This window comes from Gemmatimonadaceae bacterium (genome assembly GCA_020852815.1).
In the GTDB taxonomy this organism is placed as follows: Bacteria; Gemmatimonadota; Gemmatimonadetes; order Gemmatimonadales; family Gemmatimonadaceae; genus SCN-70-22.
This window is the reverse complement of record JADZAN010000016.1, coordinates 1-57,671: the sequence shown is the minus strand read 5'-3', so window position 1 is coordinate 57,671 and position 57,671 is coordinate 1. Positions and strand designations below refer to the sequence as shown.

General features: G+C 69.3%; 42 protein-coding genes. 19 read left to right on the top strand and 23 right to left on the bottom strand.

Annotated elements, in window-relative coordinates; all coding sequences use genetic code 11:
* Window positions 1–121: 121 nt before the first annotated feature.
* The 9 genes from IT359_09275 to IT359_09235 form a co-directional block, all read right to left on the bottom strand.
* The gene (locus IT359_09275) at window positions 122–1,195 is read right to left on the bottom strand and encodes an aminotransferase class I/II-fold pyridoxal phosphate-dependent enzyme (protein MCC6929167.1); all 1,074 of its coding nucleotides are present in this window, start codon (window positions 1,193–1,195) and stop codon (window positions 122–124) included.
* A gap of 187 nt (window positions 1,196–1,382) precedes the next feature.
* Complete coding sequence (locus IT359_09270; protein ID MCC6929166.1) at window positions 1,383–2,330, bottom strand: YihY/virulence factor BrkB family protein; 948 nt, start codon at window positions 2,328–2,330, stop codon at window positions 1,383–1,385.
* A gap of 35 nt (window positions 2,331–2,365) precedes the next feature.
* A complete protein-coding gene (locus IT359_09265; GenBank protein ID MCC6929165.1) occupies window positions 2,366–2,854 on the bottom strand; it encodes a YtxH domain-containing protein in 489 nt (162 codons plus the stop codon).
* Window positions 2,855–2,957: 103 nt separating this feature from the next.
* Entirely contained in the window at window positions 2,958–4,382 is a 1,425-nt protein-coding gene (locus tag IT359_09260; GenBank protein MCC6929164.1) for a class II fructose-bisphosphate aldolase, read from the bottom strand.
* Between the two features lie 100 nt (window positions 4,383–4,482).
* Window positions 4,483–5,868, bottom strand: coding sequence for a glucose-6-phosphate isomerase (locus IT359_09255; GenBank protein ID MCC6929163.1), 1,386 nt, complete (start codon window positions 5,866–5,868; stop codon window positions 4,483–4,485).
* A gap of 90 nt (window positions 5,869–5,958) precedes the next feature.
* Window positions 5,959–6,735: an MBL fold metallo-hydrolase gene (locus IT359_09250; GenBank protein MCC6929162.1), complete on the bottom strand. Its 777-nt coding sequence runs from the start codon at window positions 6,733–6,735 to the stop codon at window positions 5,959–5,961.
* A 13-nt stretch (window positions 6,736–6,748) separates the two neighbouring features.
* Window positions 6,749–8,146 carry a pyruvate kinase gene (pyk, locus tag IT359_09245; protein MCC6929161.1) on the bottom strand — a complete coding sequence of 466 codons (1,398 nt, stop codon included), beginning with the start codon at window positions 8,144–8,146 and terminating at the stop codon, window positions 6,749–6,751.
* Between the two features lie 202 nt (window positions 8,147–8,348).
* Window positions 8,349–9,479, bottom strand: coding sequence for a transaldolase (gene tal, locus IT359_09240; protein MCC6929160.1), 1,131 nt, complete (start codon window positions 9,477–9,479; stop codon window positions 8,349–8,351).
* Window positions 9,480–9,714: 235 nt separating this feature from the next.
* Window positions 9,715–10,302, bottom strand: a complete 588-nt coding sequence (locus IT359_09235; protein MCC6929159.1) for a DUF2911 domain-containing protein — start codon at window positions 10,300–10,302, stop codon at window positions 9,715–9,717.
* A gap of 101 nt (window positions 10,303–10,403) precedes the next feature.
* On the opposite strand from IT359_09235, the gene IT359_09230 reads away from it, so the two are divergent.
* Entirely contained in the window at window positions 10,404–11,147 is a 744-nt protein-coding gene (locus tag IT359_09230; protein ID MCC6929158.1) for a DNA alkylation repair protein, read from the top strand.
* A 49-nt stretch (window positions 11,148–11,196) separates the two neighbouring features.
* Window positions 11,197–12,813, top strand: a complete 1,617-nt coding sequence (locus tag IT359_09225; protein MCC6929157.1) for an amidohydrolase — start codon at window positions 11,197–11,199, stop codon at window positions 12,811–12,813.
* Between the two features lie 93 nt (window positions 12,814–12,906).
* Here the strand turns inward: IT359_09225 and IT359_09220 are convergent, their stop codons facing one another.
* Entirely contained in the window at window positions 12,907–14,109 is a 1,203-nt protein-coding gene (locus IT359_09220; GenBank protein ID MCC6929156.1) for a hypothetical protein, read from the bottom strand.
* A gap of 309 nt (window positions 14,110–14,418) precedes the next feature.
* Here IT359_09220 and IT359_09215 point away from each other — a divergent pair, with 309 nt between their 5' ends.
* Window positions 14,419–16,107 carry an amidohydrolase gene (locus IT359_09215; protein ID MCC6929155.1) on the top strand — a complete coding sequence of 563 codons (1,689 nt, stop codon included), beginning with the start codon at window positions 14,419–14,421 and terminating at the stop codon, window positions 16,105–16,107.
* A gap of 150 nt (window positions 16,108–16,257) precedes the next feature.
* Here the strand turns inward: IT359_09215 and IT359_09210 are convergent, their stop codons facing one another.
* Window positions 16,258–17,058: a hypothetical protein gene (locus tag IT359_09210; GenBank protein MCC6929154.1), complete on the bottom strand. Its 801-nt coding sequence runs from the start codon at window positions 17,056–17,058 to the stop codon at window positions 16,258–16,260.
* Window positions 17,059–17,635: 577 nt separating this feature from the next.
* Between IT359_09210 and IT359_09205 the strand changes: the two genes are divergently transcribed.
* Window positions 17,636–19,066, top strand: coding sequence for a nitronate monooxygenase (locus IT359_09205; GenBank protein MCC6929153.1), 1,431 nt, complete (start codon window positions 17,636–17,638; stop codon window positions 19,064–19,066).
* 74 nt (window positions 19,067–19,140) lie between these two features.
* Here IT359_09205 and IT359_09200 read toward each other — a convergent pair whose 3' ends face one another.
* Entirely contained in the window at window positions 19,141–19,800 is a 660-nt protein-coding gene (locus IT359_09200; GenBank protein MCC6929152.1) for an NAD(P)H-binding protein, read from the bottom strand.
* A 180-nt stretch (window positions 19,801–19,980) separates the two neighbouring features.
* Between IT359_09200 and IT359_09195 the strand changes: the two genes are divergently transcribed.
* Entirely contained in the window at window positions 19,981–21,018 is a 1,038-nt protein-coding gene (locus tag IT359_09195) for a hypothetical protein (protein MCC6929151.1), read from the top strand.
* Window positions 21,019–21,074: 56 nt separating this feature from the next.
* Here IT359_09195 and IT359_09190 read toward each other — a convergent pair whose 3' ends face one another.
* Window positions 21,075–22,508, bottom strand: a complete 1,434-nt coding sequence (locus tag IT359_09190; GenBank protein ID MCC6929150.1) for an alpha/beta hydrolase — start codon at window positions 22,506–22,508, stop codon at window positions 21,075–21,077.
* Window positions 22,509–22,656: 148 nt separating this feature from the next.
* On the opposite strand from IT359_09190, the gene tyrA reads away from it, so the two are divergent.
* The gene (gene tyrA / locus IT359_09185; protein ID MCC6929149.1) at window positions 22,657–23,796 is read left to right on the top strand and encodes a bifunctional chorismate mutase/prephenate dehydrogenase; all 1,140 of its coding nucleotides are present in this window, start codon (window positions 22,657–22,659) and stop codon (window positions 23,794–23,796) included.
* A gap of 335 nt (window positions 23,797–24,131) precedes the next feature.
* Here the strand turns inward: tyrA and IT359_09180 are convergent, their stop codons facing one another.
* Window positions 24,132–25,937, bottom strand: a complete 1,806-nt coding sequence (locus IT359_09180) for a D-aminoacylase (GenBank protein ID MCC6929148.1) — start codon at window positions 25,935–25,937, stop codon at window positions 24,132–24,134.
* Window positions 25,938–26,160: 223 nt separating this feature from the next.
* Between IT359_09180 and IT359_09175 the strand changes: the two genes are divergently transcribed.
* On the top strand, window positions 26,161–26,697 hold the full coding sequence (locus IT359_09175) for a DinB family protein (GenBank protein ID MCC6929147.1): 537 nt from the start codon (window positions 26,161–26,163) through the stop codon (window positions 26,695–26,697).
* A 42-nt stretch (window positions 26,698–26,739) separates the two neighbouring features.
* Here IT359_09175 and IT359_09170 read toward each other — a convergent pair whose 3' ends face one another.
* The 5 genes from IT359_09170 to IT359_09150 all read right to left on the bottom strand — a co-directional run bounded on the left by IT359_09170 (window position 26,740) and on the right by IT359_09150 (window position 31,299).
* Window positions 26,740–27,141, bottom strand: a complete 402-nt coding sequence (locus IT359_09170) for a LytTR family transcriptional regulator (GenBank protein MCC6929146.1) — start codon at window positions 27,139–27,141, stop codon at window positions 26,740–26,742.
* Between the two features lie 125 nt (window positions 27,142–27,266).
* On the bottom strand, window positions 27,267–28,325 hold the full coding sequence (locus IT359_09165; GenBank protein MCC6929145.1) for a PHP domain-containing protein: 1,059 nt from the start codon (window positions 28,323–28,325) through the stop codon (window positions 27,267–27,269).
* Between the two features lie 10 nt (window positions 28,326–28,335).
* Window positions 28,336–29,094 (bottom strand): DUF4184 family protein, encoded by a 759-nt coding sequence (locus IT359_09160; protein MCC6929144.1) that lies wholly within the window; start codon window positions 29,092–29,094, stop codon window positions 28,336–28,338.
* 18 nt (window positions 29,095–29,112) lie between these two features.
* Window positions 29,113–29,691, bottom strand: coding sequence for a hypothetical protein (locus IT359_09155; protein MCC6929143.1), 579 nt, complete (start codon window positions 29,689–29,691; stop codon window positions 29,113–29,115).
* A gap of 426 nt (window positions 29,692–30,117) precedes the next feature.
* A complete protein-coding gene (locus IT359_09150) occupies window positions 30,118–31,299 on the bottom strand; it encodes a hypothetical protein (GenBank protein ID MCC6929142.1) in 1,182 nt (393 codons plus the stop codon).
* Window positions 31,300–31,473: 174 nt separating this feature from the next.
* Here IT359_09150 and IT359_09145 point away from each other — a divergent pair, with 174 nt between their 5' ends.
* Both IT359_09145 and IT359_09140 read left to right on the top strand, forming a co-directional pair.
* Window positions 31,474–33,243, top strand: a complete 1,770-nt coding sequence (locus IT359_09145; GenBank protein MCC6929141.1) for a HupE/UreJ family protein — start codon at window positions 31,474–31,476, stop codon at window positions 33,241–33,243.
* 108 nt (window positions 33,244–33,351) lie between these two features.
* The gene (locus IT359_09140; protein ID MCC6929140.1) at window positions 33,352–35,556 is read left to right on the top strand and encodes a PQQ-binding-like beta-propeller repeat protein; all 2,205 of its coding nucleotides are present in this window, start codon (window positions 33,352–33,354) and stop codon (window positions 35,554–35,556) included.
* A gap of 214 nt (window positions 35,557–35,770) precedes the next feature.
* Here IT359_09140 and IT359_09135 read toward each other — a convergent pair whose 3' ends face one another.
* The 4 genes from IT359_09135 to IT359_09120 all read right to left on the bottom strand — a co-directional run bounded on the left by IT359_09135 (window position 35,771) and on the right by IT359_09120 (window position 40,015).
* Window positions 35,771–36,925: an aminotransferase class I/II-fold pyridoxal phosphate-dependent enzyme gene (locus IT359_09135; GenBank protein ID MCC6929139.1), complete on the bottom strand. Its 1,155-nt coding sequence runs from the start codon at window positions 36,923–36,925 to the stop codon at window positions 35,771–35,773.
* Window positions 36,926–37,013: 88 nt separating this feature from the next.
* A complete protein-coding gene (locus tag IT359_09130; protein ID MCC6929138.1) occupies window positions 37,014–38,006 on the bottom strand; it encodes a hypothetical protein in 993 nt (330 codons plus the stop codon).
* Window positions 38,007–38,387: 381 nt separating this feature from the next.
* Window positions 38,388–39,449 (bottom strand): GGDEF domain-containing protein, encoded by a 1,062-nt coding sequence (locus IT359_09125; GenBank protein ID MCC6929137.1) that lies wholly within the window; start codon window positions 39,447–39,449, stop codon window positions 38,388–38,390.
* 140 nt (window positions 39,450–39,589) lie between these two features.
* Complete coding sequence (locus tag IT359_09120; protein ID MCC6929136.1) at window positions 39,590–40,015, bottom strand: SRPBCC domain-containing protein; 426 nt, start codon at window positions 40,013–40,015, stop codon at window positions 39,590–39,592.
* A gap of 276 nt (window positions 40,016–40,291) precedes the next feature.
* Here IT359_09120 and IT359_09115 point away from each other — a divergent pair, with 276 nt between their 5' ends.
* The 10 genes from IT359_09115 to IT359_09070 all read left to right on the top strand — a co-directional run.
* On the top strand, window positions 40,292–42,790 hold the full coding sequence (locus IT359_09115; protein ID MCC6929135.1) for an ABC transporter permease: 2,499 nt from the start codon (window positions 40,292–40,294) through the stop codon (window positions 42,788–42,790).
* Window positions 42,791–43,092: 302 nt separating this feature from the next.
* A complete protein-coding gene (locus IT359_09110) occupies window positions 43,093–43,980 on the top strand; it encodes a hypothetical protein (GenBank protein MCC6929134.1) in 888 nt (295 codons plus the stop codon).
* A 374-nt stretch (window positions 43,981–44,354) separates the two neighbouring features.
* Window positions 44,355–46,748, top strand: a complete 2,394-nt coding sequence (locus tag IT359_09105; protein ID MCC6929133.1) for an Ig-like domain-containing protein — start codon at window positions 44,355–44,357, stop codon at window positions 46,746–46,748.
* A 1-nt stretch (window position 46,749) separates the two neighbouring features.
* Entirely contained in the window at window positions 46,750–47,331 is a 582-nt protein-coding gene (locus IT359_09100; protein MCC6929132.1) for a hypothetical protein, read from the top strand.
* Between the two features lie 29 nt (window positions 47,332–47,360).
* Window positions 47,361–47,933 (top strand): hypothetical protein, encoded by a 573-nt coding sequence (locus IT359_09095; protein MCC6929131.1) that lies wholly within the window; start codon window positions 47,361–47,363, stop codon window positions 47,931–47,933.
* On the top strand, window positions 47,930–50,434 hold the full coding sequence (locus IT359_09090; protein MCC6929130.1) for a hypothetical protein: 2,505 nt from the start codon (window positions 47,930–47,932) through the stop codon (window positions 50,432–50,434). The genes IT359_09095 and IT359_09090 overlap by 4 nt, the downstream gene beginning before the upstream one ends.
* A 149-nt stretch (window positions 50,435–50,583) precedes the next feature.
* The gene (locus IT359_09085) at window positions 50,584–51,150 is read left to right on the top strand and encodes a cytochrome c (GenBank protein ID MCC6929129.1); all 567 of its coding nucleotides are present in this window, start codon (window positions 50,584–50,586) and stop codon (window positions 51,148–51,150) included.
* Between the two features lie 10 nt (window positions 51,151–51,160).
* Window positions 51,161–52,792 (top strand): alpha-D-glucose phosphate-specific phosphoglucomutase, encoded by a 1,632-nt coding sequence (locus tag IT359_09080; protein ID MCC6929128.1) that lies wholly within the window; start codon window positions 51,161–51,163, stop codon window positions 52,790–52,792.
* 251 nt (window positions 52,793–53,043) lie between these two features.
* Window positions 53,044–55,239: a PAS domain S-box protein gene (locus IT359_09075; GenBank protein MCC6929127.1), complete on the top strand. Its 2,196-nt coding sequence runs from the start codon at window positions 53,044–53,046 to the stop codon at window positions 55,237–55,239.
* Window positions 55,240–56,017: 778 nt separating this feature from the next.
* Window positions 56,018–57,671: hypothetical protein (locus tag IT359_09070; protein ID MCC6929126.1), on the top strand; the 1,654-nt coding region annotated here is incomplete at its 3' end.

Here is a 57,671-nt window from a genome sequence, read left to right as displayed (position 1 = left end):
AGAGGAAGTCTAGTCGGCGGGCAGCGTCGCGACAACCGCGCGCGGCGCGCGCTACGACGCGGCACCTACGGCGCGCGCTATGACGCGGCACTTACGGCGCTCGCCACGCGCCCCGCAACGGCTACTTCACGGGAACCGTCGGCCACTCGCTGGTGTCGCCCAGCGCGCGCCACGCCTCGTCGAGCCCCGACAGGACCGCCTCACCCGCCTCCAGCACCTGCGCCGTCGTCACGTCCAGGTGGAGCACCGCGCGGATGCGCGTCGGCGTCCACACCCCGACCTTGACGCCGTACTCGGCCACGCGCCGCACCACATCGTGTGCCGAGAGCCCTGGGGCCAGATCGATCATCACGATGTTGCTGTCGGGAGGGACGACGGTTGCCGCGATGGCCCGGTCCACGATGAGCGAGAACTCCGTGGCATGCTCGTGATCCTTGAGCAGGCGATCACGATTGTGCTTCACCCCGTAGAGCGCGCCCGCCGCGAGAATCCCGCTCTGCCGCATCACGCCGCCCAACCGCTTGCGATGTTCGTTGGCGCGTTCCATCACCTCGTCGGTCCCCACGAGCGCCGCGCCAGCGGGGGCGCCCAGCCCCTTCGAGAACGAGACCATCACGGTGTCGGCGAAGCGCGTGAACTCGTGCAGCGCGGTTCCCGACGCGGCGGAGGCATTCCACAGTCGCGCACCATCCAGGTGCACCGCGCAGCCGTGATTGCGCGCCACGTCGTGCATGGCGCGCACGCCGGCCAGCGGCGTGACCAATCCGCCCGCACCGTTGTGCGTGTTCTCCAGGCACACCAGCGACGCACGCGGCGCACTCGACGACGGCGCGCGAAAGGCACGCTCCAGCGACTGCGCGTCCATCATCGGACCATCGCCCTGCACGGTGCGCAGCTGCACGCCGGCGATGGCGGCGGCGCCCACCATTTCCCAGTCGTTGATGTGGCTTCCGTAGTCGGCGTAGATCTCCGTCCCGCGCTCGGCCAGCGTCCAGATGGCGCACTGGTTGGCCATCGTCCCCGACGGAAAGAAGAGGGCGCGCTCCTTTCCGAGGAGGCTGGCGACCGTCTCTTCGAGCTGGCGCGTGGTCGGGTCGCCGTCGAGGAAGTCATCGCCGACCTCAGCCTCGGCGATCGCCCGCCGCATCTCGGGCGAGGGCTTCGTGACGGTGTCGGAGCGGATATCGATGGTCATGGGGCGAACGCGAGTGTGATGGGCGTTACGAAAAGTAATACAGGGCGGACGGGGGACGGGGGACGGGAGACGGGAGTGCGCGCAGCGGAGCTGCGCGCGGGGCGCGTCGCACATCCCACGACTCGCGGCGCGCACAGCGCGCCGCACTCCCGTCTCCCGTCTCCCGTCTCCCGTCTCCTGTCCCGCTCTAGTTCTCCAGCGTCTCCCGCTGCAGCCTCCGCACCCGTCGCAGCTCGTGCGCCTGCGACACTTCTCCCCCGATGATGAAGATCAGGGCCGCGTAGTAGACCCAGAACACCAGCGAGACCACTGCGTAGACCGTCCCGCTGTAGAAGGAGCCGGGATCGAACGACTTCGTGTACGACGTCCAGAGGTTGCGTACGATCTCGAACATGACGCTGGACGAGAGCGCGCCCACCAGCGCCTGTTGCCAGCGGATCTTCCGGTTGGGGAGGTATTTGTAGAGCGCCCAGAACGTCGCCACGATGAAGGCGAATGCGACGAGTCGACCGATGGCGTATTCGAGCCCGCTCATGACATCGGGGCGGAAGCCCAGCTCCCCGAGCAGTGCGCTCCCGCGCGAGCGGGCGAGGGCGAGGTAGACGCTGAGTCCCATGTACACCACCAGCAACGTCGACGAGTAGACGGTCATCGTCACGTCGAACCACTTGCCGGCAATCATGCCGCGCTCGGTCTCGATGTCGAAGATCTCGGCGAGCACGGTGCGCAACGAACCGAACAGGCGCGTCGAGAACCAGACGAAGGTGAACGCGCCCCAGATGCCTAACGTGTTGCGCGCCTTCACGACCTCGGCCAGGATGCCGTGGATGGCCGGCTCCGGGCTCTCGGCGTGCGGCGGGAGGAAGCGATCGATGATCGCGCGCACCTCGGCCAGCGACGCGTCGGGCGAGAGGCCGAGGGCGAAGACGAGCCCCGAGATGACGAGCAGGACGAACGGAACGGCGGCGAGGAGGATGTTGAACGCAATCCCGCCGGCGAGAAAGAAGATGTCGTCCTCGGCGCTGTTGTTCCACACGCGCCGCGCATAGTCGCGAAACGCGTCCCAGAATCGCGCAACGGCGCTCACCGGCGTCGTCACGACCTTCAGCACATCGAGCTCGGGGCTCGACGCCATCTTACGAATTGTCGCCAGTACGGGCGCTCAACCGATCAGTCGGCGGAAGGATCGGCCTCGGAGACGGCGCTGTCGTGCGGCGCGCGCTGCGCGTCGGCGAGGCGGCGTTCGAGTTCGTGGCGCGCATCGCGCGCCGCCGCGCGCCCCTCCTCCACCGCGCGCGACAGGTCGCGCCGCTTCTCGCGAATGGCGCGGCGCGTCTCGTCCAGCTTCTCCTCGTAGCGCTCGCGCGCCCCGTCCACCACACCACGCGCCCGTTCCTTCGTGTCATCCACGAGGAGCGCCGCCTTGTCGCGCAGGTCATCGGCACGGTCGCGCAGGTCGTGCGCGTAGTCGTTGGCCAGGCGGCGGGCGCGACGGGCGCGGCGCCGGATCAGCTGCCGAGTTTCCACACCCGACTGCGGCGCGAAGAGGAGCGCGAGGCCGGCGCCAATCGCGACGCCCGCCAGGAGCGCCGACACCGTCGAGCCGCCAGAGCGGCGCTCGATGATCACACGATCGTCGTCCACGTCGTTGCGAGCCATTGCTCCTCCTGGGCGTCTGCCCGTGCGAGTGCTGCGATGCGGTGTCTCAAGCGTCCGTGCCGGCGGCGGGCCACGCATGCATTCCCGCCGCCGCTTTCGTTCACTAGTCGGAGAGCGAGGCGTCGTCGGGGGCTGCCTCCACCACGATGTGCCCGGGGGTTCCCGGCATCGGGCGGTGGATCGCCAGCGGCTTCACCGTCTGCTTCACCTGCGCGCGCGTCCCGCCAATGCCCAATTGCGTGAAGAGGAAGGCGAACTTGGCGTCGTACGCTGCCGCCAGTTTGGCCTTGGTGCCGGCGTCGAGGTTCCAGAGCGCCTTCTTGAACGGGCCGAGCGCCTTTTTCCGCGTCTTGTAGAAGAACTGCTCGTCGGAGTCGGTTGCCTTGCGCTCGTCGGCGGCGTTGCTGCGCAGCCAGCCGTAGATCTCGTCCCGCAGCCCGGCCGGGAGATGATCGTACAGCATGTTCTGGAAGTTGGTCGCGAGGTGGATCTCCCCCGTCTCCGTGCGCGGGAAGTGATTGAACGCCTCGTCGGGGAGCGTCGACGCGCCGTGCTGCACCGCGCCGCACATCCCGTAGTCGTCGCGCGCCACCTTGGATAGGTCCTCGAGCGTCTTGAGGTCGAGCGATACCGCCGCAATCGAACCGTCGGGGAGGACGATCCCGCCGTGTGACGTCCCCGACTGCACCGAGATCTTGGAGAGCCCGACCGCGCCGGGCGCGACCTGGGCCAGCGTGCGATTGTAGCCGTCCATGAAGGCGCGCAGCTCGGGCACGGTCGAGTTCTCCGTCCCCACTTCGCCAATTTCCCCGCCGATGGAGATCGTCACCCCTTTCGGCTCCTGCGAGCGCACGTACCCCGTGATCGCCGCGCACTCCTCGTAGTTCTTGCGTTGCTGCTCGTCGAGCGTGGGGAAGGAGAGATCGACCAGCGTCGAGGTGTCGACATCGATGTTGTAGAAGCCGGCGGCGATCGCCTCGTCGGCCAGCTTCTTCACGTTGTTCACCTCGGCCACGGGGTCGGCCGCGTACTTCTTGTGATTGACCTGGAAGTGATCGCCCTGGATGAAGAGAGGGCCGCGGAACCCCTCGCGCAGCGCCGCGGCGATGAGGACCGCGACGTACTCGGCGGGGCGCTGATCGGTGTAGGCAATCTCGGAGCGCGCAATCTCCAGGATGAAGGCCCCCGCCTCCATCTGCTTGGCAACGCGGAAGATCGCTCGCGCCGTGTCGTACGTCGCCCCGCGAATGTTCATCGCCGGGACGGTGAAGCCCCCCTTCACCGCACCGCGCCCGCGCGCGGCGTACAGGTCGTGGATCGAGGCGGGGCGCACGCCCACCGCCTGCCCCAGCTCCCAGAGCAGCCAGCGCGCATAGTCGCGCGCGTTGCCCTCGCCAAAGACCGCGTCGCGCACCACGCCATCGAGGCGTTCCGAGGTCAGCACCGAGGCGTCGTGCACGGTGATCGCGGAATCGACGCGCGTGACCGCGGCGCCAAGGGCACTGTGGGCGATGATCGGTTCGGACATTGGCAATCGGTGTAAGGGATGAACGGCCTTCTGCTGCGACAAGATACCCCCGCCGTCCCGGTCCTGCATCGCGTGAGACCGGGACATCACGACGGGGATTTCACCCAATCACGCGCGCCGGATTGGATTGCGGGAGCTGCTCGAATTCATCCTTCGCCGCCTCGAAGCCGGGGCGCCCCATCATCCCGTAGGTGAAGCGCTTTCCCAGCTCCACCCCGGGCTGGTCGAAGGCATTCACGCCGTAGAGGGCGCCAGCGTACGCGGTCGCAATCTCCAGGAGCATCATCAGCGACCCCAGGTGCCACGCGTCCACCTGGTCGAGCGTGATGGTCATGCTCGGGCGTCCGCGAGTGGCCAGCGCACCAGCCGTTGCCCGCCGCTCGATGTTGAGCAGCTCCCAGAGCGTATGCGCGCCCAGGTACGCCAGGTCGGGAACGTCGCCGTGCGCGCCGGGAATCGTGACGTCGCGCTCGGGGAGCTTCACGGCCAGGAAGGTCACCGTCTTGTCCACCGGCCCCTCCATGAACAGCTGCACCTGCGAATGCTGGTCGGTGGCGCCGAGTGCCGGGACCGGTGTGGGCCCCGCATGATCGCCCGTCGGACGGATCTTTCCCAGCGACTCCGCCCACAGTTGCACGAACCAGCTTGCCATGTCGCGCAGCGGATCGGCATACGGCATCAGGATGTGGATCCGCTTTCCGCCCCTGGTGTCGGCGAGCCACTGCAGCGTGGCGAAGACGCCGGCCGGGTTCGTCGTCAGCACCGATGAGTTGCAGCGCTGCACCATGTCCCCCGCCCCGGCCAGCAGCGCCTCGATATCGATGCCGATGAGCGCGGCGGGGAGCGTCCCAACCGGCGACAGCACGCTGAAGCGCCCGCCGACGTTAGCCGGGATGTCGAGCGCAGGGATCCCCTCGCCCTTCGCGATGGGGCGCAGCGCCCCCTTCTCCGGATCGGTGACAAAGACGAGGTGCTTTGGCAGCGGGAGTCCGGCCTCCTGCAACGTGGTGCGCACGATGAGGTACTGCGCCATGGTCTCCGCCGTGCCGCCCGACTTGGACACCACGAGGAAGAGCGTCGACGGGAGCGCCACGCGCTCGATCACCGCGGCAATCGTCACCGGGTCGACGTTGTCCAGCACGTGCAGCCGCGGGAGACCGTCGCGCGCCGCCTCGTCGAGCGCGTTCCACTGCGGCGGGCGAAGTGCATTGCGCAGGGCGATGGGGCCCAGCGCCGAGCCGCCGATGCCGAGCAGGACGACGTCGCGATAGGTGCCGCGCACGCCGGCCGCGAACTCCAGCACCTGCGTGGCGAGGTCGCGCCGGCGCGGCAGGTCGAAGAAGCCAAGCTCGCCCGAGGCATGGCGCGCCGCCACCGCGGCGTGCGCTGCAGCGAAGGCGTCCTGCGCCCCGTCGAAGTCGCCAGGCGCAACGCCCCCCGACACCGCGTCGGCGAGCATGAAGGTGTAATCGAGCGAGAGGGACATCGTGGTCGCAGGTTGTCGCGTCGCGAACGACGCGCGTGGGCACGGGCCGGCGGCGAGCGAGGGTGCGCCACCGGCAGCGTGCGTGTTGTCTTACACCTCCACCACCAGCCCGTCGTACGCAGGGCGCACCGTCGGCGGCAGCTCTGCCTCCAGTTCGGCGTGCGACGTCTCGTGCGTGAGGTGTACGAGGTACGTCCGCTCGGCGCCGATCTCGGCGGCCACCGCGACCGCCTCGCCAATGCTCAGGTGCGTGGGATGCTCGCGGCGAAAGAGTGCGTTGAGCACCAGCACCTTCACCCCGCGCAGCCGCGCCACCGCCTCGGGCGGGACCGTCTTGGCATCGGTCACGAAGCCGAGTGCGCCGACGCGAAAGGCAAGGACCCGCATGCGCCCGTGCGGAAGCGCGATCGCCTCCACGCAGGCGTCGCCGACCTGGATCGTGTCGCCGTCGCGAATGGGGTGAGCTTCGCCCTCGGGCTTGGACGTCCCGGGGAGCGGGCGCATGGTGGCGTCGAACACGTACGGAAAGCGCGCCGCCAGCCGCAACAGCACCTCGGGCTCCGCGTACATGGGGAGCGCGCGGTGCTGCCTCACGGTGATGGCGCGAATGTCATCGATGCCGTGGATGTGATCGGCGTGGTCGTGCGTGAAGAAGACCGCATCGACGCTCCCGATCCCGGCACTCACCAGCTGCAACCGCAGCTCGGGGGGCGTGTCGATGAGGAGGCGCGTCCCCCCGTCGGTCTCGATCACCGCGCCGATGCGCGTGCGGCGGTCGCGCGGATCGGTCGAATGACAGACCGCGCAACCGCACCCGATGATCGGGATGCCGAAGCTCGTGCCGGTGCCAAGAAAGGTCAGCTTCACGGCAAACGGGCGATCAGACCGTCTCGATCTTGAGCAGGTTGGTCGTCCCCGGGACGTCGAACGGCACCCCCGCGGTCACGATCACCTTGTCGCCCTCGCGTGCCAGCCCGCGCTCCAGCAACGCATCGCGCGCGCTCTGCAGCATCTTCTCGTACGTATCAGCGGGCGGGACCAGCAGCGGCACCACCCCCCACACCATTGCCAGCTGGTTGTACGTGCGCGATACGTCGGTGAGCGCCAGGATCGGGACTCCTGGGCGGTGCGACGAGACCATGCGCGCGCTGAAGCCGCTCTTGGTGAAGACGATGACCAGCGGCGTTCCCAGCATGCGCGCCGCGGTTACCACGGCGGCGGCGATGGTCTCTTCCGTCGACGACGTCCCGATGCCGAAGCGGCGCTCCTCGCGCTTGGGCGCCAGGTGGTGCTGCTCGATCTCGGTGATGATGCGCTGCATGGCCTGCACGGCGAGCTTGGGGTACGCCCCCGAGGCCGTCTCCGCCGACAACATCACCGCGTCGGTCCCGTCGAGGATGGCGTTGGCCACGTCGCTCGCCTCGGCGCGCGTGGGGCGCGGGTTCTGGATCATCGACTCCAGCATCTGCGTCGCCGTGATCACCGGACGGCCAAGCTGGCCGGCGAGCCGAATGATCCGCTTCTGCACCAGCGGGACTTCCTCGAACGGGAGCTCGACGCCAAGGTCGCCGCGCGCGACCATCACCGCATCGGCCGAGCGCAGGATCTCCTCGATGTACGTGAGCGCCGTGTCCTTCTCGATCTTGGCGACGATCAGCATCCCGCGCGGGATGAGCGAGCGCAGCTGCGCGATGTCGGCGGCGCGACGCACGAAGGAGAGGGCGATGAAGTCGAGCCCCTGCTCAGCCGCGAAGTCGATGTCGGCGCGGTCCTTCTCCGTGATCGACGGCGCGGAGACCTCGACTCCCGGAAGGTTGAGCCCCTTGTGTTTCTTGATCACGCCGCCGTGCACCACCCGCGCCTTCACGCGCGGCTTGTCCACGTCGAGGACCACCAGCTCGATCAACCCGTCGTCGACCAGGATGCGGTCGCCGGCCTTCACGTCGTTGGCGATGTCGTTGTAGGTGACGGGGAGGTCGTCACCGGTGGCGACATCCTCGAAGCAGAGGACGATGTCCTGCCCACTCTCCACGGTCACCGGCGCCGCGAGGTCGCCCATGCGAATGCGCGGCCCCTGCAGGTCGCCGAGGATGGCAACCGGGCGTCCGCGCTCGGCGGCCAGTTGCCGAACCAGGGCGATGGTCCTGGCGTGCGAGTCGTGCGTCCCGTGCGAGAAGTTGATGCGGGCCACGTTGAGCCCCGCGTCCATCAGCGCGCCAATGGACTCGGCGGTGGCGGTGGCGGGCCCCAGGGTGCAGACGACCTTCGTGCGGGCAATGCGGATCGGGGTGGACAAGGCGGATCGGAGGGGATGAGGGGAGGCGTGGAATACGACGCCGACTGTAAACGTTTCCGAGGTCCAGCTCAGCTTCAATTAGCCGCCGCCCGACCCCTCCTCGCAAGGCTTTCGCCCGCGGACTACGCGTGGGCGCGGAGCGCCGAGCGCGGCGCCCTCCCATCGCGACGCGTTGTCGCGGCAGCTAGACCAATGTCTTCCCCAGCGCTGCCGCCTTCTTCTCCAACCCCGCGATGAGCGTGTCGAATGACTGCTGGAACGACGCCAGTCCGTTGGCGAGCAGCTTGTCGGTCACGTCGGTCATGTGCACGCCGCCTTGCTCCAGGTCGTGGAAGAGCTGCTCTGACGCGGTCACGTCTTGGTCCACCGTGCGCGCGGTCACGCCGTGGTCGCGGAAGGCGTCGATCGTCGCGGGGGGCATCGTGTTGACCGTGTCGGGGCCAATGAGCGTCTCGACGTAGAGAACGTCGCGGTAGGCCGGGTTCTTCGCGCTGGTGCTGGCCCACAGCGGGCGTTGCACCTGCGCCCCCGCGGCGGCCAGCTTGCCCCACCGCTCACCCGAGAACCTCTGCCTGAACAGGCGATAGGCGAGCTTCGCGTTGGCCACGGCCGCCTTGCCGCGCAACGCCAGGATCCCGCCGCGCAGTCCTTCCGGGGCGCTGGCGGCAATCGCGTCGAGGCGCTTGTCGATCTCCGAGTCCACGCGGCTCACGAAGAACGACGCCACCGAGGCAATCCCCGCAATCGGCTTCCCAGCTGCAAGGCGATCCTCCAGACCGGCGAGATACGCCTCGATCACGCGCGCGTGCGCATCGATCGAGAAGAGGAGGGTGACGTTCACGTTGATCCCGTCGGCGATGAGGCGGCGCACCGCGATTGCCCCCTCGGCCGTCCCCGGAACCTTCACCATCACGTTAGGCCGATCGACCGTCTTCCACAGGCGATGCGCCTCCTCCACCGTCGCCGCGGCATCGTTCGCCACTCCCGGCGACACCTCGATCGAGACATAGCCATCGATCCCCTTCGTCGCCCTGTACGTCTCGGCAAAGATGTCGCAGGCCGCGCGCACGTCGTCGGTCTCGATCAACTCGAAGAGCTGCCACGGCGTCAGCTCACCGGTCACCGCCTCGATCTGCGCGTCGTATTCCTTCCCCTCGGCGAGCGCCTTCTCGAAGATCGTCGGATTGGACGTCATCCCCATCAGGGCGTCGTCGCGAATGAGGCGAGCAAGCGCCCCGTTGCGGAGCATGGCGCGGTCGATGTAGTCGAGCCACACCGACTGGCCGGCATCGTGGAGTTGGCGAAGTCGGGACATGCGGGAGGGCGAACGGGGGACGGGGATAGCGCGCCCCAGCGAAGGCTGGGGGGACGGGAGATGATGTGGCGAGGAATCTAGTGGGGGGGCGGGGTGAGTCCGACTCTGCAGCGAACCGAAGGGGTGGCGAAGTACCGAAACAAGGAAGCGCTCGGCGAGAGGATCGCCGAGCGCTTCCGAGTGTCGTGCGTGTGCGCGTGCGCAGTGCGGGAGGTGCGTGAGTGGCGCCCGGTCGCTACTTCGCGGACCACTCCACCGAGTGGGCCAAGGTCCCCCAGGCAAAGCGCAGTTCGCCCTTGGCGCCCTGGGCGGACGGGATGAGCTGGATGGTGAGCGCCTCGACCGGGTTGGAGAGCGTGGCCGACTTGAGGGGGATGCGGACCAGGTCCTGCGCCGCGTCGTACTCCGTCCCCCACTCGCCGGTCTTCTTGTTCACGATCAGCTTCCACGCCCCCTTGGTCGTCTCGGCGAACAACGTGTACGACCCCTTCGGCACGCTCTGCCCACCGATGTCGAGATCGACCTCGGTGGTGAACGACGTCGCCTCGTTGGCGCCCAGGCGCCAGACCTTCCCCAGGTCGTCGGCGAGTGCGCCGGCCACGGGACGGCCGCGGGCCACGGGGACGCCGTAGTCGATGCTGAGCTTGAACGGTTTGGGGGCCGGCTGTCCCTGCACGCGCGGGGCGCTGAGCGTCACCGTGGTGGAGGCGCGCCCGCTCGGCGCGGCGCGGAGGTTCCCCTGCGCCGCCAGCGGCGCGGCCGCCGCCAGCGACAGCGCCAGCGTGGCGGCGGGGGCGATGGAGCGAAGACGAGTGGTGATCATGCGCGATGGGCTCTGGAGTGTAGGATTCCGGGGGGAAGCGCTGAGGAATCTCACTGCGGGAATCCCCGCCGCGCAACCAACACGGGTTACCATTCGGCGCCATGCCTGGTTCCAAACTCGCGCCTCGCTCCAACGCCGCCGCATCGATCGTCACCGAGGGGCGCCGTGCGCTGAGCGCGCTGGCCGATCCCGCGGTACGCGCCGGAGGCGAGCGCTACTTCAAGGGAGTCATTCCATTCATCGGCGTGAAGGCGCCCGTCGTGCGCCGCGTCGCGCGTGACCTCGTTGCCAGGCATCGCACGATGGAGATCGAGACGCTCGTGCAAGCCGCCCTCACCCTTCTCCGCCAGCCGCACATGGAGGAGAAGCAGCTCGGGATCGTGATGCTGGAGCGCCTTGCGCGGCGCTGGCCGCCGACGCTCCTCGACGACATCGACCGCATGTTCGACGACGTGACGAACGACTGGGCCACGTGCGATGCCATTGCCGGTCGGTTGATCCACCCCATGATGCAGCGGGATGCGCGCATCGCCGCGCGCATGGTGCGCTGGAGCAAGGGCGCGCACCCGTGGCGACAGCGGGCCGCCGCCGTGGCCTTCGTGAAGTCGGCGCGCCGCGGCGCGCACAACGCGACCATTCTCGCCATCTGTCACCAACTGGCGCAGCGCGACGACCGGTTCGTGCAGCTCGGCATGGGGTGGGTGTTGCGCGAACTCTCGCAGGCCGACCGCGACGCCGTCATTGCCTTCCTGCGAGACCATGACTCGATCATTCGGCGCGAGGCGTTCCGCTACGCCACCGAGAAGATGCCAGCGCACGTGCGACCTTGCCGCACGACTTCTTGACCGACATGCTAGCCTGACGCACACGCACACCGACCACCTGAGGATCTTGATGCCGCGATTCCCTGCTCTCGTCCGCGCCGCGACCGTTGCGCTGATGACCTGTTCGCTCGCTGTTCACGCGCAGTCACCCAAGGGGGCCCGCCCCGATCCTCGCCTGGAGAAGCTCAAGGCCGAGGCGCTCACGAAGGTCGAGGCGCGCGCCACGCTCATCCAGCAGATCATCGACCAGGTCTTCTCATTCGGCGAACTGGGGATGCAGGAGGTGGAGACGTCGAAGTACCTGACGGGGATCCTCGAGCAGAACGGCTTTTCGGTGGAGCGCGGGACGGCGGGGATGCCGACAGCGTGGGTGGCGCGGTGGGGATCGGGGAAGCCGGTCATCTCGTTAGGCTCGGACATCGACGGGATTCCGCAGGCCAACCAGAAGCCGGCCTTCGCCTATCGCGACGCGATGCTCGCCGGCGCCCCGGGGCACGGCGAGGGGCACAACTCGGGGCAGGCGGTGAACATTGCCGCCGCGCTCGCGGTGAAGGAGATCATGGAACGGGAGAAGATTCCGGGGACGCTCATCCTCTGGCCCGGGGTCGCCGAGGAGCAGCTGGCGGGGAAGGCGCACCTGGTGCGCGCCGGCGTGTTCAAGGACGTCGACGTCACGCTCTTCACGCACGTGGGGAACGAACTCGGCGTGGGTTGGGGGCGCTCGGGATCGCAGGCCATGGTCTCGGCGATCTTCAAGTTCCGCGGGCAGACCGCGCATTCGGCCGGGGCCCCGTGGCGCGGAAAGTCGGCGCTCGACGCGGTGATGCTCATGGCGCAGGGGTGGGAGTACAAGCGCGAGCACCTGGAGCCGCAACAGCGCTCGCACTACATCATCCGCGACGGCGGCGACCAGCCTAACGTCGTCCCGCAAACGGCGTCGATCTGGTTCTACATCCGCGAGCGCGACTACGAGCGCGCCATGCGGAACTTCGAGGCAGCCAAGCGCATCGCGCAGGGCGCGGCGATGATGACCGACACCAGACTCGACACGGTCCAGATTGTCGGCTCCGCGTGGGACGTGCACTTCAACAAGGCGGTCGCCGAGGCGGCGTTCGCGAACATCAAGCGCGTCGGCCTCCCCAAGTGGGACGACAACGACCAACTCCTCGCGCGCTCGCTGCAGAAGGAGATGGGAGTCCCCGACAGCGGCCTGGCGACGAAGATCGACTCGCTCGCCCCCCCGCCGAGCGACGCGGTCGTCTTTGGCGGCTCGGACGACATCGGCGACATCTCGTGGAACGTCCCCACCATCACGCTCTCGTACCCGTCCAACATCCCGGGAACACCGGGGCACAACTGGGCCGACGCCATCGCGATGGCCACGCCGATTGCCCACAAGGGCGCGGTGGCCGGTGCCAAGGTGCAGGCGCTCACCGTACTCGACCTCCTGCTCACGCCGAAGATCGTCACCGATGCATGGAGCTACTTCCACACCGTGCAGACCAAGGACAAGAAGTACCAGTCGTTCCTTGGCCCTAACGACGGACCGCCGACCTTCCTCAACGAGGAGATCATGGCGAAGTGGCGCCCGTTGATGCGCAAGTACTACTTCGACCCCACGAAGTACAAGACGTACCTGGAGCAGCTCGGCTACAAGTATCCGACGCTCAAGCCAGCGGTCCAGTAGGGGAGAACACGAGAGGACGGGAAGCCTGCCCCAGCGAAGGCTGGGGACGAGAGGGGCGGCGGCGTGGTGGCACGGGGCTCCGGACTGTGACGCTCACCGTCGAAGGAGGCGATAGACCACCACGCGCTCCACGTCGTCGGCGTCACGCTGGATGCCGGCGACGTAGTCCGCGCCGGCGTCCAGCAGGGCGAAGCGCGCCGGCAGCTGCACATCGGCAAGCCAGCGGCCGTCACGCCCGACAACGCTCCACCGCTGCGCCGCGCTCCCCGTCGGGTGCAACTCGGCGGTCATCATCGCCGAGCGATGGTCGAAGGGGGCGATCCAGACCTCACCCGCCCCGTTGCCAATCAGGCGGCCGTAGGCGGGGGCGGTGGGCGCGTATTGCGTGAGGCGCAACATCTCCCGCACCTCGTCCTGCTGCGCCTTGGGCGCCGACCGCATGCCGCGCATTGTCTCCGACTCGTGGAAGGCGCGCGCTTCGCCGGAGAGTGGTGCACGCGGCACGTCGCGCACCGTGCGCGAGACCAGGCGTCCCGTGCGGTCGAAGCACTTCACCTCCCACGTCAGCGGATAGCCGCCGCACGCGCGCTCGCCCGCGACCACGAGATACGACTGCGGCGCGAACTGAACCGGCAGCGGCGGGCCGCCCCCGCTGCGTACGACTTCCACCCCGGGGAGCGTGTCGATGATGCGCTGGTCGCGGCCGTCGGGAGAGACGAGCCCCACCGTCATCGGCGCGATGCTGCGTGAGCGCGTCATGTCGGGGGGCTCCGGGTAGCCGAAGGCGAGGAGCGTCCAGTCGGCGAAGTAGCTCCCCTGGAAGGCAAGCGCCCCCACGCGAAAGGCCGGACGCGCCACCGAGCGCAAGAGCGAGCCGTCAGGCGCAAAGATTTGCAGCCGGCCGGCGCGGTCCACGGCGCCCACGGTGTCGGCCACACGCACCAGCTTCAGCAGTCCGTCGAACTCGCCGGGGCCCCGTCCCTTGCGTCCCAGCTTTCGCACCAGGTCGCCGGACTGGTCAAAGACGCGCAGCTCGTTCGTGCTGGCATCGCCCACGACCACGCGCCCGTCGCCCAGCCGCACGACGCCGGCAATGTTGGAGAACGACGCCGCTCCCTCCGACTCCGCGCCGCCAATGGAAAGGAGCGGCGACGATTCCAGGCGCCACTCCGGCGCGCGGTCACGCGCACCATAGCGGATGAGGCGCACCCCCGAGGAATCGCGGACTTGCTGCGCCGCACTTGTCTCGCTCCCGAGCGTCGCCAGCACCGCCAACATCACCAGCAGCACACACACTCGCGCTCCTGCGCCTCGCCTCCGCATCGCCGCCCTCCGGCGTTCGGGAATCTCGCGCCTCGCTGCGTCTCGACGCATCCTCCATCCGTCGCCCCCTGGCGTCCAGAGCCACCACTGGTGATTCAGATTAGGAGTCGATGAAATCGCGCCGTGCTCGATCGCCCGCCCCGATGGCGATCCCTCCAACGCTCATCCCCAACGCCCCACCTCCCGCCCACGTATCCGCTTCATCCCGACTTGCCACCACGCGCCGCGCCCCGCAACCTCCCCCGAGCACGCTCGCCGTATCGTTCCCGGCTTTCGCCGGGGATGGCCCCAGCCAGTGCTGGGACACGACTCTCGTCTCTTCCCAACCACGCCATGAGACTCACCCGTACGCTGCAGTCGCTGACGCTCGCCGCGCTCACGCTCGTGCCAACGCTCGTGCCAACGCTCGCGCCAAGGCTCGCGTCGGCGCAGAAGCCGCCCAAGCCCGATGCGCGCCTCGAGAAGCTCAAGGCCGAGGCCATCGCCAAGGTCGACGAGCGGGCCACGCTCGTGCAGCAGATGATCGACCAGATCTTCTCCTTCGGCGAACTCGGGATGCAGGAGTTCGAGACGTCGAAGTACCTCACCAACCTCCTCGAGCAGAACGGCTTCACGGTGGAGCGCGGCGTGGCGGGGATGCCGACGGCGTTCGTGGGCACCTGGGGGTCGGGAAAGCCGGTCATCGCGTTAGGCTCGGACATCGACGGGATTCCCCAATCCAACCAGAAGCCGGCGTACGGCTACTTCGAGGCGCTGGTTCCCGGGGCGCCGGGGCATGGTGAAGGGCACAACTCGGGGCAGGCGGTCAACATCGCCGCAGCGCTCGTGGTGAAGGAGATCATGGAGCGCGAGAAGATTCCCGGCACGCTCAAGATCTGGCCCGGGGTCGCCGAAGAGCAGGTGGCCGGCAAGGCGCACCTGGTGCGCGCCGGCGTCTTCAAGGACGTCGACGTCACGCTCTTCACGCACGTGGGCAACAACCTCGGCGTGTCGTGGGGGCAGTCGGGGTCCAACGCGATCGTGACGGCGCTCTTCAAGTTCAGGGGACAGACGGCGCACTCCGCTGGCGCCCCGTGGCGCGGCAAGTCGGCGCTCGACGCGGTCATGCTCATGGGCCAGGGGTGGGAGTTCAAGCGTGAGCACCTCGAACCCGCGCAGCGCTCGCACTACGTGATCAAGGACGGCGGCGACCAGCCCAACGTGGTGCCGCAGACGGCGTCGATCTGGTTCTACATCCGCGAGCGCGACTACGATCGCGTGCAGGCCAACTTCGAGGCGGCCAAGCGCATCGCGCAGGGCGCGGCGATGATGACCGACACCAAGCTCGACACGGTCATGATCCTCGGGTCGGCGTGGAGCGGCCACTTCAACAAGGCCATTGCCCAGGCCACGCAGGCCAACATCCAGCGCGTCGGCGACCCCAAGTGGGATGCCAACGACATCGCCCTCGCCAAGGGGATCCAGCGCGAACTCAAGGTGCGGGAGGTGGGGCTGGAGACGCAGGTCGACTCGCTGGGGGGCCCCGTGGACCAGAGCCGGTCGTTAGGCGGCGGCTCGGATGACATCGGCGACATCTCGTGGAACGTCCCGACCGTCACGCTGCGCTTTCCGTCGAACATCCCGGGGCTCCCGGGGCACAACTGGGCCAACGGGATCTCGATGGCGACGCCGATCGCGCACAAGGGGGCGGTGGCCGGCGCCAAGGTGCAGGCGGCAACGCTCCTCGACATCCTCCTCACCCCGAAGCTCGTCGCCGACGCCTGGGACTACTTCAACAACGTCCAGACCAAGACGATGAAGTACAAGTCGTTCCTCGGGCCTAACGACGGCCCGCCGATCTGGCTCAACGAGGAGATCATGGCGAAGTACCGCCCGCTGATGAAGCCGTACTACTACGACTCGTCCAAGTACAAGAGCTATCTGGAGCAGTTGGGGATCAAGTATCCGGTGGTGAAGCCGGTGGCACAGTAGCGAGAAGACGAGAGGACGAGAAGACGAGAGGACGAGAGGCCTGCCCCAGCGAAGGCTGGGGACGAGAAGCCTGCCCCAGCGAAAGCTAGGGACGAGAGGGCGCGTGCTCAGGGTGGAGGCGCGCCTTCTTCGTTTTGCTGGCGGGGGGGGCTACTTCTTGGGAGTGGTGCGGGTGGGGCGGGGGCGTTTGCGGGGGGTGGGGGCGCGCTTCGCCTTGGAAGCGCGCTTCGCTTTGGAAGCGCGCTTCGCGGCTTTGAGCGGGGCGGATCGCGCGGCGCCGAGGCTCGCGGCGCCGCCTACCGAAACCGACGGAACGACCACTCCGCCTGGCGGGACGCTCGCGGCGGCGGCCAGCAACGCCTCGTACTTCCGCGCCAAGGAGGCGATCGTCTCCGCCTGGTCGAGGCCATTGATGATCTTGCGGGCATTCACATAGTCCGCGGCGCCGGCGCTGATGAAGCGCGACAGCCTGGCCCCCGTGAACCACCCTTCACGCATCCCGCGCGACGCGATCCGGTAGGAAATCTGCGGATCCAGCAGGTACTCGGGATGCTCCAGGAAAGTCATGGGCGTGACCGTCACCGCGACGCCCCCCACCGTGAACGCCTCACCCTTCAGCTTCTGGGAGGCGTTTCGATAGTTGTAATCCCAGGTGAGCTGGACGTAGCCGCGCCCATAGTAACCGCTCGGCCAGTAGCGTTCCTGAAGGGTATACAGTTTCGGATTGCGTTGCGCGTCGGCGCGGACTTCCTTCACAGGAGCGAAGGTGCGTCCCGTCTCCCAGTGCACGGTGGCCAGGACGTAGGCGAGTTCACGGTGGTTCGTGAAGGCGGCGTCACGCTCGAATTGCTCGAGCAGGAAGGTGAGCCCCGCCTGACGTCCCGGGTTCAGCGCTACGCCGGTCGAAGGACTGAAGGCGCCGAAGAATCGTTGCCGATCGAAGGCAAGCATGTGATCTCCCGTCGGGAAGCTCGCAAACTGGCGCGTGGTGACGCCGTCGGTGAGAGGTTGCCAATCAGGACGGCCTGCTTCGCGCTCCCGCTCTCCCCCGATCTCCCCTGCTCTCCTTCCGTTCACTCCTCCCCCGCCTCCCTCGCCTTGGAAGCTCTGCGCCAGCCGCTCCGAGTGCTCGCGACACAGCAGCGCCGCCATCTGGGAGGCGAGAAAAAGTGCCCGAAGTCGCGCTGCGTCGTCGACTACGAAGGTGATCGCGTCGCCGAGCTGGACCCGGTGGGCGTGGTCGGAACGGTGAACGGCGCGGGTGGTCGTCGCGGCGCGCGGGGTACACGCCGACTCGTTAGGAACGACCCACGCCTTGCAATGCTCCGTGGAATGGGCTACAAGGACTGGCGCGGTGGTAAGGCGAAGGGCGCGGAGCAGCCGCAACGCGCGGCGCTCGGGCCCCCTGGCGCTCGGTGCACGGATAGCACGTCCGGTTCGCGCGTCGCCCCGCCCGGATGGGGGGTCACCACGGAACTATCAGGGAAAGCAGATTGTGGGTTCGCAACTCCGACTTTAGCCTGCTGCAATGACTGATCGCATTCGACTTCCGCAGATCATCCAGGGGGGGATGGGAATCGCCGTCTCCAACTGGCGCCTCGCGCGCGCCGTCGCGTCGGCGGGGCAACTCGGTGTCGTGTCGGGGACCTCGATCGACAGCGTCCTGGTGCGGCGCCTGCAGGATGGCGATCCGTGCGGGAGCGTGCGTCGCGCGATGGCGAAGTTCCCGATCCCCGACGTCACGCAGCACGTGCTCAAGCGCTTCTTCAAGCCCGAGGGGCGTGCGGCCGGGGAGCAGTACAAGCTCCTCCCGATGTATCGCCAGACGATGAATCCGCTGCGCCAGCAGATCACCATGCTCGCCTCGTTCGTGGAGGTGTCGCTGGCGAAGGAAGGACACGACGGCATGGTGGGGATCAACCTCCTCACCAAGGTGCAGATGCCCAACCTCCCCACGCTCTACGGTGCGATGCTGGCCGGGGTGAACGTGGTCCTGATGGGGGCGGGGATTCCGCGGGACATCCCGGGGGCGCTGGACGCGATGGCGCAGCACGAGACGGCGACCATCAAGTTCGACGTGGAGGGGATGCCCTCGGGGCAGACGGCGACGCTCGTCTTCGACCCCAAGCTGCACAACCCGGTGGCCAGCGAGGCACTCGATCGCCCGCTCTTCTTCCCCATTGTCTCCGCGGCGTCGCTGGCGCAGAACCTCCAGCGCAAGGCAAACGGGCGCGTCGACGGCTTTGTGGTGGAAGGGCCCACGGCGGGAGGGCACAATGCTCCGCCTCGCGGAGCGCTCAAGCTCTCCGACACCGGGGAACCGATCTACGGCGAACGCGACGTGGTCGACATGGCGGCCATGCGCGAACTCGGACTCCCCTTCTGGCTGGCCGGCGGCTCCGGTTCTCCCGAGGGGCTCGAGACCGCGCTCGCGCACGGTGCGGCCGGCATCCAGGTGGGGACGCTCTTCGCCTATAGCGAGGAAGGGGGCTTCACGCCGGAGATCAAGGCGGCGGTCCTCTCGGCCGCGGCCGACGACCGGCTCACGGTACGCACCGACATCCGCGCCTCGCCCACGGGCTTCCCGTTCAAGCTGGCAATGGTGAGCGGGCTCCCGATCCTCAGCTCTCCGCGCACGCGCGTGTGCGACCTGGGCTACCTGCGCACGGCGCATCACGGGACTGACGGTCGCATCACCTACCGATGCGCAGCCGAGCCGGTGGACACGTACGTCGCCAAGGGTGGCGACATTGCCGACACCGAGGGGCGCCAGTGCCTGTGCAACGCGCTCATGGCCGACATCGGCATGGGGCAGCAGCGCGACGGGTACGTGGAGCCGCCGTTGGTCACGAGCGGCGACGACGTGGTGAACATCATGAAGTTCCTGCAGGGGCGCGACTCGTACAACGCCGCCGACGCGATCGCCTACTTGCAGCGGCAGGCGTTGGTCCCGGCCTGAAGTTGCATCTGTATTCGCCACTCGCGCCCGCCCTCGACATCGTCGATGGGCGGGCGCGAATCGTTGGCGGAGCTTCAGCGCGCGAACTCGCGCAGCCGGGTGTTCTCCATGATTTGTTCACCGGGCGCGTCGGCCGCGGCGGCCGCCACCAGCGCGCGCGCCACCTGTCGCACGTGGACGGGCTTCCAGCGAGCCGGGGCGAGCCAGCCGAACAGGGCCGCGAGTCGCTCGCCGGGGCGCACCTCCTGGCGATCGCCCTCGAGGAGCGATGGGCGCGCGATGGTGAGCGACCGGAAGTCGAGCGCGCGAACCGCTCGTTCCAGTTCTCCCTTCACGCGATTGTAGAAGACGCGCGAGCCGGCGTCGGCGCCGAGCGCGCTCACGAGGAGGAAATGCCGAGCCCCCGCCGCGCGCGCCAGTCGCGCCAGCTGCAACGGATAGTCATGGTCCACGCGACGGAACGCCGGCTGCGACCCCGCCTGCTTGATGGTGGTGCCGAGGGCGCAGAAGAGCTGGTCGACGGCGAACAGCGAAGGGTTCCGGCGCGCCGCGTCGTCCAGCGCCTCGAAGTCTGTTACCACCACGCGCACTCGGCGGTCGTCGACCTCCGTGGCGAGGGCGCGCCTGACGAGCACGACGACCTCGGCCACGCCCTGATCGGCCTCGAGGAGCGCGAGCAGCTCGCGCCCCACCAACCCCGTCGCTCCAGCGAGAAGCACGCGCCGACCAGGCATGATTTGGGACGGGGGACGGGGGACGGGAGTGAAAAGAACGCGCCGTAAGGATACTACGCCCACAATAGAACCGCCCCCCGCACGCCCCCACTCCCCCGCGCGCCGTCCAACCCCGTCCCCCGTCTCCCGTCCCCCGTCTCGCTTCTCCCGTCTCCCGTCCCCCGCCCGCACTTTCCCCCCATGCAGCGCTCCTACACCGCCATCGCCGAGCCTTCGTGGCAGGCAATCATCACCGCGAGGCGACCGCTCCTGTACGTGGGGGACGGCGACAGCTCGCTCGACCGGCCGCGCCATGTGCGCGCCGGTTCCGGCCTCACCTGGGTTGGCGACCGTCTCGCCGTGGTGCAGGACGACACGAACTTCATCGCCCTTCTCCCGCCTGACGAGTGGGGTGCCTCAGGCGACGGCGCGCCGGCGCGTGCGCATGGCATCGCGCTCCCCGCGGGACCGGCCGGGCGTCGCCAGTTCGACGACCTGCGCGGCAACAAGGGGGACAAGCTCGACCTCGAGGCGTGCGTGACGATCCCCGGTGCCAACGGCGGCACGGTGCTCGCTTTCGGGTCGGGGTCCAGGTCGGAGCGCGAACGGGTGATTCGCATCGACGACGCGCTCTCGTCGTCGCCGCGAGTCACGGTGATCGACGCCGCGCCGCTCTACGCCGCGTTGCGACGCGACACCGCCTTTGCCGGGAGTGACATGAACATCGAGGGGGTGATGCTGCACGGCGGCCTGCTCCGCCTCTTTGGGCGCGGCAACGGGGCGCCGCGCGATGGCGACGTGGCGCGCAACAGCACCTGCGACGTGGATGCGGCGGCGCTCGTCGACTGGTTGCAGCAGCCGGGGGCGGGCGCGCTTCCCGCGCTGCGCGACACGACACAGTACCACCTGGGGGTGCTGGGCGGCGTGGCGTTAGGCTTCACCGACGCCTGCGCGCGCGACAACCATGTGATGTTTGTGGCAGCCGCCGAATCGTCTCCCGACGCCACGCGTGACGGCGCGGTGACCGGCTCGGTGCTCGGCGTGACGCCGCGCGGCGGCGGCGCGCCACGATTTGCCCCCATCACGCACCGCACTGGCGAGCCAGTGGTGGAGAAGGTCGAGGGGATAGCGCCGCATCCATCCGATGCGTCGCGCGCCTTCGTCGTCATCGACAGCGATGATCCCGCGCGCCCTTCGGAGCTGTGCGAGCTGCACCTGGTTGGCGCATGGCGTGCCTGACGAGCCGCTCCTGACGAGTGGCGCCTGAGGAGGCGCGCCTGACGAGTCGCGCCGCGTTACGGCAGCCGCCACATGACCTTGCCGTCGGCGCGCGGGAGCGTGACGAGTCCGCGCCTGGCGGCGGGGAGTCCATTCACGAGGAGCGCGTGCAGGTCGTTGCGGAACGGCTCGGTGCGGAACGGGTTGTGGCCCAGCGCGTCGGTGGCGTCGTAGGGGACCTCGATGGTCTCGACACCGCGCGCGATGGTGGCGAAGCGCCCTCCCAACCCCAGGCGCCGCGCGCCATTGCTCCCCCACGACGACCAGAGCGCGAAGTCGGCGCTTGCGGCGTAGACCGTGACGTCGGCGGCACGAGAGCGCAGCGACGGGAGGAGGTGCGCCAGGAAGTCGTCGGCGGCCAGGTCGGGGGAGACCAGCACCACGTGCCCCAGACGCAGCGGGGCGTGCGGGGCGTCGAGCTCGCGCAGCGCCGCGGCAAAGACCTCGCTCCCCATGGAATGGGCGATGACCGAGAGGCGTCGCGACGGCGCCGCCAGTTGCAGCTCACGGAGGAAGGCGGCCAGCGCCCGCCCTGACACGCGCGCCTCCGACTGGTCGCCGCGGTAGCTGGCCAGCAGGCCATCCGAGGGCCACGTGAACAGCACCACGCCCCCCGGATACTGCAGTTCCACCGCCAGCCGGGCCGCCCGCTCGGCGGCGCTCGCGAATGACGTGTTGAAGCCGTGAATGAACAGGAGGAGGTCGCCCGCCGCGGACTCGGCCATCGCCGCGCCGAGTCGGGCGGCCATCGCCAGTGAGTCGACCACGTCGGCGGCGCGTACCGACAGGCGCAATACGTCGTCAGCAGCAACGTTGCCGCGGATGCTGCGCACGAACGGGGAGCGGAGCGACGTTCCCGCCTTGCGCCCGTCGCGCGCCGGGACGTTGACCGTGAGGACGCCGCGCACCAGCGAGTCGCGCAACGTGCCGTCATACATCGTGGCGCTCGTGTGCGGGGGCGTGCCGCCACCGCGATTGGTCGCATACGGAAGCGTGACGGTGAGCGGGATCGAGTCGGCCGAGCTCCAACGATCCACCACCACGAACCGCGAGGTGGCCGCCATTGTCGCCGATCGTCCCGAGCGGTCGCTGCACGTGGCCAGCACGAGGTAACTCCCCGGCTCGGGCATGAGCCGCAGCGCGCTTCCCTCGCCGAGCAGCTGCCCATCGTCGGTGGTCCAGCGCACCGTGGCCAGCGCGCCGTCCTCGCGATCGGTGCAGCTGGCGGAGAGCGCGAGCGTCGCCCCGTACGTCACCTCGCCGGTGGGTGCGTTGCCGCTGACGGCGAGCATCGGCGGAAAGTTGACCGCGCTGTCGGTGGGTGCGAGGAGGGGCGGTGGCGGCGGCGGCGGGGGTGCGTGCGCACCGCAGGCCACCGTGGCGACGAGGAGTGCCAGGAGCGCGACGTGCGCCGCCGGCAGTGCCGCGGAGCGTCGCCCATGCGCGCGCACGCCTGGCCGGGACGATGACCGGCGGTGGCGGGTGAGGACGGACGACTGGCGGAAACTCGCGTCGCTGCACATGCCCGGAAGCTAGCGTGGCCTGTCGTCCATACCCCACGGCGCGCAGTAGATTCCGCCAGGATTCCACGCCTCGCCCATGACGACACCACCCACGCCGCGCCCCCTCCCGCTCCTGCGGGCCATGATCGACTCGCTCGATCGTGACCTGCTCCAGATCGTCGCGCGCCGCCAGTCGCTCGTCGCGGAAGTCGCGGCGTCCAAGCGCGAGAGCGGGATCAGGATCCGCGATCCTCAGCGCGAGCACGAGGTCCTCGCCGATCGCGCGCGCCTGGCCGACGAGCTGGGACTCCCGCGGGGCGAGATCGAGTCGATCTTTCGCCTCCTCCTGCGCGCCTCGCGCGACCACCAGGCGGCGTTGCGCGCCGAGATCCCACCTAACGAGCAACCTCGCACGGTGGCGATCGTCGGGGGGAAGGGGCGCATCGGCGCCCTCCTCGCCCGCCTCTTTGCCGACCTGGGGCATCGCATCCTCGTGGTCGACACCGACACCGCGCTTACCGCCGCGCAGGCGGCGGCCGCCGCCGACGTCACCGTCATCTCGGTCCCGATCGACGTCACGGCGCAGGTCATCGCCGAGGTGGGGCCGCACGTCCGCGACGAGTCGCTGCTCATGGACGTGACGTCGCTGAAGGAGGCGCCGGTTGCGGCGATGCTCGCGTCGACGCGCGCGAGCGTGGTCGGGACACACCCGATGTTCGGCCCCAGCGTGCACACGCTGCAGGGGCAACGCGTGGTGCTTTGCCGCGCGCGCGGCGATGCGTGGGCCGACTGGGTGGCGCACACCTTCACGGCGCGCGGGCTCGTGATCACCGAGACGACGCCCACGCAGCACGACCGGGCGATGTCGGTAGTGCAGGTGTTGAACCACTTCCAGACGCAGGTCCTCGGCCTCACCCTGGCGCGCGTCGGGATTCCGCTCGAGGAATCGCTCCGCTTCACGTCACCGGCGTACCTGCTGGAGTTGTATGTCACAGCGCGACACTTCGCGCAATCGCCGGAGCTCTACGGCCCCATCGAGATGTTGAATCCACGCAGCGTCGAGGTCACGAGCGACTTTGCCGCGACTGCCCGCGAACTGGTCGATGTCATTGCGCGCGGCGACCAGTCGGCGTTCTCGGCGATGTTCGACGAGGTGCGCGGCTTTTTCGGGGACTTCACCGACGAGGCGTTGGCGCAGTCGTCGTACCTGATCGATCGCATTGTCGAACGGACGTAGCGGGTTTGCTGCTTGCCGGGGTTAGGGGCTGCTTTGGGTGGGCAGAGGTTGGCTGCGAAGCGGGGGTGGGTGTCGGCCAGAGCTTCTTGGCACGGAGGCGCGCGGAGGGGGACGTGCGCGGGGCGGGGTCGACGCTGCTTCGGGCTGAGAAGCATTCTGCTTTTAGGGATTGGCGAGGGGCGTTGCCGTTGCGTCGCACAGCGCCCAGCCGGACATCGAGTCCCGCGCCCGATTCGGGGTGGACCCCAGCGCTGGCACTTCCTCCCCGCGTTTCGCCGTGTCGACGCTGCTGTCCCTCCCAGCCGCACCCCAGGTGCCAGCCTCCTGCTCCGGTCTCAACCCGCGCGCGAGCGAAGTCCCTTCCCGCGTCCCGCCCCCCGCTCCTCCCGCTCGAGTGCCACGCCTCCATTGACGACCACCGCGGCAATGCCGACGGGATATTGAAAGGGCTGCTCATACGTCGCGCGGTCGGCGACGGTCGCAGGGTCGAAGACGACGAGGTCGGCCGCCAGGCCGTTCCTGATCATGCCGCGATCGGTGAGGCCAAGGCGCGAGGCCGGAAGCGCGGACATCTTGCGGATGGCCTGCTCGAGCGTGAGCGCCTTGCGTTCGCGCACGTAGCGCCCGAGGACACGCGGGAACGAACCCAGCCCGCGCGGGTGCGGCGAGCCGCGGCGCGTGGGGCCGTCGACGGCGTACGCCCCGCCGTCGCTGCACACCATCCCCATGGGATGCGCGAGGATGCGATCCAGGTTCTCCTCGCTCATCGCGAAGCCGACCATCCCCACGCTGAGCGCGTTGCGGCGAAGGAGCGCGACGGTCACGTCGTACGGCTCCCGGCCTAACGAGCGCGCGTACGCGCCGAGCCGCTTCCCCTCCGCCGCGCGGTCCTCGGCGGCGCGCACCGAGGCGACGAGGACGTTGTCCCACCCGCCGATGAGGTCCACCTTGCCTAACGTCTCGGACTTGATGCGTGCCGCCGTGGCGGGGTCGTCGAGCCGGCGGAGAAAGCCCTGCGCGCCGCCGTCGCGGCTCCACACCGGAAAGAGGTTCGTCAGTCCCGTCTGGTAGGCGATGTAGGGATAGCGGTCAAAGGCGACGTCGAGCCCCGCCGCCTTCTCCCGCTCCAGGCGAGCGAAGACGGTGTCGAGCTTGGACCAGTTGCGCGGGCCCTGCGTCTTGAGGTGCGCGATCTGTAGCGGGCACCCCGCCCCCCGCGCCACCGCGATCGACTCATCGATGGCGTCGAGCAGGCGATCGTCCTCGTTGCGCATGTGCGTGGCGTAGGGGAGCCGGCGCGCCGCCAGCGGACGCGAGACGGCGATGAGTTCGTCCAGGCGCGCGAACGCCCCCGGCGTGTACTCGAGCCCACTCGACGCGCCGCAGGCACCGTCGGCAAGGGCGCGCGCCACGCAGGCCGTCATGCGCGCCACCTCGTCGGGCGTGGCCGCGCGGTCATCGTCTCCCACCACCTTTCCGCGCACCGTCCCCAGCCCGATCATCGTCGCCACGTTCACCGACGGCTGCAATGCATCGACCGCGGCGAACCAGGAGACAAACGATCCGCTGTCGGCGCCCGGCGCGCCCCCCGCCCCCTCGCCCCAGGCGCGCGAACTCCCGTCCTGCCCGCCGACGATCGTGGTGACGCCTTGCCGCACCACCGACTCCGCGCGTGGGTCGTCCCACAGGTTCCCCTCGCCGTGGGAATGGATGTCGATGAAGCCCGGGGCCACCACGAGGCCGCGCGCGTCGATCTCGCGACGCCCCTTGTCGCGCACACGCGGCTCGACCGACACGATGCGGTCGCCGCGCACGGCAACATCGGCTTCGCGACCGACGCCCCCCGAACCGTCGTGCACGATGCCGCCGCGAATCACCAGGTCGTGATCGTCGCGTCGCGTCCACACCGCGGGTGCCCGCGACGCGCCGGCGAACGCCGGGAGCGCCGGAAGCGCGGCCACACCGAGCACCGTCGCCGCCCCGCGAGCCACGAAGTCGCGTCGTGTCGTTCCGTTCGAGCGCGTGGCTGCTTCTCCCGCAGGAGCGCCACCATCGCCCGCAGGAGCGCCCGGATCGGCGGGGCGCGCTGCCGTGTCGTGCGCGTGATCGGTGAAGGGCGGGACTGCGGGAGTCGAGGACATGTGCGGTGTGGGGGCGGTCGTTGATGGTACCACGACGCGCGGGACGCTACGTCCACGCGCACCGCGAAGGAAGGGACGCACGGCGCCGACTGGCCATTTCGATGCGCACACGACATCGTGACGTCGATCGCGCCATTGCGCGCCGCTGCGCGGCATTGCGCGCCATTGCCTGACGAGCCAGCTCGGTTCGTGAAGCGCGCGCCCTCCGCATTCCACACGCACCATGCCCACATCCAAGGCTCCCCGGTCCATCACGTCCATCCCCTCGCGCGCCGCGCTCGTGCGCCTGCTCGACGAGGCCTTTCACGGCCCGGCGTGGCATGGCCCGTCGGTGAAGGTCGCGCTGCGGCGCGTGGATGCCGACACCGCGCTGTGGCGCCCGGGCGCCGGGCGCCCTAACGTCTGGGAACAGGCGCTGCACATGGCCCTCGGGAAGTTCATTGTCGCGCAACGCCTGGAGCCGACCACGCGGCGCCATTTCCCCGTCAAGCGCACCAGCGCGTGGTGGGCGCCGTCGCCAACGCTCGCCGAGCCGGCGGCGCGCGCCAAGGCGTGGGCGCACGACCTCGCACTCCTCGACGCCTGTCACGACGACCTCCTCGCCACGCTGCGGCGGATCCCGCTCCGTCGCCTGGGCGAACGCCACGGCCCCCGCGGCGTCGTGCTTGGCCAGCAGGTGGCGGGCCTGGTCATGCACGACGCCTATCACGCCGGCCAGGTCGCGCTCGTATTGCGGCTGGCGGCGTCGGCCAGGGAGTAGCAGCGCCGCGGCACACCCCCCGCGACGCCGCTACCGTCGCGCCTATCGCTGCTTCATTGCCCGGTCCAGGTGCGCGCGATGCGTGCGACTCACGCGCAGCTTGGTCCCGTCGCGCAAGTACATGAGCTGGTCGCCCCCGAACCAGGGTTGCAGCTCGCGGATGGCGTCCATGGCGACGATGAGGCGGCGGTGGATGCGCACGAAGCGCCGCGGGTCGAGCTGCGCCTCGAACGAGGCGAGCGTTCCGCGTACCTCGACGCGCTCGGCGCCGGCGTGGAAGATCACGTAATTCCCCGACGATTCCATCCACTGCACGTCGGCCATGCGCACCACCATGGGCTGGTGGTTGCGCTGCGTGGCCACGTGGTCGAGGTAGCGGGGCGCGGGAGGGGAGGACGGCTCGTCGGGGGCGTCGACGACGGCGGGTTCCATGGAGTCGCTCATGGGGCGTCGAAACTGAAGGGTGACAGGGCCGAGGGGGTGCCTTGCCCTTCTAGTATGCCCTGTCTCCCCTGCGTAGTTCCCCATCCCGTTGACGAACCGTTCGTCCCCTGTGACGGACAGTATCGCTACCGAGCCGCACCGAGCATGACGGGCTGGACCCACGCCTTCTTCCCGTTCGACTCCAGGACCACCGCGCGGACGTATCCCTCGTCGCCCTTGATGTCGTACACGGCAGGGTTCGCCGCCGACTCGGCGAGCACGCGCCCGTCCCTGCCGATGAAGCGCGTGGTATAGCGACTCCACGCATCGGGCTTGATCCGAATCTCCACGCGTTGGGTGGAGCGCTGCACGTCGATGAGTTCGACACCGGTCGACGCATAGAAGTCGCCGCGATCGAGCGCCGCGATCACGTCTTCCGACGACAGGTGCGCGGCTCGCACGACGACCCATCCGCGCCCCGGCCCAGCCGCGGCCGGGTCGCCGGGACGCTTGAAGTGGTGCGCGTCGTCGGTGGCCACGCCAAAGAGCAGCTTACCCGACGAAAGGATCACATCCCAGATCTCCTCGAGCCCGGGGCTCCCGCCGCCGCCAAGGTTGTTGACCATCGGATGGCCGTTGAAGACCTCGAACAACCGATCGTTCCTGATGCGCTGGATATCCGCTGCCGTCACCGACCAACCGAAGTTGGGGTGATTCAGGTGCGGGAGGCCGTTGGCGGCGCGGATCGCGTCCACATCGCGCTGCAGCGCCTCGACGATCGTCGCCCCGCCCTGCGGAGGCACCAGGCGATCGACCGCCAGCCCGTTGATGTGCAGCGGTTTCCCGCCCACGGCATCGGTGACTTCCTCGCCCGGAATGAGGAGGTATTGCTCGTCGGCGCCTAACAACGCGTTGAGCGCCTTGGGATCGGTGAGGAAGTTATGGTCGCTGAGGACGAGGAACTGATAGCCATGCTCGCGATACCAGCGGGCCACGTCGTCGGGAGATGAATCGCCGTCGGAGTTGAGCGTGTGGGTGTGGGTATTTCCCTTGAACCAGCGGAGGGCGGCACTGCCTTGCCCCCGGCCCGCCCCCTGCGCAGCGGTGGGCGACGGCGCCAGTGCGGCCAGCGCCATGAGCGTTCCCAGCGCGATGATCGCCACCAGGGCGTTGGGAACGACGGGTTGCAGCTGTCGATGATGCATGGTGTGCTCCTCAGCTTCGGTGACCGGTCTCGCCCCACCAGCGCCGGCGCGCGGCCAGCACCACGAAAGCTACGGCCATGCCATCCATCGCGCCCACCACGAACCGCCCGGCCACCACCGGGGCTCGGCGCGGGTGCACGATGTGGCCGCGGCGCGGGGCGTTCCACGCGCCCACCGCGACCGCCGCGGCGCCTAACGCGGCCCAGGTCCGCAGGCGCGACGGCGCCACCAGGGCGGCGAGCGTGGCCCCGCCGGCGCGAATCTCGCGCGCCAGCCACGCCAGCACGAGCACGCCGCCCAGCACCGTGCTCACGTGCTGGAAGACGGTGAACCACGCCACCTGCTCCCCGCCGATCGAAAACGCTACCTCCCGCAAGAGCGGCCAGCGATCGGCAACCCACGTGTAGCGATGAGTGAACGCGTCCCAGACCAGGTGCGAGGCGCTCCCCACGAGGAGGGCGACGCCCCCCATCGCCCAATCGAGCGCGCGACGCTGGGGGACAGCGATCGCCGGGAGTGCGGCCAGGTCACGTCCGGCGGGACGGAGGAACAGTTCCCACAGCAGCCAGGTCACGAGCGCGACCGGGAAGCAGAACACGACGAGCCCGCGTGCGCTGTGACTGATCAGCGACACGGGCTCCAGGCGGAACAGGTACTCGAAGTCCGGCGCCATGGCGCCGATGGCGAACGGTGCCAGCGGGATCACCCCGCGTCGCACGAGTGGCCAGATGGGGAGGGCGGCGGCGGGATGCGAGAAGGTGAAGGGCACGCTCCGAAGCTACACCCCCTAACGCGGGACCTCGATCCCCTCGCGTGCGCGCACCGCCAGCGGTTCTGCCGCCCCCGACCCCAGCACGCGCGTCATGTAGCGCTGCCCCTCGCCTACCCGCTCCACCTCGACCGCCACAGCGTCCATGGCCTGCTCCAGCCGGGACATACGCTCGTCCATTTCGCGCGAGATGGGAGCGGTTGCCGGCGCGCTGCCGCGCCGCCAGATGCGCCGCGCGATGGCGATGGAGATGGGGAGGATCATGGTCATCGCGAGGACGAATCCCATGACGATGACTTCCTCGGGCGGGCCGACGCGCTGCGGAAAATCGGGCACGACGGCGCCGGGCTGCGCCGCCGCGCGCGCCACCTGGTCGTTGGCGACGCCGAGCGTCTTGTACATCTCGGTGATCTGCGCATCGAGGTCGGTGAGGCGTGCCTCGAGCCCGGTCTTGTCGGCGCCGGAGACCTCGCCTTCGCGCAGTCGCGACGCAATGGCGCGCCGCTTCTCCTCGAGCTGGCCGAGTTGCCGCTGCAACTCGTTTCGCTGCGCCTTCATGGCCTCGTACACCTCGCTGGCCGACGCGGTGGTCGGCACGGGGGTGCCTCCGACCACCGTCTGCCCGGCGACGTTCGGGGCCGCGGGGAGTGGCGGCGGCGGGGGGAGAGTTGGCGGCGCTGGTAATTGAACCTGCTGCATGCGAGCCTCGAGTCTCGTCACGGTTCCACGGACGCCCGTGCACGGGCGCGGCCGAGGATAGTACCAGCCCTCTCGCGAATGGTCTACGGCTCCGTGCGTGCGCGCCGGCGACCGTTCGAGCGATGGCTTTCGATGGGTGCGCTTCCACTACGGGTGAGGGGCGCGGGCGTTTCACGTTGCGCGCAGTGCACCCGAGGCGGTCCACCCCGAATCGAATGGGGAAGCCTTATGGGCTTGGTGGCCCCCACGCCCACCTTCCCGGCACGAGAAGACGGGCGCGATACCCAGCGCCCGCCCAATGTCCAATCATCCTCCGCCCAAGCCTCACCGCCGAACCGGCCACGGCACCCCGCGATTCTTTCCGGTCACCGGCGCCAGTCCCTTGTAGGCGAACTTCTGCAGGCGCTTTCCCTCGTAAGTCTCGGTGGTGTAGATGTTCCCCTTCGAGTCCGTCGCGATGGAGTGCACCGCGAAGAACTGCCCGGGCTGGCGCCCGCCGTCGCCAAAGCTGGTGAGGATCTCGAGCGTCTTCCGTTCGATGATGTACACCTTCTCGTTCTTGCCGTCGGCGAGGTAGATGTACTTCTGCTCCCGGTCCTTGGAGAAGGCAATGTCCCACACGGAACCATCACCCAGCGTCTTCGGCGCGATGCGCACTTCCTTGACGAACTTGCCGTCCTTCTGGAAGACCTGGATGCGATCGTTAGGCCGGTCGCACACATAGACCAACCCGTCGTTACTCGGCTCGGCGCAGTGCACCGGGTTCCGGAACTGCTGGGCCAGTGGCGCATCGGGGTTGTAGGGGCCAAGGTTGGCGTCGTCGGGCTTGTTGCCGTACGCCCCCCAGAAGCGCTTCACCGCCCCGCTGTTCATGTCGAGCACCGCGACACGCTTGTTGCTGTAGCCGTCGGAGATGTAGGCCTCGTTGGCGGCGGCGTCGAAGGAGATCTTCGCCACGCGTCCGAAGTGGTCCGTGGCGCTGGAACTGGCCCCCTTCCCCGGGATGCCGATCTGCTGCAGCAGCTTCCCCTCGTGCGTGAACTTGAGGATGTGCGAGTCGCCGTTCCCGTTGCCGCCAATCCAGACGTTGTCCTTGTGGTCAATGGCGATGCCGTGGTTGGACTCGGGCCACACGTAGCCGTCACCGGGCCCCCCCCACGCGTTGACCAGCTTGCCGTCGGGCGAGAACTCGAGGACGGGCGGGGCAGCGACGCAGCACTCGCCACTCCTGGCCGCATCACCCTTCAGGATCTCCGTGCGCTCGTTGAGCGTCTGCTGCCGATGCACGATGAAGACATGGTCGCGGGCGTCGACGCCCACGCCAATCACAGAGCCGAGCACCCAATGGTTAGGCAGCGGCTGCGGCCAATAGGGATCGACCTCGAACGAGGGGGCCTGCGCCGACGCTCCCTGCGCCGCCCCTTGCAGCGCCCGCTGCCCCGCGCCGAGCGCGACGATGGATGCGCCCAGCACCGTGGCCCCTAGCAGCTTCCGCGAACGGATCATATCCGGCCCGGCTCCTGTCGAGTTGCATGGCGTCGCCCCTGTCCCGCGCGAGGGGGGCGTGTATGTTCGTCGGCGCGGCGAGCGGCGACCAACGTACCCTCACGGTCGCCCGCTCGTCCAGACGCGCGCGTCACCCCAGCCGCCGGCGGCGCCGCGTTCCGACTCGCTGCGCGCATGCACCTCACACGCCCCTCACCGAGCCCTCGCTCGTTCGTTCGCACGCTGGTTCGCACGCTCGCCGCCACGCTGCTCGCCAGCGTCGCGACGATGGCGCCCGCGCGTCCGTTGCGGGGACACGAGGTGCCGGCGCGCGTCACGGTGCAGCTCCTGGCCAGGGCCGAGGCGCAGCGGTTGCGGCTGGCCGTGCGCGTCCCGCTGGAATCGCTGCGCGACCTCGAACTCCCGCTCCTGCGCGGCGAGTACGTCGACATCGCCCGCCTCACCCCGCAGCTCGCCGACGCTGCGACGCTATGGATTGCCGGCTATCTCGAGTTGTACGAGGGCGATCGTCGCCTGGCCGCGCCACGCATCGCCGCGACACACCTCTCGCTCCCCAGCGATCGCTCGTTCGAGTCGTTCGACCGCGCCGTGGCCAACGCCAATGCGGCGCCGCTCGGCAACAACGTCGACCTTCCGTGGCGGCAGGCGATGGTCGACCTCGTGCTCGACTACGCGATCGAGTCACCGACGTCGCGCTTCTCGGTGCGGCCGCTCCTCGCGCACCTCGGCGTCTCCACCACCACCGTGCTGCGCTGGGTTGCCGCCGACGGCCGCGTGCGTGGCTACGAGTACGTGGGGAACCCGGGGCTGGTGCGCCTCGACCCCACCGCGCTGCAGGCGGCGGCGCAGTTCGTCCGGCTGGGCTTCGCGCACATCCTGGGCGGGCTCGACCACCTCCTCTTCCTCCTCTGCCTCGTCATCCCGTTCCGCCGGCTGCGGCCGCTGGTCGCCGTCGTCACCGCGTTCACCGCCGCACACTCGCTCACGCTGATCGCGTCGGCGTTAGGCATGGCGCCGAGGGCCAACTGGTTCCCGCCGCTCATCGAGTTCCTCATCGCGCTCTCCATCGTGCTCATGGCGATCGAGAACATGCTGGGGGCGCGACTGGAGAAGCGGTGGCTCGTGGCCTTCGGCTTCGGGCTCGTGCATGGCTTCGGCTTCTCCTTCGCGCTGGGCGAGTCGCTCCAGTTCGCCGGCCGCCACTTGCTGGCGTCGCTCCTGGCCTTCAACGTCGGCGTGGAACTCGGACAACTGCTGGTCGTGGCGGTTTCCATCCCGGTCATTGCCTGGATCGTGCGGAGCCTCCCGTCGGAACGCGCGGCGATCGTCGTGGCGTCGGCCATCGTCGCGCACGAGGCGTGGCATTGGATGACCGAGCGTTTCGGCGTGCTGCGCGCGTATCATGTCACATGGCCGGTCGTCGACCTGGCGCTGGCCGCCACCCTCGTCCGTGGGCTGATGCTCCTCCTGCTCATCGCCGCCGTCCTGTGGGGAGTTGCCGCCCTCGTGGCGCGACTGGTGAAGTCCCCATCGCAGCCAGCGGGGTGGACGATGGCGATCCTGGCCTGCGCGTTCGCGGCATCGCTCCCGCGCGCGGCGTATGCACAGGGGGAGATACGCTCGACGCTCAAGGGGGTGTATACGGATGCGCAGGCAGCGCGCGGCAAGGACCTCTATGTCGGCACCTGCCGAGAGTGCCACACGCCCGCCTCGCATACCGGCATCGTCTTCAAGAACGCCTGGGGGGGAAAGCTCCTCGCCGACCTCCTCGCCTTCATGTCGGAGAAGATGCCCAAGAACAACCCGGGGAGCCTGACGCCCGAGGAGTACGCCGACGTGACGGCGTACATCCTCAGCCTCAACGGCCTCCCGTCGGGCGACGACGAACTCCCCAGCGACCAGGTCGCGGCGAAGCGGATTCGCATCGAGACGAGCGGGAGATGAGCGCGACCTGAGCACGAGCTGAGCGCGAGATGAGCACCGATTGCAGCTGACGAATGACGCGGTTCCCGGCAGGTCCCTGACCCACATCGCACGAGGATCGAAACGACCATGAACCCACGATGGACCACGCGGCGCTCGTCCTGGACGGCGATCGTCGTCGGCGGGGCGCTGCTCGCGGTGTTGCTCTCCCGCGTCGGCGAGTCCAACGCCTCGCAGGCGAAGGCGCTGGTGCGCGGCAACGTGCCGGGCGAGTGGCGCTACTGGGCGGCCGACGCCTGGGGGACGCGCTACTCGGCGCTCGACCAGATCAACGCCGGCAACTTCGACTCCCTCAAGGTGGCGTGGACCTGGAACTCCGGCGCGTTTGGGGCCGACGAGTACTACCGCACCACGCCGCTGTACGCCAACGGGCGGCTCTTCACCGTGGCCACGACGCGGCGCGTGACCACCGCGATCGACCCCGAGACGGGGGAGACGTTGTGGATGTGGCGTCTCGATGAAGGGATCCGCTGGCAGAAGGCGCCGCGCCAGTTCGCCGGGCGCGGGCTCGCCTACTGGACCGACGGGCGCGAGGAGCGCGTCATCGTCATCACGCCCGGCTATCACCTGGCCTCGCTCGACGCCAAGACCGGTATTCCCGACCCCAGGTTCGGGAAGAACGGGGTCGTCGACCTCATGGAAGGACTCGGCTACCCGATGGCGCCACTCGCCGTCGATGACTCCGGTCCGCTCATCATCTCCGACGCCGCGCCGGCGCGCAAGGCGCGGCCGGGTGAGACGTGGAACGAGACGACGAAGACCGGCGCCGATGGCACCATCGGCATCGACCCCACCGAGGGACAAATCGCCAACAGCAGCCCGGCGGTGATCATGGGTGACGTGATCGTCCTCGGGAACTCGTCGATCCACGGCTACTATCCCATTCGCCTCAAGAACATTCACGGCTTCGTGCGCGGCTTCGACGTGCACACCGGGAAGCAGTTGTGGAAGTTCAACCTCATCCCGCAGCCGGGCGAGTACGGCGCCGACACGTGGAAGAACGGAACCAGGCTCGGGACGCCCGGCGTGGGCAAGGTCGATCCGTGGGCCACGTGGGCCTCGGACCCGGAACTCGGCATCGTCTACGTCCCCACCGGGATGCCGCTCATGGACGAGTACGGCGGCCATCGCCCCGGCGCCAACCTGTACGGCAACTCGCTCGTCGCCATCGACGCCAGGACCGGGAAGCGGAAGTGGCACTACCAGTTCGTGCACCACGACATCTGGGACTACGACACGCCCATGGCGCCTAACGTCCTCGACGTGACCGTCGACGGAAAGCGGCGCAAGATCGTGGCGCAGTCCACCAAACAGGGCTGGCTGTACGTGCTGGACCGCGTGACCGGGGAACCGATCTGGCCCATCGTCGAGACCCCCGTCCTGGCCAGCGAGGTGCCCGGCGAAGTGGCGTGGCCCACGCAGCCCATTCCCACCAGGCCGGCGCCGTACGCTCAACAGGGATTGCAGGAGAGTGACCTGATCGACTACACGCCGGCCATCAAGGATTCGGCGCTCAAGCTGGCGAAGAAGTGCCGCATGGGACCGTACTACATTCCCGGCCAGCCGTCGGACGGCGGCAAGAGCGGGCTCCCCTGCTCATGGTACAACCCCGGCGCCTCGGGCGGCGTGAACATCGACGGCGGTGTCGCGGTCGATCCCGAGACCGGCATGATCTATGTAGGCTCGCAGACCGGGATGAGCACCATCTCGTTGCAGAAGGACCCGTGCTCCGAGTTCAACTACTCGTCGCCGCACGACGCCTGCGGCCTCCCCGGGGCACTCCCCACGCCGCCGGGCTACAAGCCCAGGGAGGATCTCAAGGGCGATGGCTTCTCGGGGCGCGCCGGCTTCTCCAACATCGGTGGCATTTCCATCCTCAAGCCAAAGGAGTATGGCGGCGTGACCGCCTACGATCTCAACACCGGCGACAAGAAGTGGTGGATCCCCAACGGCGGGTGGCTGCCGCAAACCACCAAGGATCCGCTCTTCGAAGGGGTGAAGCTCCCGCCAGTTGGCGCGCGCGGCCAGGCGCAACTCATTACGACCAAGACGCTCGTCATCTACGGCACCGGCCGCAACGGCGCCATTCCCGGCCAGCAGCCGCAACTCTTCGCCGTCGACAAGGTGACGGGGAAGCAGGTGGGAGCCGTGAAGATCCCCGCACGCACCACCGCCATGCCGATGACATTCCTGCACAAGGGGAAGCAATACATCGTCTTTGCGTCGGGGGCGGGGACGAGCACGGCGCTGACGGCGTTGGCACTTAGGCGATAGCGCTTAGGCGATAGCGCTTGCGCTATCGCTAGAAGACGAGAGGACGAGAGGCCTGCCCCAGCGAAGGCTGGGGACGAGAAGACGAGGGAACGCGCGGCGGCGCGTCGCGCCTCATCCTCATCGCAATGAGCACAAGAAGAAGGGCGGCGAACCCACATGGCTCGCCGCCCTCCCTCGTCTTCTCGTCCTCTCGTCTTCTCGTCTTCTGCATACTTCAGGACGCAAAGACTTGTCGAAACGCCGCCATGAATCGCTCCATCTCCTGCGCCGTCCCCACCGAGACGCGCAGGTGCTGCGTCATGGGTGGGAAGGGGCGCCCCACGAGGACGCCCTTCGCCTTGAACTGCTCGATGACCGGAACCACCGGGCGCTTGATGGCGATCATGAAGAAGTTGCCCTCGCTGGGAAGCACCTCGTAGCCCAAACCCTGCACTGCCTTCACCGTCTGCGCGCGCAGTTCGTTGTTGACCGTCTTCACGTGCGCCTGGCCATCGACGTCCTTGAGCGCGGCGGCGGCGCCGTGCTTCACGAGGGCGTTGATGCTGGCGATGGAGTGCGGGCGCAGGCGCGCGATGAGCGAGCGCGGCGCAATGGCGTAGCCCAAGCGCATCCCCGCCAGCCCCGATATCTTCGAGAAGGTGCGCGTCACGATCACGTTGCGCCCTTGCGCGACGTACGGGAGCGACGAGGCATACGCCGGATCCTCGACGAAGTGGTGATACGCCTCATCGATGAGGACCGGCACGTCCTCGGGGATGCCATCGACGAGCGCCTGCACGTCGCGCGCGGAGACGATACGCCCGGTCGGGTTGTTCGGGTTGCAGAGGTAGACCAGGCCCACGTCGCGCCAGTTCTGACGCGTGGCGCGGATCATGGCCGGGATGTCCTGCGAGTAGTCGGCGAGCAGCGGGAGCTGGATCGACTCCGCGTGCACGCCGGCGGCGAACTGGAAGACGGTGTGAAAGGTGGGCTCGACGCCGATGACCTTCTTCCCTTCGCCCAGGAAGGCGAGCGCGGCGACCGAGAGCAACTCGCCGGAGCCGGCCCCCAGCAGGACCTGGTCGGGCGTGACGCCGTGGAAGCGGGCGATCTCCTGGAGGATGTTGGCGTCGGGGTACGAATAGCGATTCGAGTACTTGAACGCCGCCGTCATCGCCGCGAGGACGACCTCGGTGGGGCCGTACGGGTTCTCGTTGGACGCCAGCTTGGCGTAGGAGTCGTAGTCGTCAGCCGCAAACGGCCGCCCATCGAACCGCACGCCATTCCGCGCCAGCGCCTCCGCCGAGCGCGCCGCCGACGGCGACAACGCAATCCCCCCCGCCACCGACGCCACCACCCCCAGAAAGTCCCGCCGCGAGGATCCAGTCATGCCTCAGCCCTCCAGGTGTGTGGAGCAATGCATCGCGTCGTGGCGCGCTGCATTCAACCAGGACGGAAGCCCCCCGTCCCCGTCCGCCCTACTTCCTCACATAGCGCTTCAATGCCTTCGGCCCCACCTCCGCCCCGTAGATCACGCCGTTCCGGTCCACGGCGACCCCTTCGGCTGCCGACGTGTTGTTCGAGTTGACGTCGGGATCGGGGATGAACGCCCTGACGCTCCCGTCCTTCGCGCTGCCGATGCGGATGCCGCGCAGCCATGCCTTGCGCGACGGCTCGATCGACCCCGACTCGGAGTCGGCAACGTAGATGTTGTCATTCCGGTCGATCGCGATCCCGCTGGCGCGCGAGAACTGCCACCACTCGTCGAGCCAGTTCCCCTCCTGATCGAAAATCTGCAGGCGGTTGTTGGAGCGGTCGCCGACAAAGAGGCGCCCGCGCGAATCCATCGCCAGCGCATGCGGCTGGTCGAACTCGCCCTTCCCCGCTCCCTTCTTCCCCCACGCCTTGAGGAACTTCCCGTCAGGTGCAAACTTGAGGATGCGCGAGTTCTCCCCGCCGTGCCCCTCGGCCACGAAGATGGCGCCGTCGGGCGCGATGAGGACGTCGTTGGGCTGCCAGAAATAGTTGGGCTCCTTCCCGCCGCCAGGGGCGCCGAGCGCCATCAGGAGCTTGCCGTCAGGGGAGAACTTGAGCACCTGGTGCCCGATCACCCTGGCCGGCGCCGGCGGGAGCGGCGCGTCGGCCGGCGCACCGCGCGGGCGACGGGGAAGGTTGTCCTGCCCGTCGGTGACCCAGACGTTCCCCTGCTTGTCGACGGTAATCCCGTGCGGCCAGGTGATGAGTCCTGCACCAAAGCTTTTGACCAGCTTCCCCGTCCGGTCGAACTTGAGGATCGGGTCGAGCGTCGACCCCACGCAACTGTTCGTCCCGCAACGCTCCCCCACCCAGATACTCTCCCCGTCGATATCCACCTCGACGGCGCTGGTCGACCCCCACGTCCGCCCCTCGGGCATGCGGGCCCACCCGGCAATGGTCTGGTACGGGTTGGGGCGGTCGTTGAGCGGCGGCATGTCCTTGCTCCCCCGCTCCTGCGCCACGACCGGCGCCGCCAGCAGCAACGAGACGCCGCCCAGCACAAGGACTACACCCCACAGCGACCGGCGCGAACCGCGCGAACCGCGCGAACCGCGCCACCGGCGCGAGTCGAGGGAGCGGTGGAATGCGGCGCGCCGCGACGCCGAGCCTGGCGCGGCGACACGGGACGGGGAGAGAGCGCGACATGCCAAGGGGGGACCCTCCTCGAAAGGGACGTGCGGCCTTCGGAACCGCCGCAACTATAGGTCCGCCCGCCTCACTCCGCGAGTGATCGGCAACCGCTCTATCCCAATTCTTTCCCCTGCGCATTGCCGGAGCGCGATCGCCGTCGCCCGGCGCGGTCGCCCGTTCGCCGCCTACAGCGCCGCCGGCTCGTGCGCGCCGCGCGATGACTCCATCACCACCGTCCCCTCCGCCACGCGCGCGTCGATGTCGCGCAGCGTCACGTCGCGCAGCGAAACATCCACGCCATCGCCAACCGCGGCTCGGAACGTCGACCAGCCATTGCGCCCCTCGCGCTTGGTCGCGTACGCCGCCAGGTCGGCAATCGCGATGGCTCCCTCCCAACCCAGCCCATTCGGGTTGCTGCGCGAGAACGGGAAGGCGGAGAAGCCGATCGACGCCGTGATCTTGAGACGCTCCCCGCCACGCACCTCGGTCTCCAGGGCCTCGATCTTGTGACGAATCCGCTCGGCGAGTTCAGAAACGCCATCGCGATTGGTGAATCGATACGCGATGAGGAACGCGTCGCCGCCCCATCGCACTACCAGGTCGGAATCGCGGACCACGGCCTTGAGCTGGCGCGCCACGTTCTCCAGGACGCGATCCCCCGCCTCGTCACCGTAGCGCTGGTTGATGAGGCGGAAGTGATCGATGTCGACCATGAGAAAGACAATGTCGGCGTCGCGGACGACCGTCCCAACCGGGGCCGAGAGGTGCCGGCGCACCGCGGCCGACGCGTCGGAGGGGATCACCTCCTGCACGTGCCGCCGGTTCCACGCCCCCGTGAGCGGATCGGTGGCGCCGAGGGTCGCGGTCAACCGCTGGCGGTCGACACGACGTCGATAGGTGGACCAGCCGCTGAAGACGGCGAGTATCGCCGCCGCAAACAGGAATGCCCGCTGCGTCCCCTGCTGTTCCTCGAGCACCTCCCGTTCCCCCTCAACGCGCGCCAGGCGCTCGACCTCGAGTTCGCGCCGCAGTGCCACGAGGCGGCGAGTGAGGGTCGCTACCGAGTCGGACGACGCAGACGCACCGGGCGCGGCGGCGGCCTGCGCAAACGCGGCGTGCGCGGAAGTGTCCTGAACGGACGTAGCGGGTGCGTTCGCGCCCAGGGCGACCTGTGCGTGGAGCGGCGCGGCGAGGAAGGCGAGCGCCGCAACGCGGGGGACGAGGCGGGAGAATCGGACGCCGGGCATCGGACGAGGCTCGAGAGAGGCTCGGGGGAGTAGCGCCGGCGCGCCGGCGACCATGTGTGACATGGTTTAACCAGAGTCTCGACCCCTCGCGGCAACGACTGTAGCCACGACGGCAGGATTTACGGCGATCGAGCCGGAAACTACGCGTCGAGCCTGCGCGCGTACGGCACCACTTCGCCCGTCTCGACCGTACGGCGCAGCAGGCGCAAGTACATGGCCCAGCAGAACGACGACACGCGGAAGTGTTCGCTCGCGGTTTCCCACCCGTGGTGCGCAAAGTGTACCGCCGTGACCCCGTCGGCTTCCGTGAGATCGAAACGCAGCCGCGTCCCCATCCAATCGGGCATGGCGTCGGTGAACGTCCATTCGAAGGTGACGCCCGGTTCGCACGCCGAGACCAGCGCCCGCCAGTCGTAGCCCTCCCCGAAGTAGAGTCGGGAGGTGGAGCCTAACGCCGCCTGCACGTCGCTCTCCAGCGTCCACCAAGTGTCAGGACTCACCACGGCCGCGAACACGGTCGCGGCGGAGGCGCGGATGGGGAAGTCGTGGAGGATGCTGGAGGGCAAGAGCGCGACGGGGGACGGGAGACGGGAGACGGGTGTGCGCGGCTGCGCCGCGCGGGGGGGGGAGGGCTACGGTAAGGGGTGGTGATGCGGGGCGCGAGGGGGCGCGAGGGGGCGCGATGCACGTTGCCTGACGAGTCGCCCCACCTCGGTCTCGCGCGCGACGGCGCGCCCGCGCGCCGCGACTCACGTCTCCCGCCCGCCCTCTGAATCCAACCTTCCGCGCCCCCGTACGTGTCCAACGTCGGACGTTCGACCACGCCTCCACGGACACGCCCCATGCTCACCCTCAAGTACGCCCTCCGCACGCTGGTCAAGTCGCCGTTCGTGTCGGTGGTGGCGGTCATCTCGCTGGCACTCGGCATCGGGGCGAACGCGGCGATCTACTCGCTCTTCAACCAGATGCTGCTGCGCCCGCTCCCCGTCCCCAACGCGGCGCGGCTGGTGAACCTCGGCGCCCCGGGGCCCAAGCCAGGCTCCACCTCGTGCGGCCAGGCCGGCGACTGCGAACAGGTCTTCTCGTACCAGATGTTCCGCGACCTCGAGCGAAGACAAACGGTGCTCAGCGGGCTCGCGGCGCACGTCAACTTTGGCGCCAACATCGCCGTCCGCAACCAGACGCTCAGCGGCACCGGCCTCTATGTGTCCGGGTCATACTTCCCTACACTTGGCTTGCAGGCGGCCAAGGGGCGCCTCCTGGCCCCCACCGACGACCGGAACGAGGGCGGGCACCCGGTCGTCGTGCTGGGACATCGCTTCTGGGAAACGCAACTGGGCAGCGATCCCAGGGTGGTCGACCAGCCGATCGTGGTGAATGGGCAGTCGCTCACGGTCATCGGCGTCGCCCCGCGCGGATTTCTCGGGACCACGCTCGGGACGGAGCCGCGCGTCTACGTCCCGCTCAGCATGCGCGGACTCGTCTCGGGCGACACGACCGACTTCTCGAGCCGCACCTCGTATTGGGCGTACGTCTTCGGCCGCCTCAAGCCCGGCGTCACGCTGGAGCAGGCGCGCACGGGACTCAATGCCATCTACAAGCCGATCATCAATGACATCGAGGCACCGCTGCAGAAGGACATGAGCGCGGCGACGTTGCAGCGCTTCAAGGCGAAGGAGCTCACCGTCGTGAACGGCGCGCGCGGCCAGAGCGACGTCCCCAACAACGCCCGCACGCCGCTCCTTCTCCTCTTCTCGATCACGGCGATCGTCCTCCTCATCGCCTGCGCCAACATTGCCAACCTCCTCCTGGCCCGCGCCGCGAATCGCTCGCTGGAAATGGCGGTGCGCCTCTCGATCGGCGCCGCGCGCTGGCAACTGCTCCGCCAGCTGCTCGCCGAGTCGATCGTGCTGGCGATTATCGGCGGCGGCGCGTCGCTCGTGGTGGCGCGCTGGTCGCTGGCCGCGATGAAGGCGATGCTCCCGAAGAATGCCGCGGCAACGCTCGCCTTCGGCATCGATACCGGCGTCGTCCTCTTCGCCGCCGGAACCGCGGTGCTGACCGGGATCCTGTTCGGGCTCTTCCCGGCGATTCACGCCACGCGGTCGGACCTGATCACGACCATCCGTTCCAACGCCGGAAACCTCTCGGGGCATCGCGCCGCCACGCGCTTCCGCACGTCGCTCGTCACGGCGCAAATCGCCCTCTCGATGTCGCTCCTCATCGCGGCCGGTCTCTTCATCCGTTCGCTCGACAACGTGAGCAAGGTCGACCTCGGCGTGAAGCTGGATCACGTCGCCACCTTCAGCATCGCTCCGTGGCGCAACGGCTACACGCCAGCGCGGTCGGCGGCGCTCTTTCAGCGCGTCGCGGAGGAACTGGTCGCGCTCCCCGGCGCCAACGCCGTCACGACGGGACGCATACGCCTGCTGGCCGGCAGCAACTGGGGGAGCGGTGTGGGCGTCGAGGGGTTCGACGCCAACTCCGACACCGACATCGGCGCCAGCGTGAACCAGGTGGGCCCCGCCTACCTCGCGACGTTAGGCATCCCGCTCCTCGCCGGCCGCGAGTTCACCGCGGCCGACGTGGTCGGGGCACCGCGCGTGGCCATCGTCAATGAGGCGTTCACACGCAAGTTCAAGCTGGGGAAGGATGCCATCGGCAAGCGCTTCTCCGACGACGGGCTCCGCGGCGAGAAGGACATCCAGATCGTCGGCGTGATGAAGGACGCCAAGTACTCGGAGGTGAAGGCTGAGATTCCGCCGCAGTTCTTTGTTCCGTGGCGGCAGGATTCCACCGTTGGTTCGATCACCTTCTACGTGCGCACGGCAACGCCCCCCGAGCAGCTCCTGCAGGTGATCCCCAAGGTCATCGCCAGGCTCGATCCCAACCTACCGGTCGAGAACCTGAGTACCATGCCGCAGGTCGCGCGGGAGAACGTCTTCATGGACCGGATGATCTCCACGCTGAGCGCCGCGTTCGCCATCCTCGCCACGCTGCTCGCGGCGGTCGGCTTGTATGGCGTCCTTGCCTACACCGTCGCCCAGCGCACGCGGGAGATCGGCGTGCGGATGGCGCTTGGCGCCGATGGTGCGCGCGTGCGCTCGATGATCCTGCGCCAGGTGGGGATGATGGTCGCCATTGGCGGCGTGATCGGGATCGCCGCCGCCCTCGCCCTGGGACGCGGGGCGCAGTCGCTCCTGTTCGGCATGAAGGGGTTCGATGCGATCTCCACCGTGGGCGGCGCGTTGCTCCTGGCGGTTGTCGCCCTGGGGGCCGGCTACCTCCCGGCGCTCCGGGCGTCGCGCGTGGACCCGATGCGCGCCTTGCGCTACGAGTAGCAGGGAGCGCGACACCCGGCCGTCAACGTCCCACGCGCCTACGCGCCTCCCGCGATGGCTCGCTGCCAGCGGCGGGGGCCTTTCCGGCCCCGTCGCCTCTGGCCGCGGCCGTCGCGCGCGACGACCTTGTGCGCATGTCCGCAAGGTCCGCCCACGATAGCGCGCGCCGCACACCGCCGCTCGCGCTTGCGGTTTTCGCCAGCTTGGCCGCCACCAGCGCGATCGGTTGCGCGCATGGCGGCGCGCGCCCAACGCAAATAGCATCGAGGCGAGCGATCGACGGCGTGCGCGCCGAGTCGTCGATGACGGTTCCTTCCCCCGCCCCCGCCGCACAGAACCCGTCACCCATGATCGAGTCGACGCGCGCGCATGGCCGCGTGGCGCCGCACGCGCTCGGCACGCAGCGCATCCCGATCGATTCGCTCCTGCCGCGCCCCGTGGAGTTGCACCTCCCGGCGTGGGGCGCGCAACGCGACACGGTCGCCCTCCTGGTCCACTTTCTGGGCCCGGACTACATCGCCGTCGACGCCGCGCGCCTGGCCGACAGCACGATGCTCGTGGCGGTGGTGAACCTCACGCCCGGCTCGTCGGCGTATGAGCGCCCGTTCAAGGGAACCGACCGCTGGCAGCGCCTGCTGGCTCGCATCGCCGCCGAGGCGTCGCGCGCGCGGCAGCGCCCCGTGGCGTTAGGCGCCGTGTATCTCAGCGCCTTCTCGGCCGGCAACGGTGCCGTGCGCGCCATCCTCGCCGACTCGCTCGCCGTCCCCGCCGTGCGCGGCGCGGTGATCCTCGACGGCATCCATACGGGTTATCTCCCCGACCGGCGCACCCTGGCCGACGGCGGCGCGCTCGATCCCGCCAACCTGCAATCCATTGCCGGCTACGCGGCGCGCGCCATGCGCGGAGAGGTGCGCCTGCTCGTCACGCACTCCGAGGTATTTCCCGGCACCTTTGCCAGCACCACCGAGACGGCAGACTGGCTCCTGCGCGCGCTGGCGGTCCGGCGCAATCCCGTGTTGGCGTGGGGACCCAACGGGATGCAGCAGCTCTCGCAGGCCACGGCTGGCGCGTTCACGCTGATGGGTTTCGCCGGCAACAGCGCCCCCGACCATCTCGACCACCTGCACGCACTCCCAGCCTGGCTGGCGCTCGTCGTCACTTCGCCAGCTTCGCCGCCAGCGCGGCGATAGGCGCACGACAAGGGGGCAGACGGCCGCACCAACAGCCCCCGGCCGTGGGCCAGCGGCCGGCGTGGCTATGGACGCGATGATCCGCGCAAGCCGCGAGTGGCCCGGCGGATCCGTTCGGAGGCGAGTGTTGCGCCACCGCCTCACGTCTCCCCAGCGAAGAGAAAACGAGTCAGCTTCGCCCGCCTGAGCCGTTTCGCGCGCGTTCTGCGCGTGCACACATGAGAGCTGTCCTCTGGGGTCGCCGCACGTGGCGGCGACCCGTTCCCGGGCGTTGGAGCCTAACGGCGCCAGCGCCAACTACCAGGAGTGGCGCCACGATGTTCGTCCGGTTCCATCCCCCCCCACGTACGACGCGCTCTCCCGCGCCCTCCCCCGTGCGTGTCCGCGCGAACGCCCTCGCGCGCGTCGTCACGCGCGCGACCACTGCAGCCGCTCTGCGCGCGCTCCCCGCACTCGCCGCCGCGACCATCGTGACGGCGTGCGGCGGTGGCGGCGGCGGCGATGGCCCGACGCCACCCCCGCCTGTGCGCGTCCCGGCCTCGGTCACCTTCGACAACGGTTCCACGGTCTCCGGCCCGGTCGCCACCGCGGTCCCGGGCACGATCGCCGTGACGGTGAAGGCGAGCGACAACCTTCCGCTCGCCAACACGTCCGTGACCTTCTCGGTCTCGTCAGGGACGCTCAGCGCGGCATCGGCCACCACCGACGCGAGCGGGCGAGCGACGGCGGGGACGTGGACGCTGGGAAACACCGCCGGGACGCAGACGCTCACGGCGACCGCGGGGTCGGTGAGCGCGCAATTGTCGGCGACCGCGATTGCGGGGGCGCCGGCCACGATGGAGATCGTGACGGCGCTGCCGGCCACCATTCGTGCCGGTGCCCCCATCGTCCCACCGCCGGTGGTGCGCACCAGGGACCAGTTCAACAACATCGTGAATCGCGCCGGGACCGTGATTACCGCCTCGCTGCAGGCGGGGACGGGGACGCTGGGCGGGGCCACCGCGACCACCGACGCCAGCGGCAACGCCACCTTCAGCGCGCTCACGTTAGGCGGGTTGGTGAGCGCGGGGCCGCGCACCATCGGCTTCAGCACCACGGGGGCCACGACGCTCACCGCCCCACCGGTGGCGCTGGAGGCGGGGCTCACCTCGACCATCACGCTGGCAAACGTCCCCGGTGTGGCGCGCGCCGGTGTCCCCATCGCGCCAGGGATCGTGGCGCGCCTCGTGGACAGCTTCGGCAACCCGATGACGCGCACCACGACGGTCACGGCGAGCATCGCCTCGGGTGGCGGCACGGTGAACGGCGCAACCGCGACGACCAACGCCCAGGGTGATGCGACCTTCGCGTCGCTCTCGATCGAGGGGGTGACGGGGAATCGCACGCTGCGTTTCAGCGCCGACCAGGTGTCGGCAACGACCGGGACGATCGCCCTTGCGGCTGGCGACGCCGCCGAGTTGCGCGTCACGTCGCAGCCCACCGTCGTGCAGAACACCCTTCCCTTCCCGTCGGCGGTGCAGGTGCGCGTGACCGATCGCTTCGGCAACGGGGTGTCTGATGCGGCGCGCGGCGTGGCCGCCTCCATCGCCTCGGGCGGTGGCGTTCTGCTGGGGGCCACCTCGCAGACCGACGCGGTGGGCGTGGCCTCCTTCCCGGCGCTGCGCCTGATTGGCTCCGCTGGTGCGCGCACCCTGGCCTTCACCACCGCCGGGCTGGCCACCGCGACGTCGGCGGCCATCCAGCTCGACGCCGGCCCGCCGCGCTTCGTCGCCTTCTTCCAGCAGCCGTCGGGGAGCATCACCGTCGGCGTCCCGCTGTTGCAGCAGCCGGCGTTGCAGCTGGCCGATACCTCGGGGAACATCGTGCGCACCGAGGGGGCCACGGTGCGTGCCACGCCGCTCGACGCCACGGGCGAACTGCTCAACGACGTGGCCGTGACCGACGCCCAGGGGGTCGCGCGCTTCGAGCAGCTCACCTTCCTCTCGGCCACCTCCTTCCCGCCCCCCACCATGCGCCTGCGCTTCACCAGCGGGGCGCAGGCCGCCGTGGTCACGGGGAACCTCACGCTCCAGAACGCGCCAGGGAGCGCGGTCCAGAGCATCCAGTACGGGACCAACTCGCAGCGGCTCTTCCTGCTCGATCCGGGCGCCACGCTCAACATCAGCGCCACGGCGCGCGACTTGTTAGGCAACGCGCTCCCCCAGGTCCCCATCGTCTACAGCTCGGTCAACGCCAACGCCGCGTCGGTGCGCGCGTCGGGGAACATCACCGGCGTGGCCGGCGGGAGTTCGTGGGTGCGCGCCTTCGGCGCCGGATCGCCCAGCATCCGCGACTCGGTGTACGTCACCGTCCCGCGCGATCCCACCGCCCCCATCGTCACCACGACGCAGATCGCCCCCATCCCCGTGCGCAACGGCGTCACCGCCGGCTTCGACATCGTGCTCGACACGCGCGCTACCACCGTCGGCGCAGCCACCATCCTCGTCGGGATCCCTAACGAAGTGGTGGCGGGGGTCAACGCGCAGGCGCTGGTGGGGAACGTGACCGTGGGGCTCGATGCGGGGCTCAACACGCTGCGCATCAGCCTGGCCGCTCCCAGCGGCTTGAGCGGAATCGTCCCCATCGTGCGCGTCACGATCACCTCCAGCACCCCGTTCGGCTTCCTCTTCAATCGCGAGATCACGATCAACCCGTACGAGATGTACGACACCAACCTGCAGAACCTCGCCCCGCGCAGCACCGGGGTGAACATCCCACTGGTGCCCTGACATGCCGATCTCCCTCGCGATTTCCCGCCGCGCCGTTCGCGTTGCCCTCGCACCGGCTGCAATTCTCGCCCTCGTCGCCATCGCGGCCTGCGCCGACGAGCGGGCGAGCGTCGCCCCGCCGCGACCGGTCCCGATGCCGATTTCCGCCAACGCCTGGATCCTCGTCTCCGACACGTTGGCGCGGGCCGGGCACGAAGTGACGATCTCCGCCTTCGCGCGCGCCGACAGCGGCGGCGCCGTGGGGAGCTTCACCGCCCGCTTCCTGTACGACTCGCTGCAGCTGCAACTCATCGGCCCCGACAGCGTCTCCGACGCCGCGTTGCGTGCGGTGAACCCGGTAGTGGGCGAGTATCGCGTGGCCGGGGCCGCGGCGCGCGGCATCCCCGAAGGGCTCCTCTTCCGGATGCGCGCCCGCGTCATCGACCGGCGCGGGCTGCGTCGCCTGGGGCTTCTCGTCGACGAACTGCACAGCGTCTCGCTCGCCGACCTCACGCCGCGCCTCACCGTGTCGGACACGCGCGCCGCCCTCTATGCGGGAATGCCCAACGTGCGCGTCGCTCCCGCACCCAAGGTGCAACCGTGAGCCGCCACCGTAGACCGCGTCGCGCCGCGATGCGCGCCCGCGCCGTGCAACTGGCGGCCGTCCTCTGCGCCACCCTCGGCGCCGCCCTCGTCGCCAGCTGCACGTCGGGCGCCCGCCGCGCCAACGCCGAGTCGGGGGCGCCGGCCGACAGCACCGCCGCCGCCACCACGGGGAGCGCGGTCGCGACCGGAAGCGCGGCCGCCCCCGCCGGCGCAGCGGCAGTACCCGCCACCGACACGACGCACAACGTGCGAAGCGCCACCGAGCCCCCCACGCTCACGCGCCTCGCCCCCGACACCATCCGCCTGGGGCGCGGCGAGGCCCCGACGCTCACCCTCACGGGGAGCGGCTTCGTGCCCGGACACACCGGGGGGAGCGGCGGCTTTGCCGTCGGTGGCAACGCCATTCACGTGGGGCGCGCCACCTTCGACATGATCCCGGCCGACACCGCCGGGCGCACGATCCGCTTCGCCATGCCCCTCACCTACACCGATACAGCAGCGCGCGGGCGTCCCTCGAGCTTCGCGCCCGGCACCTTCTCCGTCTCGGTCACCACGCCGAGCGGCACGAGCAACGCGCTCACCCTGGTGATGATCCCATGACCCGTCTCCCCCTCCCCCTGCGGAAGCTTCGCATGATCGTCGCGCTGGCCGCGCTCCTGGGCGCTCCCGCCACCAGCGCCGGCCTTCGCGCGCAATCGCTCACTGCCAAGGACATGAAGGAAGGCGACGTGCGCGAGCGCCGGGCGTGGTACGTGTCGCAGCGCGCCGGCGCCGACGGCCGGCTTCCGGCCGACAAGGTCGCCGCCCTGCGCGAGTTCAAGCTCTCGGCACGCGCCGGCGCCTTTGCCCCGGCCATTGCCGGGTCGAGCGTCGCCGCCGGTGAGCGGTGGCAGCCGATGGGCCCCTCGGGCTTCATCAGCATGAACACGCGCTACTCCTCCTCGCCCATGCAGGACGAAGGGCGCTTCTCCACCGTCGCGTTGCACCCGACCGATGCGCGCGTGATGCTCGCCGGCGCCGGCTCTGCCGGCGTGTGGCGCACCCTCAACGGCGGCGCCTCGTGGCAGGCGCTCGGCGACAACGAGTGCTCCACCGCCATTGGCCATATCGTGATGGATCCCGTCGACCCCAACATCGTGTATGCCGGGACAGGGGAGACGTTCGACCCGCAGGGGTACACCGACGGTTGCGGCATCCTCAAGTCGACGAACGGTGGCACGACGTGGTCCCGCGTGGCCGCCACCATCCTTGCACCTGCCGGCGCCCTGGGCGGCTTCGTGTATCACCTGGCCGTCGATCGCGCCACCGCCGGCACCGTCGCCAACACCACCGTGCTGGCGGCCACCAACTTCGGGCTCCTGCGCTCCACCAACTCCGGGCAGTCGTGGAGCATCGCGATGCAAGGCTTCGTCACCGACGTGGTGCAGCATCCCACGCGCCCCGAGGTCTGGTATGCCGCCGTCGGCAACCTGTTCGGCGCCGCCGCCAACGGCGTCTACATGTCGACCAACGGCGGCGTCAGCTGGACCCCCATCGCCCAATCGCTGGGGACCCCCACCTCGCTGGGACGGATCGCGCTTGCGGTAAGCCCGGCGCGCCCGGGGTCGGTCTGGGCCATCATCGCCAACCCGTCCAATCGCGCCTTCCGCACGCTGGCCCGCTGGGACGAGTTCTCCGGGCAGTGGACGCTGCTTGCCGCCAACGGCATCACCTTCCAGCAGCAGTACGACGAAGGGGACTTCGGCGAGCAGAGCGAGTACAACCTCGTCCTTGCCGTCGACCCCATCGACGAGAACAAGGTCATCATCGGTGGCGTGCGGCTGTTCCGGTCGCGCGACGGCGGCAACACGTTCAACGTCATTGCCGGCAACGTGCATTCCGACTGGCACAGCGTCGTCTTCGACGCCAACGACTCGCGGCGCATCGTCGCCACCTGCGACGGCGGCATCTTCACCTCCACCGACGGCGGCACCAGCTGGCGGACGCTCAACAACGGGATCTCGGCCACGCAGTTCTATCCCGGGATCGCCGTGCACCCGACGAACCCCGCCGTGGTCGTCGGCGGGACGCAGGACAACGGGAGCATGATGTCCGGCGGCTCGATGTTCTGGTCGGGGGTTGGCTACGGCGACGGCGGCTACGCCATGATCGACTACACCAGCCCCAACACCGTCCTCGTCTCCTGGCAGGGGGGGCAGCTGGGAAAGCTCGACGTGAATGCGCGCACCCTCACGTACATCCCGCCGCGCTTCGTCTACCAGCCGCCGTTCATCACCCCGTTCGCCATGGACCCAAACAATCCGCGGCAGCTCTGGGCCGGCACGCGCGCCATCGAGCGATCACAGGACCTGGGGGCCAGCTGGGTCGCCTTCAGCCCCACCGTCAACGCCAACATCAACGCCCTCGCCATCGGACGCGGTTCGCCGCAGGTCATCTTTGGCGGCACCACCAACGGCTTCATCTTCTGGACGCCGAATGGCGGCACGAGCTGGTTTGGTGGCACGCAGGTGCAACGCGCCGTGACCGACGTGGCCGCCGATCCGTACGACACCAAGCGCTTCGCCATCACGCACGGCGGCTACGGCGGCTTCAAGATCCTCCTCACCCCCGACGCGGGCACCAACTTCGCCAATCTCACCGGCAACCTCCCCGACATCCCCATCAACGCCTTTGCCTTCACCCCCACGCGCAATCGCTTCTTCGTGGGCACCGACCTCGGCGTCTTCGAGACCGTCGACGGCGGCGTGAGCTGGACGCTGACGCAAGGGCTCTCCTTCGTGGCCGTGACGGACCTCGTGTATCACGCCGCCTCCAACCGCCTGGTGGCGGGGACGTACGGGCGCGGTATCTGGTCGCTGCCGCTCACCAGTGAACCGCCAGTGCTGCGCGGCGACGTCGATCGCAACGGCCTCGTCAACGCCGCCGATGCGCTCCTCATCCAGCGGGGACTCGCCGCCATTCCGTTGCCATCGCCGCTCACCGTCCTCCCGCATGGCGACGCCAACTGCAGCGGCGCGCTCGATGCCACGGACCCACTCATCGTCCTGCGCTACGCCGTCGGACTGGGAACCCAGGGGACCTGCGTGAGTACCTCGCGCTGAGCGACGCGCGACTGCGCCAGCGAGGTACGAATCGCATGCGGGGCACCGTCCATGGGGCGGTGCCCCGCGACTCGTCGAGGCGAACGCTCCAGTTGCCTCACGCGTTCACCCCCGGCAGTTTACGCCAGCCATCACCTCCACTCCCCCGCATGCATCACGCCTGCCGAGCGCGCCGCCGTGCGCGCACGATCGTTCCCGTGGCCGCGCTCGTTGTCGCGGCCGCTTCGCTGAACGCCGCTTCGCTTGGCGCGCAGGATTCGCTTGCGTCCGCGCCCCGCACCAGCGCCGACAGCACCTTCACCGACGCGCAGGCCGAACGTGGCGCGCAACTGTTCACGCGCCAGTGCCTCGAGTGTCACGCACGCGAGGACATGCGCAACCCCGACTTCAAGGGGAAGTGGAGCGGGCAGTCGACGTTCGACCTGTTCAAGAACATCAGCACCACCATGCCGGACAACAATCCGGGGCTGCTGGCCGTGGGTGAGTACGTGGACGTGGTGGCCTACATCCTCAAGATCAACGGCGTGCCGGCCGGGAGCGCCGAACTGACGGCCGATTCCACCGTCATGCGCTCGGCCAGGCTGAACTTTCCGGCGGCCGCGCCCGGGGGGGCATTCGTGCAGCGCCTGCCGCGCGCGCCGCACGTCGCGCCTGGCATCGCGCCGCGTGCATGCCTGGCCATGGCCCACGCGCGCCCCGCCGCCACCGCGCGTTAGGCACGCCATCATGCCGCTGACCGTCCCGACCACGCCGTTCGCCGGCCAGGCGCCCGGCACCTCGGGCCTTCGCAAGAAGGTGACCGTCTTCCAGCAGCCGCACTACCTCGAGAACTTCGTCCAGGCGACGTTCGATGCCGTGCAGCTGCCAGCCGGGGCCACGCTGGTGGTGGGCGGCGACGGGCGCTACTACAACCGGGAAGCGATCCAGGTCGTGCTGAAGATGGCCGCCGCCAACGGCGTGGCGCGCGCCATCGTGGGGCGCGAGGGGATCCTCTCCACGCCGGCGGCATCGCACCTCATCCGCAAGCGACCGGCAGATGGCGGCATCATCCTCTCCGCCAGCCACAATCCCGGCGGCCCGGACGGCGACTTCGGGATCAAGTTCAACATGGCCACTGGCGGCCCCGCGCCCGAGAAGGTCACCGGGGCGATTGCCGCGCGAACGCTGGCGCTGTCGGCCTACCGCATCGAGGAGGCCCCCGACGTCCCGTTAGGCACGCTCGGCGTCCATCACGTCGGGGCGCTCGCCGTCGAGGTCATCGACCCGGTGGGCGAATACGCCGACCTGATGGAGTCGCTCTTCGACTTTCCCGCCATCCGGGCGCTGCTCTCCGGCGGGCGCTTCCGCATGCGCTTCGACGCCATGCACGCGGTCACCGGTCCCTACGCCACCGAGATCCTCGAGCGCCGCCTTGGCGCCGCCGCGGGAACCGTCATCAACGGGACGCCGCTCCCCGACTTCGGGCAGGGGCACCCCGACCCCAACCTCACCTACGCGCACGACCTGGTGGCCGAGCTGTTCGGCGCCGACGCCCCCGACTTCGGCGCCGCGAGCGACGGCGACGGCGACCGCAACATGATCCTCGGCCGGCACTTCTTCGTCACGCCCAGCGACTCGCTCGCCATCCTCGCGGCGAATGCCACGCTGGCGCCGGGCTACCGCGGCGGGATTGCCGGTGTCGCGCGCTCCATGCCCACCAGCGGCGCCAGCGACCGCGTGGCCGCGGCGTTAGGCATCGCCGCGTTCGAGACGCCGACCGGGTGGAAGTTCTTCGGCAACCTCCTCGACGCCGGCTCGGTCACGCTGTGTGGCGAGGAGTCGTTTGGCACCGGCTCCAACCACGTGCGCGAGAAGGACGGCGTGTGGGCCGTGCTCTTCTGGCTCAACATCCTCGCGGCGCGCGGCGAGTCGGTCGAGTCCATCGTGCGCGCGCACTGGCGACGCTTCGGACGCAACTACTACACGCGCCACGACTACGAGGAGGTCGACGCCACCGCCGCGCGGGCCATCGTCGATCAGGCGCGCGCCGAGGGGCAGCGCCTCATCGGGACGCCGCTCGCCGGCGACGTGCTCACCGTCGTCGACGACTTCGCCTACCACGATCCGGTCGACGGGACCACCAGCGCCAATCAGGGACTGCGGCTCCTCTTCGCGTCCGGTGCGCGAATCGTCTTCCGGCTCTCCGGGACCGGGACGGCGGGGGCGACGCTTCGCCTCTACGTGGAATCGTACGAGAGCGACCCCGATCGGCAGGCGATGGACGCGCAGGTCGCGCTGGGCGCCTATCTCGCCGCGGCGCTCCAGGTGAGCCGCCTCACGGAGCTGAGCGGTCGCGACCGCCCGACCGTCATCACGTAGGCGATGCAGGCGCGGTGCGCGCGCGCAGATGAGAAGGCCCCAAGCCTGGCCCCCACCACAATCACGAGAAAAGCCTAACGAATCGCAATTTCGCGGCGGGGCGTCCGATACTGGCAACTGGCCGGCCATCCGATCGCTCACATCCGCCCTGCATGACGTCCACCGCGTCGCTCCACACTCTCCCGCCCGTACCGCGTGACGTGGCGTCCGCCGCGACATGCGCTCCAACTTCGGAACCGGCCACCACCGGCGTGCGCGAACTGCACGCGCTGATGTCGCAGGCGTCGGACGCCGTGATGATCAGCGACGCGCGCGGCCGCGTGACGTGGGTGAATCCGGCGTGGGAGCGGATGACCGGCTACACCATGGCGCAGATCGTCGGGCGCACGGCGTCGTCGTTGCTGCGGCACAACGACGTGGAGCCAACGACGGCGCAGGCCATTCGGCATGCCGTGCGCAACGGGCTCGCCTACCAGGGGGAATTGCGGAACCATCGCGCCGATGGCTCACCGTTCTGGACGCGGATCAGCCTGACGCCCATCCGAGACGACCATGGGGAGCTGCAATCCTTCATCTGCGTCAAGCTGGACATCACGGCGCAGCGCTCCCGCGAGGCACAAATTCGCGCGTTGATCCAGCACGCTGCCACGGTGATCATCGGCCTGTACCCCGACGGGACGATCTTCGAGTGGAACGACGCCGCCGCCACGCTGTTCGGCATCCCGCGCGACCACGTCGTGGGGCGTGCGCTCTGGGACCAGGTCGCGTGCGAGGATGACCGGGAGGCGGTGCGACGCGCCATTGCCCGTGTGCTCGAGGGCGATGCCCTCCGAGGCATCCATCAACGCCTGCGGAGCCGCACCGGTGCGACGATCCGGGTGCGCTGGAACGTCTCCACCTTTGCCAACGACGCGGGTGAGATTGCCGGCGTCATCGCCGTCGGCGACGACGTGACGGAGCGATACGCGGCACAGGAACGATTCCGCGTCCTGTTCGAGCACTCGTCCGACTCGCACATACTCTTCGCCGGGCACATCCTCCACTGCAACGACGCGACCGTGCGCATGCTGCGGGCCCCGAACCGCGAGGCGCTCATCGGCGTGCACCCGGCGACGCTCTCGCCGCCGCTGCAACCCGACGGCGAGCCGTCGGAGGAGAAGGCTCGTCGCATGATCGAGCTGGCGCACGCCAAGCGGCATCACCGCTTCGACTGGCTGCACCGTCGCCTCGATGGCACGGACGTCTTCGTCGAGGTGAGCCTGGCCAGCATCACGCTCGATGGCCGTCCCACGCTCATCGGCGTGTGGCGCGACCTCACGCAGCGCATGGGGGCCGAGGAGGCGCTCCGTCGCGAACGCGCGCGCCTGGTCGATGCCGTCGAACTGCTCGACTCCAGCTTCGCCATGTTCGACGCCGAGGACCGGCTGCTGGTTTGCAATAGCGCATTTGTCTTCGATCGTCCCCAGTGGGAAGCGCTGGCGCGTCCCGGCGTTCCGCTCCGAGCGCTGCTGGAGGCGACGCTCGTCGACGGCAAGGTCCCGGAGACGGGCGAGTCGGGTGAGGCGTGGATCGCTCGCGCCATGGAGCGCCACCGCGGCGAAGGCGAGACGTTTGTGCAGGTGGTGGGGGACCGCACGCTGCGCGTCACCGTGCAGCCCACCAGCGACGGCGGGAGCGTGTCGCTCGCCACCGACATCTCTCCGCTCATGGCGGTCCAGCGTTCGCTGGAGCAGGCGCGCGACGCCGCCGACGAGGCCAACCGCGCCAAGAGCGATTTCCTGGCGCGCATGAGCCACGAGTTGCGCACGCCGCTCAACGCCATCATCGGTTTCACGCGCCTCATGGCCCGCAGCCGCGACACCTTCCTCCCCGAGCGCGAGCGCGAGTTCCTGTCGCGCGTGGAGGCCAATGGTTCGCGGCTGCTCGCGCTCGTCAACGACATTCTCGATCTCGCCAAGGTCGAGGCGGGGCGCGTGGACGTGCAGCGTGCGCCCACCGACATCTGCACGCTTGTCACCGAGACCGTGGCGCAGTGCGAGGGCTACCCGCGGCGCCCCGAGGTCGTGCTGCGCACCGACGTCCCCAGCGCACCGGCCACGCTCGTCACCGACGGCGCCAAGCTGCGGCAGGTCCTGGTGAACCTGATCAGCAACGCCCTCAAGTTCACCGAACGAGGCGAGGTCGTCGTGCGCGTGGTGACAAACGCCGCGCAGCGCCCCCTCCTCGTCGAAGTGCACGACACCGGGTGCGGGATCCCGCCGCACCGGCTCGGCGCGATCTTCGAGGCATTCGAGCAGGCCGACGCGACGACCGGGCGCGACTACGGTGGCACCGGGCTTGGGCTCTCCATCTCGCGTGCGCTCTGCCTGGCGATCGGGGCGCGCCTTTCGGTGGAGAGCGCGCCTGGGGAGGGGTCGACGTTTCGGGTGGTGCTGCCGGCGGCGTAGGGGGGTGGGGGTGGCTCTTCCTGACAAGGATCCTGCAAAACTCCTGTAGGTAAGGCCGCCGCGCTCGCCAGCTCGTGATTGGTGTCACATCGCGTGGCCGCCGGTTGTCGCCAGCGTCGTCGTCACGTGCAACGACGTGCCGGGTGACGACAGGAGGCGGGAATGCGTGCGATGGGAGTGGCCCGCGCGGCGGGCAGGGGGCGGCTGTTTTCTGCGGCGCGTACTTGGGGAGGTGGCGCTTCGCTAATCACTGGCACCCTGCACCGCGCCGGCACGCTGGTCCTCCTGGCGGCGGCGAGCGCGCTGCTCCCGCCAGCTGCTAGCGCGCAGACCGGCTCGATGCGCGCGACGCTCACCTCGCCCACCGCCGCGTCGCTGGGGAAGTTCGGGGACGTCCCCGTCAGCCTGTACACCGGGACCGCCAACATCAGCGTGCCGCTCTTCACGGTGAAGGGGCGCACGCTCGAGCTGCCAATCGTCGCGCGCTATCACCCGAGCGGTATCCGTGTCGAGGACGTCGGCGGCTGGCTCGGCATCGGCTGGGCGCTCGAGGCGGGCGGCACGATCACACGCACGGTGCGCGGCCTCGTCGACGAGGGGTCGAACGGCTTCTACAGCTCGGGCCACGCGTTCTATCGCAGCTGGTGGCCCACGCCGCCGGTGTCGTTCCTCGACTCGCTGCGCTCCGAGCAGGTCGACGGGGAACCGGATCAGTTCCAGCGAGACACACAACTCCGCGTGGCAGCTGACGGAGATCCGCGCGCCGGGCGGCGATGTGGTGACGTTGAGCTACACGCCGTATACGTCCACGTTCAAGATCGGCGGCTACCAGGAGAAGTTCGACCAGATCGTCACCGTCCCCCCCGGCTCGGCATGCGTGGCGTCGGACTACCAGCAGCAACGCGGCTGGCAGGTGGTGACGCGGCGGCTGACCACGATCACGTCGGCCCAGCACACGGTCACCTTCGTGCCCGGGACGACGCTGCGCACCGACGCCCTGTCGCCGACTGGCGTGGCGCAGGAACCGCGGCTGGACACGATTCGCGTCGCCACGGCCGGTGGCACCGTGATCCGGCGCTTCCAGTTCGCGCACGACTACTCCACCGGCCGCCTCACGTTGCGCAGCATCTTCGAACGCGACGGCACCAACGCAAGCTCGTTGCCGCCATACTCGTTTGACTACAGCGGCCCCACGCTCCCGGCGTACAGCGCCACCGGCCAGGATCACTGGGGCTACTTCAACGGCGTCACCAGCAACACCACGCTCATCCCGCCCGCGATCACCCCCACGGGCGCCGTCCTCACCGGCGCCGATCGGACCCCCGATTCCACGTTCGCCAAGGCCGGGGTCCTGACGCGCATCACGTACCCGACCGGCGGCACGTCGGAGTTTGTGTACGCCTCGAACGACTACGGCGCCTACAGTGGCAGCCTGACCGCCCCGCTCGGCGGGTCCGCGCATTCCATCACGGCCAACTCGCCCTCCGGCTCGACCGGCCCCGTCAACACGCCGTTCACGGTTGGCGGCAGCAGCACGGTCGTGGCAACGGTGGTCGTTGCCTTGCAACCGGCGAGCTGCGGCGGCGTCGGGTGTCGGTATGCGTCCATCCTCGGGAAGGGGATGTGGACCACGAGCGGGACGTACGCCGTCTCGCTCCCACCGGGCAGCTACACGGCCCAGGCCTCCGACGAGTACGGCGGCGCGGGGAACAGCGCTTTCATCCGCGTGGACTGGAGCGACAGTGCGGTGGTGAAGAAGAAGCTCGCCGGGGGGCTGCGCCTGGCGGAGCTCCGCACCACCGACGCCATGGGGGCGACACGCCTCCAGCGCTTCAAGTACACGCTGCAGGCGGACACGACCATCTCGAGTGGCATCGTGAGCGCGGAGCCGCGCTACAGCTTCCAGTTCAACGGCGGGAGCTGCCGCTACTTCTCGCGCTCGACGCAATCGGCCACCCCGCTGGGAGGCGGCCCCATCGTGGCCTATCGCGAGGTGACGGTGTGGGACGGGGCGAGCGGCGAGTACGGGAAGACGCGCACGACCTTCCGCACCGTCGCCGAGGCCGATGACGACCCGGTGCCGTCGCCACTGACCAAGTGGCCGTCGTTCAAGCGCACCAGCCGGGAGTACAAGCGCGGGCAGCAGACGTCGACCAGCACGATGTCGAGCACGGCGGTGCTGCAGCAGCGCCAGGCCACCGCGTACACCTTCAAGGACGACGCGCCCGAGGACACCGCCAGCACCCGGCGCTATCGCGGGATCTCGGTGCACTACTTCTCCAGCGGGGCCTACAGCAGCACGGCCGCGGTCAACGCCTACGAGACCGTGAGCGCCTGGTCGTTCCCCGCGCTCGACAGCACGATCGTGTACGACACCACCGGGGCCAACGGGGTGGCGACCGTGCGGGCCTCCGCCTACGCGAACCCCCGCC

Coding starts and splice junctions, on each gene's coding strand:
- IT359_09150 (MCC6929142.1), bottom strand. CDS start 31,299: ATGATCCGTTCGCGGAAGCTGCTAGGGGCCACGGTGCTGGGCGCATCC.
- IT359_09230 (MCC6929158.1), top strand. CDS start 10,404: ATGCCTGGTTCCAAACTCGCGCCTCGCTCCAACGCCGCCGCATCGATC.
- IT359_09115 (MCC6929135.1), top strand. CDS start 40,292: ATGCTCACCCTCAAGTACGCCCTCCGCACGCTGGTCAAGTCGCCGTTC.
- IT359_09235 (MCC6929159.1), bottom strand. CDS start 10,302: ATGATCACCACTCGTCTTCGCTCCATCGCCCCCGCCGCCACGCTGGCG.
- IT359_09200 (MCC6929152.1), bottom strand. CDS start 19,800: ATGCCTGGTCGGCGCGTGCTTCTCGCTGGAGCGACGGGGTTGGTGGGG.
- IT359_09275 (MCC6929167.1), bottom strand. CDS start 1,195: ATGACCATCGATATCCGCTCCGACACCGTCACGAAGCCCTCGCCCGAG.
- IT359_09125 (MCC6929137.1), bottom strand. CDS start 39,449: ATGCCCGGCGTCCGATTCTCCCGCCTCGTCCCCCGCGTTGCGGCGCTC.
- IT359_09215 (MCC6929155.1), top strand. CDS start 14,419: ATGGCCCCAGCCAGTGCTGGGACACGACTCTCGTCTCTTCCCAACCAC.
- IT359_09085 (MCC6929129.1), top strand. CDS start 50,584: ATGCATCACGCCTGCCGAGCGCGCCGCCGTGCGCGCACGATCGTTCCC.
- IT359_09175 (MCC6929147.1), top strand. CDS start 26,161: ATGCCCACATCCAAGGCTCCCCGGTCCATCACGTCCATCCCCTCGCGC.
- IT359_09080 (MCC6929128.1), top strand. CDS start 51,161: ATGCCGCTGACCGTCCCGACCACGCCGTTCGCCGGCCAGGCGCCCGGC.
- IT359_09225 (MCC6929157.1), top strand. CDS start 11,197: ATGCCGCGATTCCCTGCTCTCGTCCGCGCCGCGACCGTTGCGCTGATG.
- IT359_09270 (MCC6929166.1), bottom strand. CDS start 2,330: ATGGCGTCGAGCCCCGAGCTCGATGTGCTGAAGGTCGTGACGACGCCG.
- IT359_09110 (MCC6929134.1), top strand. CDS start 43,093: ATGACGGTTCCTTCCCCCGCCCCCGCCGCACAGAACCCGTCACCCATG.
- IT359_09145 (MCC6929141.1), top strand. CDS start 31,474: ATGCACCTCACACGCCCCTCACCGAGCCCTCGCTCGTTCGTTCGCACG.
- IT359_09095 (MCC6929131.1), top strand. CDS start 47,361: ATGCGCGCCCGCGCCGTGCAACTGGCGGCCGTCCTCTGCGCCACCCTC.
- IT359_09210 (MCC6929154.1), bottom strand. CDS start 17,058: ATGCTTGCCTTCGATCGGCAACGATTCTTCGGCGCCTTCAGTCCTTCG.
- IT359_09090 (MCC6929130.1), top strand. CDS start 47,930: ATGACCCGTCTCCCCCTCCCCCTGCGGAAGCTTCGCATGATCGTCGCG.
- IT359_09140 (MCC6929140.1), top strand. CDS start 33,352: ATGAACCCACGATGGACCACGCGGCGCTCGTCCTGGACGGCGATCGTC.
- IT359_09260 (MCC6929164.1), bottom strand. CDS start 4,382: ATGTCCGAACCGATCATCGCCCACAGTGCCCTTGGCGCCGCGGTCACG.
- IT359_09165 (MCC6929145.1), bottom strand. CDS start 28,325: ATGCATCATCGACAGCTGCAACCCGTCGTTCCCAACGCCCTGGTGGCG.
- tyrA (MCC6929149.1), top strand. CDS start 22,657: ATGACGACACCACCCACGCCGCGCCCCCTCCCGCTCCTGCGGGCCATG.
- IT359_09255 (MCC6929163.1), bottom strand. CDS start 5,868: ATGTCCCTCTCGCTCGATTACACCTTCATGCTCGCCGACGCGGTGTCG.
- IT359_09265 (MCC6929165.1), bottom strand. CDS start 2,854: ATGGCTCGCAACGACGTGGACGACGATCGTGTGATCATCGAGCGCCGC.
- IT359_09180 (MCC6929148.1), bottom strand. CDS start 25,937: ATGTCCTCGACTCCCGCAGTCCCGCCCTTCACCGATCACGCGCACGAC.
- tal (MCC6929160.1), bottom strand. CDS start 9,479: ATGTCCCGACTTCGCCAACTCCACGATGCCGGCCAGTCGGTGTGGCTC.
- IT359_09130 (MCC6929138.1), bottom strand. CDS start 38,006: ATGCCGCCGCTCAACGACCGCCCCAACCCGTACCAGACCATTGCCGGG.
- IT359_09135 (MCC6929139.1), bottom strand. CDS start 36,925: ATGACTGGATCCTCGCGGCGGGACTTTCTGGGGGTGGTGGCGTCGGTG.
- IT359_09100 (MCC6929132.1), top strand. CDS start 46,750: ATGCCGATCTCCCTCGCGATTTCCCGCCGCGCCGTTCGCGTTGCCCTC.
- IT359_09195 (MCC6929151.1), top strand. CDS start 19,981: ATGCAGCGCTCCTACACCGCCATCGCCGAGCCTTCGTGGCAGGCAATC.
- IT359_09170 (MCC6929146.1), bottom strand. CDS start 27,141: ATGAGCGACTCCATGGAACCCGCCGTCGTCGACGCCCCCGACGAGCCG.
- IT359_09205 (MCC6929153.1), top strand. CDS start 17,636: ATGACTGATCGCATTCGACTTCCGCAGATCATCCAGGGGGGGATGGGA.